The organism is Cecembia lonarensis LW9 (assembly GCF_000298295.1).
GTDB classification, from domain to species: domain Bacteria; phylum Bacteroidota; class Bacteroidia; order Cytophagales; family Cyclobacteriaceae; genus Cecembia; species Cecembia lonarensis.
Genome location: NZ_AMGM01000002.1, coordinates 57,672 through 115,342, shown reverse-complemented (window position 1 = coordinate 115,342; position 57,671 = coordinate 57,672). Strand labels below are relative to the sequence as shown.

General features: G+C 41.1%; 45 protein-coding genes (2 of these 45 cut by a window edge). 24 read left to right on the top strand and 21 right to left on the bottom strand.

Annotation, left to right across the window (positions count from 1 at the left end; translation table 11 throughout):
* From B879_RS01205 to B879_RS01160, 10 genes are all read right to left on the bottom strand, one after another.
* A protein-coding gene (locus B879_RS01205; RefSeq protein WP_009183296.1) for a M1 family aminopeptidase crosses the window boundary here: on the bottom strand, positions 1 to 714 show its 5' end (the start). Its footprint begins 2,871 nt before the window's first position; the window shows 714 of its 3,585 coding nt (coding positions 1-714); the start codon lies at positions 712 to 714; its stop codon lies beyond the left edge, outside the window.
* 11 nt (positions 715 to 725) lie between these two features.
* Positions 726 to 1,598 (bottom strand): ABC transporter ATP-binding protein, encoded by an 873-nt coding sequence (locus B879_RS01200; protein WP_009183295.1) that lies wholly within the window; start codon positions 1,596 to 1,598, stop codon positions 726 to 728.
* Between the two features lie 122 nt (positions 1,599 to 1,720).
* Entirely contained in the window at positions 1,721 to 2,923 is a 1,203-nt protein-coding gene (locus tag B879_RS01195) for a retropepsin-like aspartic protease (RefSeq protein ID WP_009183294.1), read from the bottom strand.
* Positions 2,924 to 3,137: 214 nt separating this feature from the next.
* Positions 3,138 to 3,740 (bottom strand): hypothetical protein, encoded by a 603-nt coding sequence (locus B879_RS01190; protein ID WP_009183293.1) that lies wholly within the window; start codon positions 3,738 to 3,740, stop codon positions 3,138 to 3,140.
* Positions 3,727 to 4,218 carry an RNA polymerase sigma factor gene (locus B879_RS01185; protein WP_009183292.1) on the bottom strand — a complete coding sequence of 164 codons (492 nt, stop codon included), beginning with the start codon at positions 4,216 to 4,218 and terminating at the stop codon, positions 3,727 to 3,729. Before B879_RS01185 ends, B879_RS01190 begins: the two co-directional genes overlap by 14 nt.
* 10 nt (positions 4,219 to 4,228) lie before the next feature.
* Positions 4,229 to 5,080 (bottom strand): TraB/GumN family protein, encoded by an 852-nt coding sequence (locus B879_RS01180; protein ID WP_009183291.1) that lies wholly within the window; start codon positions 5,078 to 5,080, stop codon positions 4,229 to 4,231.
* A 175-nt stretch (positions 5,081 to 5,255) separates the two neighbouring features.
* The gene (locus tag B879_RS01175; RefSeq protein WP_009183290.1) at positions 5,256 to 5,648 is read right to left on the bottom strand and encodes a 5-fold beta-flower protein; all 393 of its coding nucleotides are present in this window, start codon (positions 5,646 to 5,648) and stop codon (positions 5,256 to 5,258) included.
* Positions 5,641 to 6,276 (bottom strand): DUF3267 domain-containing protein, encoded by a 636-nt coding sequence (locus B879_RS01170; protein ID WP_009183289.1) that lies wholly within the window; start codon positions 6,274 to 6,276, stop codon positions 5,641 to 5,643. Before B879_RS01170 ends, B879_RS01175 begins: the two co-directional genes overlap by 8 nt.
* An 86-nt stretch (positions 6,277 to 6,362) precedes the next feature.
* Positions 6,363 to 7,190 carry a helix-turn-helix domain-containing protein gene (locus tag B879_RS01165; RefSeq protein WP_009183288.1) on the bottom strand — a complete coding sequence of 276 codons (828 nt, stop codon included), beginning with the start codon at positions 7,188 to 7,190 and terminating at the stop codon, positions 6,363 to 6,365.
* Between the two features lie 355 nt (positions 7,191 to 7,545).
* Positions 7,546 to 8,970 (bottom strand): Gfo/Idh/MocA family oxidoreductase, encoded by a 1,425-nt coding sequence (locus tag B879_RS01160; RefSeq protein WP_009183287.1) that lies wholly within the window; start codon positions 8,968 to 8,970, stop codon positions 7,546 to 7,548.
* Between the two features lie 274 nt (positions 8,971 to 9,244).
* Here B879_RS01160 and B879_RS01155 point away from each other — a divergent pair, with 274 nt between their 5' ends.
* On the top strand, positions 9,245 to 10,318 hold the full coding sequence (locus tag B879_RS01155; RefSeq protein ID WP_009183286.1) for a metallophosphoesterase: 1,074 nt from the start codon (positions 9,245 to 9,247) through the stop codon (positions 10,316 to 10,318).
* 23 nt (positions 10,319 to 10,341) lie between these two features.
* Here the strand turns inward: B879_RS01155 and B879_RS01150 are convergent, their stop codons facing one another.
* Positions 10,342 to 10,737 carry a 5-fold beta-flower protein gene (locus B879_RS01150; RefSeq protein WP_009183285.1) on the bottom strand — a complete coding sequence of 132 codons (396 nt, stop codon included), beginning with the start codon at positions 10,735 to 10,737 and terminating at the stop codon, positions 10,342 to 10,344.
* 94 nt (positions 10,738 to 10,831) lie between these two features.
* On the opposite strand from B879_RS01150, the gene B879_RS01145 reads away from it, so the two are divergent.
* Entirely contained in the window at positions 10,832 to 11,785 is a 954-nt protein-coding gene (locus B879_RS01145) for a metallophosphoesterase family protein (protein ID WP_009183284.1), read from the top strand.
* Positions 11,786 to 11,791: 6 nt separating this feature from the next.
* Here B879_RS01145 and B879_RS01140 read toward each other — a convergent pair whose 3' ends face one another.
* From B879_RS01140 to B879_RS01125, 4 genes are all read right to left on the bottom strand, one after another.
* A complete protein-coding gene (locus B879_RS01140) occupies positions 11,792 to 12,043 on the bottom strand; it encodes a hypothetical protein (RefSeq protein WP_009183283.1) in 252 nt (83 codons plus the stop codon).
* A 126-nt stretch (positions 12,044 to 12,169) separates the two neighbouring features.
* The gene (locus B879_RS01135; RefSeq protein ID WP_009183282.1) at positions 12,170 to 13,276 is read right to left on the bottom strand and encodes a DUF4249 domain-containing protein; all 1,107 of its coding nucleotides are present in this window, start codon (positions 13,274 to 13,276) and stop codon (positions 12,170 to 12,172) included.
* 154 nt (positions 13,277 to 13,430) lie between these two features.
* Complete coding sequence (gene katG / locus B879_RS01130) at positions 13,431 to 15,704, bottom strand: catalase/peroxidase HPI (protein WP_009183281.1); 2,274 nt, start codon at positions 15,702 to 15,704, stop codon at positions 13,431 to 13,433.
* Positions 15,705 to 16,136: 432 nt separating this feature from the next.
* The gene (locus B879_RS01125; protein ID WP_009183280.1) at positions 16,137 to 18,566 is read right to left on the bottom strand and encodes a TonB-dependent receptor; all 2,430 of its coding nucleotides are present in this window, start codon (positions 18,564 to 18,566) and stop codon (positions 16,137 to 16,139) included.
* A gap of 178 nt (positions 18,567 to 18,744) precedes the next feature.
* Between B879_RS01125 and B879_RS01120 the strand changes: the two genes are divergently transcribed.
* From B879_RS01120 to B879_RS01090, 6 genes are all read left to right on the top strand, one after another.
* Entirely contained in the window at positions 18,745 to 19,587 is an 843-nt protein-coding gene (locus tag B879_RS01120; RefSeq protein WP_009183279.1) for a DUF6671 family protein, read from the top strand.
* Positions 19,588 to 19,704: 117 nt separating this feature from the next.
* On the top strand, positions 19,705 to 21,042 hold the full coding sequence (locus tag B879_RS01115) for an aminotransferase class I/II-fold pyridoxal phosphate-dependent enzyme (protein WP_157231483.1): 1,338 nt from the start codon (positions 19,705 to 19,707) through the stop codon (positions 21,040 to 21,042).
* Positions 21,043 to 21,060: 18 nt separating this feature from the next.
* Positions 21,061 to 21,888, top strand: coding sequence for a sugar phosphate isomerase/epimerase family protein (locus B879_RS01110; RefSeq protein ID WP_009183277.1), 828 nt, complete (start codon positions 21,061 to 21,063; stop codon positions 21,886 to 21,888).
* A gap of 758 nt (positions 21,889 to 22,646) precedes the next feature.
* Complete coding sequence (locus B879_RS01100) at positions 22,647 to 23,675, top strand: sugar phosphate isomerase/epimerase family protein (RefSeq protein ID WP_009183274.1); 1,029 nt, start codon at positions 22,647 to 22,649, stop codon at positions 23,673 to 23,675.
* A 25-nt stretch (positions 23,676 to 23,700) separates the two neighbouring features.
* Positions 23,701 to 26,520, top strand: a complete 2,820-nt coding sequence (locus B879_RS01095; RefSeq protein ID WP_040400051.1) for a PQQ-dependent sugar dehydrogenase — start codon at positions 23,701 to 23,703, stop codon at positions 26,518 to 26,520.
* An 88-nt stretch (positions 26,521 to 26,608) separates the two neighbouring features.
* Positions 26,609 to 27,487, top strand: a complete 879-nt coding sequence (locus B879_RS01090; protein ID WP_009183272.1) for an alpha/beta hydrolase — start codon at positions 26,609 to 26,611, stop codon at positions 27,485 to 27,487.
* Positions 27,488 to 27,610: 123 nt separating this feature from the next.
* Here B879_RS01090 and B879_RS01085 read toward each other — a convergent pair whose 3' ends face one another.
* A complete protein-coding gene (locus B879_RS01085) occupies positions 27,611 to 28,414 on the bottom strand; it encodes a phytanoyl-CoA dioxygenase family protein (RefSeq protein ID WP_040400050.1) in 804 nt (267 codons plus the stop codon).
* Between the two features lie 123 nt (positions 28,415 to 28,537).
* Here B879_RS01085 and B879_RS01080 point away from each other — a divergent pair, with 123 nt between their 5' ends.
* Positions 28,538 to 29,386, top strand: coding sequence for an AraC family transcriptional regulator (locus B879_RS01080; RefSeq protein ID WP_009183269.1), 849 nt, complete (start codon positions 28,538 to 28,540; stop codon positions 29,384 to 29,386).
* 410 nt (positions 29,387 to 29,796) lie between these two features.
* On the opposite strand, the gene B879_RS01070 is transcribed toward B879_RS01080, so the two are convergent.
* The gene (locus B879_RS01070) at positions 29,797 to 31,494 is read right to left on the bottom strand and encodes a sulfatase family protein (protein WP_009183268.1); all 1,698 of its coding nucleotides are present in this window, start codon (positions 31,492 to 31,494) and stop codon (positions 29,797 to 29,799) included.
* Positions 31,495 to 31,610: 116 nt separating this feature from the next.
* A complete protein-coding gene (locus tag B879_RS01065) occupies positions 31,611 to 32,573 on the bottom strand; it encodes a hypothetical protein (protein ID WP_009183267.1) in 963 nt (320 codons plus the stop codon).
* A 345-nt stretch (positions 32,574 to 32,918) separates the two neighbouring features.
* Between B879_RS01065 and B879_RS01060 the strand changes: the two genes are divergently transcribed.
* The 4 genes from B879_RS01060 to B879_RS01040 all read left to right on the top strand — a co-directional run bounded on the left by B879_RS01060 (position 32,919) and on the right by B879_RS01040 (position 38,122).
* A complete protein-coding gene (locus B879_RS01060; RefSeq protein WP_238542058.1) occupies positions 32,919 to 34,370 on the top strand; it encodes a sulfatase family protein in 1,452 nt (483 codons plus the stop codon).
* A gap of 35 nt (positions 34,371 to 34,405) precedes the next feature.
* Positions 34,406 to 35,341 carry a DMT family transporter gene (locus B879_RS01055; protein ID WP_238542057.1) on the top strand — a complete coding sequence of 312 codons (936 nt, stop codon included), beginning with the start codon at positions 34,406 to 34,408 and terminating at the stop codon, positions 35,339 to 35,341.
* A 62-nt stretch (positions 35,342 to 35,403) separates the two neighbouring features.
* A complete protein-coding gene (locus B879_RS01050) occupies positions 35,404 to 36,375 on the top strand; it encodes a phytanoyl-CoA dioxygenase family protein (protein ID WP_009183264.1) in 972 nt (323 codons plus the stop codon).
* Between the two features lie 1,096 nt (positions 36,376 to 37,471).
* The gene (locus tag B879_RS01040) at positions 37,472 to 38,122 is read left to right on the top strand and encodes a peroxiredoxin (protein WP_009183263.1); all 651 of its coding nucleotides are present in this window, start codon (positions 37,472 to 37,474) and stop codon (positions 38,120 to 38,122) included.
* A 156-nt stretch (positions 38,123 to 38,278) separates the two neighbouring features.
* Here the strand turns inward: B879_RS01040 and B879_RS01035 are convergent, their stop codons facing one another.
* On the bottom strand, positions 38,279 to 38,926 hold the full coding sequence (locus B879_RS01035) for a Crp/Fnr family transcriptional regulator (protein ID WP_083847914.1): 648 nt from the start codon (positions 38,924 to 38,926) through the stop codon (positions 38,279 to 38,281).
* Between the two features lie 231 nt (positions 38,927 to 39,157).
* On the opposite strand from B879_RS01035, the gene B879_RS01030 reads away from it, so the two are divergent.
* The 9 genes from B879_RS01030 to B879_RS00990 all read left to right on the top strand — a co-directional run bounded on the left by B879_RS01030 (position 39,158) and on the right by B879_RS00990 (position 50,643).
* Entirely contained in the window at positions 39,158 to 40,315 is a 1,158-nt protein-coding gene (locus tag B879_RS01030; protein ID WP_009183261.1) for an MFS transporter, read from the top strand.
* A 113-nt stretch (positions 40,316 to 40,428) separates the two neighbouring features.
* Positions 40,429 to 40,917: a DoxX family membrane protein gene (locus tag B879_RS01025; protein ID WP_009183260.1), complete on the top strand. Its 489-nt coding sequence runs from the start codon at positions 40,429 to 40,431 to the stop codon at positions 40,915 to 40,917.
* A 12-nt stretch (positions 40,918 to 40,929) separates the two neighbouring features.
* The gene (locus B879_RS01020; RefSeq protein WP_009183259.1) at positions 40,930 to 42,567 is read left to right on the top strand and encodes a Gfo/Idh/MocA family protein; all 1,638 of its coding nucleotides are present in this window, start codon (positions 40,930 to 40,932) and stop codon (positions 42,565 to 42,567) included.
* A gap of 137 nt (positions 42,568 to 42,704) precedes the next feature.
* A complete protein-coding gene (locus tag B879_RS01015) occupies positions 42,705 to 43,961 on the top strand; it encodes a sialidase family protein (RefSeq protein ID WP_202949557.1) in 1,257 nt (418 codons plus the stop codon).
* Positions 43,921 to 45,396, top strand: coding sequence for an acyl-CoA synthetase (locus tag B879_RS01010; protein WP_009183257.1), 1,476 nt, complete (start codon positions 43,921 to 43,923; stop codon positions 45,394 to 45,396). The genes B879_RS01015 and B879_RS01010 overlap by 41 nt, the downstream gene beginning before the upstream one ends.
* A 3-nt stretch (positions 45,397 to 45,399) precedes the next feature.
* Positions 45,400 to 45,777 carry a malonate transporter subunit MadL gene (gene madL / locus B879_RS01005; protein WP_009183256.1) on the top strand — a complete coding sequence of 126 codons (378 nt, stop codon included), beginning with the start codon at positions 45,400 to 45,402 and terminating at the stop codon, positions 45,775 to 45,777.
* On the top strand, positions 45,761 to 46,522 hold the full coding sequence (madM, locus tag B879_RS01000; RefSeq protein WP_009183255.1) for a malonate transporter subunit MadM: 762 nt from the start codon (positions 45,761 to 45,763) through the stop codon (positions 46,520 to 46,522). The genes madL and madM overlap by 17 nt, the downstream gene beginning before the upstream one ends.
* Positions 46,523 to 46,535: 13 nt before the next feature.
* The gene (locus B879_RS00995; protein ID WP_009183254.1) at positions 46,536 to 48,077 is read left to right on the top strand and encodes a sulfatase; all 1,542 of its coding nucleotides are present in this window, start codon (positions 46,536 to 46,538) and stop codon (positions 48,075 to 48,077) included.
* Positions 48,078 to 48,285: 208 nt separating this feature from the next.
* A complete protein-coding gene (locus B879_RS00990; protein ID WP_009183253.1) occupies positions 48,286 to 50,643 on the top strand; it encodes a TonB-dependent receptor in 2,358 nt (785 codons plus the stop codon).
* A gap of 273 nt (positions 50,644 to 50,916) precedes the next feature.
* On the opposite strand, the gene B879_RS00985 is transcribed toward B879_RS00990, so the two are convergent.
* Positions 50,917 to 52,209, bottom strand: coding sequence for a serine hydrolase domain-containing protein (locus tag B879_RS00985; RefSeq protein ID WP_009183252.1), 1,293 nt, complete (start codon positions 52,207 to 52,209; stop codon positions 50,917 to 50,919).
* A 210-nt stretch (positions 52,210 to 52,419) separates the two neighbouring features.
* Between B879_RS00985 and B879_RS00980 the strand changes: the two genes are divergently transcribed.
* Entirely contained in the window at positions 52,420 to 54,201 is a 1,782-nt protein-coding gene (locus B879_RS00980; RefSeq protein WP_009183251.1) for a glycoside hydrolase family 9 protein, read from the top strand.
* Between the two features lie 59 nt (positions 54,202 to 54,260).
* Here the strand turns inward: B879_RS00980 and B879_RS00975 are convergent, their stop codons facing one another.
* Complete coding sequence (locus tag B879_RS00975) at positions 54,261 to 55,760, bottom strand: Do family serine endopeptidase (RefSeq protein ID WP_009183250.1); 1,500 nt, start codon at positions 55,758 to 55,760, stop codon at positions 54,261 to 54,263.
* A 226-nt stretch (positions 55,761 to 55,986) separates the two neighbouring features.
* Here B879_RS00975 and B879_RS00970 point away from each other — a divergent pair, with 226 nt between their 5' ends.
* Positions 55,987 to 57,671 carry the 5' portion of a mechanosensitive ion channel domain-containing protein gene (locus B879_RS00970; protein ID WP_009183249.1) on the top strand. The gene runs 778 nt beyond the window's last position, so 1,685 of the gene's 2,463 nt are visible here — the first part of the coding sequence; its start codon is at positions 55,987 to 55,989; its stop codon lies off the right edge, out of view.

The window sequence follows — 57,671 nt, the reverse complement described above, 5'->3', positions numbered from 1 at the left end:
CAAGTCTCCTTTCAGGAACACAGCCGTGGTATTCAATTCCTCTACAGTAGCATATTTATTGGCCAGCCCAACCGGATAAAAGCCGAACGGGTCCAGTAAATTGGCTAACCATTCCTTTTCTATATCTGCAATGAAATTACCCGCAATGGCATAGAGCACCAGTAAACCCATGGCTCCGATATAAGAGACCATGTTATTCCGAAACGTTACCGCAAGCGCAAAAGTCAGTACACCAATGATAAAGGTATTGGGAATCCCGAAACTGAGAAATCCCTGAATATGCCCTTCCCAATAAACAGGCCCAAACCTATTAGGATCAGCCCAAGGCATTAACGGGCCGACCAAAGCCCCTACAGAAATCCCCAACAAAGGGATCAGGGCAATCAAATACGCTCCTAAAAACTTACCAAAGAAATAGGAAGAACGCTTGATGGGATAAGAAAAAAGGATTCCTGAAAAACCCGATTCAAAATCTCTATTGGCGGTAGCATTCATAAAGGCGGTAGTCATCAACAAAGCAATCAAGGACATGATCCCATAGTATTGTTGTATAACAGACGGGGCATTTTTCTTGACACTTGTACTTGCGCCTCCAATCTGAATATCATCACTGCTGACCGCACCAAATACCAATAGTCCGATTATCAGGAAAAAAATCCACAACATGGGACTCTTGATCCAGGTTTTTAGTTCTTTTTTTAAGAATACAAACATGATATAGGGGTTTAGACCAGTTGATTGATTTTAGCAAAGAATACATCTTCCAAGTTTGCCTCCGCTTTGACAAAGTCATTGGCCGGCTCTTCTTCAGCAAACACATGAATCAATGGTTTTCCTCCCACCAATTTATCTGAGATTACCGCATAGTTTTCTCTGTATTGCGGAAGCATTCCTTTTTCTATACTTTTTTCATACACCTTTCCTTCAATCAACTCCAAGGCTTGATCTACACCACCATGATAGAGGACCTCGCCTTTATTCATGATTGCCATTTGTGTACAGAGTTCGCGTACATCCTGTACAATATGTGTGGAGAGTATCAAGATGGCTTCCTCTCCTATTTCACTTAGCAGGTTGTAAAATCTATTGCGCTCTCCCGGATCCAAACCTGCGGTAGGCTCATCCACAATAATCAATTTGGGATTCCCTATCAAACACTGGGCAATTCCAAAACGCTGGCGCATACCTCCTGAGAATGATTTCACAGCTTTTTTTCGATGTTCGAAAAGATTTACTTTCTGCAAAAGGTAGTTTACCAACGCTTTTCTTTCGCCGGTATTTTTCACCCCTTTCAATAGTGCCAAATGATCCAATAACTCCACTGCTGAGCTTCGTGGATACACTCCGAATTCCTGGGGGAGATAGCCCAATACCTGCCGAACTTTATCTTTCTCATTTAAAACATCAATATCACCTAAGCGAACATTCCCGCTGTCTGCATCTTGCAGGGTAGCAAGTGTACGCATCAGAGAGGATTTCCCGGCACCATTGGGCCCAAGGAGTCCAAACATTCCCTTGCCTATGGTCAGGCTAACATCCTTCAGGGCATGTACCCCATTGCCGTATTGTTTGTTGAGGTTGTTGATTTCTAATTGCATAAGATTTTGGTTATAGTGTTACTATTTAATTAAGGTGAGAATATGCCAGAATATAGTATTGAAGCGACACCCTATTGCAATAATTTAATATCTGTCTACTTTAGATGAGATTTTGAGCACCATTAATTTCGCTCTAACGTTGTTTCTACTTTTTCACCCTGTTTATTGACGGTGGTGATGATCAATCGCTCTTTATCTTGAAATATTGGGTTTGAATTGATAAAATCACAGAGGTCTATAGACGCAAAACTCACCCCATCCACGGCGAGTATTTGGTCTCCAATTGAAATTTTTTCAGAAAGCTCAGTACTCCAGACCGATCCAATATACAAGCCCTTATTTTCAGGAAAATAGGATATGGGAAATTTGTATAAATGCTCTGAACTTAATTTAGCCGACTTAAATGGGTCGAAGTAAAATTTTTTATTCTTGTAATCTATTGTAATCAGGCCCAAGTCTAAAATCTTGCTTCCTATACTTGAGTTGTTACCTTGGGTTGTCTCTACCAATATATTATTGAATTTAAAACCATTCAAATCTAATTCTGGAAGTAATAGCCTGTGATGAAGCTCCTCTTTTGCCATGCCAAATAATCCCATCGTATTGATTGCTTTGGAGCTGGCTTTAGGTTCAAAAATATCATAGCGCTGGAATACTTCATAATTAGGTAAAGCTAAATCATACAGGGAATTAACACCTAAGTCTAGCAGCACTTGATGTTTAATTCCTTTCTTTTTATTTTTAAGAAGTAAGGATATATATGGGCTACTCTGAGCATCCAAAACTAAATCCGAAGCTTTCTTTGGGTTAATATTCAACGCTTTTTCACTACTTGAAATGATAAGTGTGCTTGTTAAACCGTTAAGTTGAATTACGGAATTTCTAAGAAGATTACTCCCAATAAATCCATCTACTCCAAGGCAGGTGAAAATATCGTTTGGTTCAATAACCAATGCGGGAATATCATTGAATTCAATTGGCCCAATAGCGATGTTATTTAGCCTAACCACAGCTAATGAATCGGCCTGTTGATTGATATCGGTGATAGTTATCTTTGAAATAGATGATGGATTAAGCTTTTTGGATAGTCTTTCACTAATAGCCGTAGGGGCTCCAGTGTCAAGGATAAACCTATAAGGTTCATTATCTAAAGTCACAGGTAATATGATCTTTCCGTTGATATTTTCAAAAGTGATTTCAGTAAGATAATCTTCAATAATGGCATTTCCCTTATTGAATGAAAAGCTATCCTGGCCCATGCTTGAATTAACCCCTAGGATAACAAACAAGGTAAAAAGACCCAGTTTAATTTTAATTTTCTTCATGATGTATTTTTTTATACAGGATTAATTATCTATCAATTGATTGTCTTTATGTTCAAGGATATGACCAAACTCTATTTTTATTATTTTCTGTAAATGAAATGCATCATTAACTAGGAAAAACGCTATTTCCCATGAAAATCAATCTTGATTTTGATTACCTGAGGTAATCATACTGTTCGATAATGAACGGCTTGTGTCCACTTTTGGCCTGCAATTAACTGATCTCCATATCCTTGAGTATTTTCTCCGTCTGCTCAATAAAATCCCCAAATGCTTTTTTATGCATCCACTTTAAAAGGAAATAAATCAATGGCATAGTCAGTAAGGCCAAACCCATTCCTTTGAGTAAAAAAGGGACATCCATGATCAGTTCATCAGCACTAACCCCATCTCCACTCCCCCCAATCAGTAGACCTGCCAAATAAGCCAAAGGCAAGAAAATCAATGACCTGATTTCAATCATGCGTAGTGTTTTGCGAGTCAGTATCAGCTGTTCCTGTAAGGTGTTTAAGATGGGTTGATCCCAATTTTTCAACATATTATCAAATGCTTTGATGCGTTGATAAATCAGGACATGGAAATATTGAGATTTAAGAATCAATAAGCCAAGCGTCAATTGAATACTTAATGCTTGAAAGACTATCATCAAATAAACCCCTATGAAGGAAAAGACAAGCCCATATACCAAATTAGCCAGTAAGTTTTTCCGTAAAATCCTTATTGGATTTTTACTTTCATTCACTTTTTTTAAGGTCAAGGTCTCTCGGTGGATACCCTTACCCTCCTTCATGTCTCTCCAAAGGTCATCTATCTCCATGATTGCTCGCTTTTAAATGGGTGGTTATCTTTTCTTTGATCCTGTGCAGCTTTACTCCCAAATTATTTACAGAAACCCCTAAAAAGGCAGCTATCTCTGCATTGGAAAATCCATCCAAATGCATGGTAATGATGGTTTTGTTTACATCATCCAAACCTGCGATACAGGCATAGAGTAGGTCTACCTGTCTTTGTTCGGGCTTTTCAATAGCAGGAAGACTTTCCGCTGCCTCAAGATTGACTTGTTGGATTTTCCCCTGCTTTCTCTTAGAAGTAAGAATGGTATATAGTGATAGTTTATACAGCCAAGTGTTGAAAGAGGATTCTTGCCTGAATTTATCTTTGCTTTTCCAGGCCTGAAGGATGATCTCTTGCTTGAGATCATCCTTATCGGCAGGGTCAGGGACGTAAAGACCCAATAGGTGAAAAATGGTTCCCTGATGCGCATTGATTAAATGAAGAAATTCTTTTTCCCCCATAAGGTTAGCTTTACAAAGCAACCGCCTCTACGGAATATCCCTTTTGTTGTAACAAAGCTATCACGCCTAATTCACCTGGCAGATGACCCGCACCAACTGCCACAAAAGAAGCTCCTTGCTTAAACAATTCCTCTAAGGTTGGTATCCATGCCCTATTTCGGTTGTCTAGAATCTCTGCTTGATATTGATTCATCAAATCACTTGTTTTCATAAATCCATATAAACGCTCAAGATCTCCCGATACATAAATCTCCATCATTTGGTCTAACTCTTTCTTTCCTGCATCATCTTTCAATGATCGGATGATTTCTTGAATTTGAAAATCTACGGGAATATTATCAAAGATTCCCACCTGAAAGGCAGCTGTCTCTAAATCAATCACAGGCATTTCTTTTTCAGTTGCAAAACCTGCCAAATAAGTTTCCAGACTAAAAGGTACCTCACATTCCAAGAAACCCATCGTTACCATTGAGGTCAGGGTAAATGGTTTTAATACGCCCATCTGAGCTAATCCTGCTCCAAACTTGTCGGAGAGATAGGTATCCAATAATATAAAATCCTCTTCCGGTAGCTCTGTGTAGATATTTTCAAATTCAGGGTTTACAGCTAATTGCTGCATTTCCTGCAGAATTGCCGGGTTGGTAGGATTCAACTCCATTACCAAATACTTGCTTTGGGAAAGCGCTTCCTTGAAACTGGTTTTTTCCACAATACTTTGATCACATAATATGTGCATGGTGCCAAATAGGTAAGAAGGTGACTCTAACCCATTCCCACTCACCTTCCATAATAAGGTGCTTTCTTGGGCTTGAACATTGAAAATAAAGAAAATGCTCGCGATGATGAATACATACTTTTTCATAGAGGTTTTTATTGTTTTGAAATATTAGTGTCAATAGATGAGCAAATATTACATGAGCTCGAAAAAAATTTATTTATAAATTCAGCAGTCGATTATATAATGTTCACTTTTTTTGAAAACGAACTTGACTCAGAAAAAAGGCCACTAACCATCTTTAGGGTCCCTATATCCTTTTTTAATCATTTAAAAAGAAGAAAAACATAGAAATTGCCAGACCAACTTTAGCTGATGACTCCTTCCCTTCCACATAAGCAATCGTCTGCCCTGTGCGATTCTTTAAATGATTGTTTTCTACAAGCCCTAGTTGTTGATGGTCCATGGTGAAAACCTGCATACTTGCAATATACCCCAAAGCTTGACCCTGACTATTTCTTAAGGTGTCATTGGAAAATGTTGCAATCACTTGATGCCTTGAACTATAGATTAAGCCATCATTCATATACGCCAATAAAGACCTATCTGTGATTGAAAGTAACTTGGCATCATAGTTTGGCAATGTGTCTTCTTTCATTAAACTACAAGAAAGAAGAAGAAAGATGAGGATAGAAATTGTCATAAGCTTATTCATTAGTATGCGTTTTTTTGATGAAGAAGAACGAAACTTTGTTGGTGGTTTCATCATAGGTTACCATATGTTTGCTTTTATTGATATGAAAAAAATTAACTATGCCAAAATCACCCGAGCACATCGCACTGTGCAATAACAATGTGCTAAGGATTGTGAGTTGCCAATAATGATCTACAAAGAATAACAGTAGAATCAAAAAGCAGCTTATTAGCGTAAATGGCATCAAGGCTACCATGGTAAACTCTTTTCGATTAGCCACAAAATTGTTTGCCAATGCCATAAAATAGAACTTCTTGAGATTATAATCTAAAGATGTTTCTTTAGCTCCCAGCCATTTATACGCCATGACATGAATAAATTCGTGTATAGGAATCAGTATCAAACAAACTGTAAAACCAAAACTATAGTAGAATATCAAATCACCTATTGCTATATCATGCTTAGTTATAGCAATCCATGCATACACTACTACCAAAACAAAAAGACCAAGATTCACACCGTAAAAGAAAATAGAAATCAAGGACCATTTGTGAAGGCTCTTTCTTACAAACGGAATCAATTCGTCGTGCTCCAATTTCTCATAAAGGAAATAACCTGCTTTTGTTAAATCCTCGGGTTTTATTTGCATTGCCTCTGAAAACTTTTGAACCATTTACTAAACTGGAAACAAAATTAAAGGCCTACATATAGGCAAAATTGGACTTTTGCGACAAGCTATTTGACTTCCCAAATTATTTTATTCCCCTCTAATTTACTGATGCGCTTAAAAAATGTTTTTGGGCTTTTTCCTGTTAGTTTCTTATACTCTCTTATAAAATATGATTGATCATAATAATTGCTTTCCAAAGCTATTTCAGTAAGTTTTTTGATTTCTCCTTGGAAACCATCTTGAGAAAGAGAGTGTCGAAATTTAAAAATCCTTTTGTATTCTGAAGGGGTACAGGTGAGTAGTCTTTTAAAGTTCCTTTGTAAAGACTTCATCGTCAGACCACACAAATCTGCAACCTCTTGTACCGTATAATCTTTTTCAAAATCTTCTAAAAGAAGCATGGCTTTCTGTACAATAAAATCATCTATTGTTGAAAAATTTTCCAAAAGAAAAGATTCTAAAAGCTCAATCCTTTTGAATAGATCAGCCTCTAGAAACAATTTTTCTGCAAGAGTGTGCCAATGATGCAGTGGAAGTGTCTGTGAAAAATCAGACGCATATTCAATTAAATCATCTTGCAGAAAATGATTCACTCCAAGTGGTTTGAAGATGATTGCTATTTCATCGAAATCTCCTTGATAATTCACAAAAAATGGCTGCGTATATTTGCCCGTGATTTCAACAGAAACTTCATTTTTTAAATCTTCCTTTGAAGAAATTTGAAGGCAAAGGTCCTTCCTTTGTATCTCTACCCCCCTAAATAATGATATGCATGTATTAACATGGGGAAACGCCACATAACTCAACACATCTCGCTCTTCATTGACAAAGATATAGTAGTACGCTATGTATTTGCGCAAAGACTTTGATAATGGCGCTATTGTTTTGATCATATGAACTTGATTTTTATGATCGGGCACACACTATTTTATCTCAACCCTTTTACAATGAGGACAATTTTAAAGTAATAGTTTGTCCTGGTTTCCTTAGACAATATATGATTTCTTGTGGATTGTTTGATGATAATCTTACATCTGAATAGACTTCTCTTCAAAAAACTCCTAAATCTTCTTAATAAACTCACCAACCATCCCCAATCCATTTTATATTTCAAAAGATCAATATGTTTTCTTACTGGACATCTCGGATTCACAAAATATTGGAGATCTTAGAAGAAAAAATATTGCTGTTGCAGAGATGTCGCCCAAATGTCATATTTTTAAAAAACAGGTATTAATACATCAAATACTAAACCCTATAAAACTCCTCCCAACCTTTCCTAGGCGGCATACCTGCTAAAACCTGATTGGCCAATGGATTATTGACTATCTGTCTGGTTTCGCGGTCAAATTCCAGTTTAACACCCATCTGTTGGGCCATCACTCCCAGGCAAAAAACCTGACTCAGTGGTCCGGCTATTTCAAATGGAGACCTTGTCTTCTCCTCTCCTTTGCAGGCTTTAAGGAAATTGGCATAGTGGTTAGATGGACTCTGCGGCACTTCAGGAAGTTTGGACTCCCACTCCTTGGCTTTGTCCTCAGGAATAATGGACAAAGTACTTCCATGGGAGCCCCCTTTGAAAGTAAGTTCCTTGCTGTAAATGATTTTTCCCGGATTTAGTCGGGCAGGCTGAAGTTGTCCTGTGCTTGGAGGTGGGATGTTGGGATCCAACTCGGATACACCATATCCGTCAGGCACTGCAGGAATATTGTCCAAACCATCATACCAAGTGATGGTCAGAGGAGGCATTTCTCCACGGGCTGGAAACTTAAACTCCAAGGTAGTGGACATGGGGAAAAAGAAAGGATTATGTCCGGTTAATTTCACCGGATTGATTTCGTAGGGCAGTCCCAAGTCCAAAAACTCGTGGGCTGTATCTATGATATGTGCTCCCCAGTCGCCCAAGGCACCCATGCCGTAGTCGTACCAACAGCGCCATTGGCCATTGTGAAAGTCTTTGTGGAATCCTCGGGGCTGGGCCTGACTCAGCCAGAGGTCCCAATCTAAAGTTGAAGGAACCGGTTCAGCCTCTGGAAATCGGGTAATATTGGGATCCCATCCATGCCAGCGGCGGCGGCTATTCATGTGAGCTGTAATGGCCGTGACGTCTTTGATGATTCCCGCTTCTTTCCAGGTTTTGAACTGAAAATAATTGGCCTCTGAATGCCCTTGGTTGCCCATTTGCGTGGCCACCTTTGGATTTTTCTTCGCTGCTGCCACCATTAAATCCACCTCTTGGAAAGTACGGGCCATAGGTTTCTCTACGTACACATGCTTCCCTTCTGCCAAGGCCATCATGGTCGCTGGGAAATGGGAGAAGTCAGGAGTGCCAACACTTACTGCATCAAATTCTCCACCTATTTCATCAAACATCTTGCGAAAATCATGATACCTCTTGGCTTGGGGAAACATATTCATGATTTCCAATGTCTGATCGGCGCCCATATCTACATCACAAAGGGCAACGACATTACATAGGCCTGTATCATTTAAGGCTTTGATGATTTCATTTCCCCTGTTGCCAATACCTACGCAGGCAAGATTGACTTTGTCAGAGGGCGCTATATAGCCCATGGATTTACCAAAGACAGAAGTGGAAATCAAAGTGAAGCCTGACAGGCCTAAGGCAGCGGTAGCTCCGGTTTTCAGAAAGTCTCTACGGTTGGTGGACATGGTATGGTTATTAGGGTTTTTTAATCATATAGTTAAACTATTCAAAAGCCTCTACCTAATCTGCAACATTGATTTAAAGGATGAGCCATTTGAAATTTATTTCTCAATCTAGCAAGTCAATTTTTAAAATCGTAAAGAAGCTTTGAAAATCAACGGAAAGGTTTGCATAAATAAAATTCACTCAATTAATAAAACATAAACAGCCATTTAATAATGAAACAGGGTTTTATGCGCAATAAAAGTTAAATTTGAAAGAAACTAAATAAACCATAAAATGAAAAGAAGGATATTTTTAAGCTTATTGCTGTCTTTTCTGTGGCTGGGATTAACCGTTTCGGCCCAAGACAAAACCTATAACACCCCAAGCCTTGAAAATAAAGATGCATGGACCTTAGTCCTGTTTCCGGATACCCAGACTTATGTGAAGTTTAAGAGAAACCAACCAATTGTGGACCTCATGGTAAATTGGGTTGAAGAACATATTTCAACCTTGAACATCAAGTTGGTTTTGCATGTGGGTGATTTGGTTGAACATAATGCCCTGGTAAACCCTGATGGAATAGTTGGTAATCAGACAGGGACCCAGCAATGGGAAGCAATTTCTCGTTCATTCTCAACCTTGGACACAAAGTTGCCGGTAATCGCCACTACAGGAAATCACGATTTTGGGATTGCCAATATAGAAAACCGACAGACTTTTTATAACAAATACTTTCCCATTGAAAAAAATCACCATAATAAGGAGATGATACGGGAAGTTGCTCTTGATGAAGATGGCATGCCCAATCTAACTAATGCCTTATATGAATTTATTGCACCCGATGAAAAAAAGTTCTTGATTCTTGTCCTTGAATTTGCGCCAAGAGAGGCAAATTTGCAATGGGCCATTGAAGTGGTCAATCAGGAAAAATACCTGGATCATAAGGTGATATTGTTGGTGCATTCCTATTTGGATAGTAATAGCGATCATATCGAAACAGAAAATTATCCCATAACAGATGGAAACTATGGTAAAGCCATTTGGGAAAAATTAGTGAAACCGTCCAAAAATATCCAAATGGTCTTCTCTGGCCATATCGGAGCTGCGGATCAAAAAAGAGGGCATGTCGGATTCAGAACAGATACCAATGCCGGAGGCAAAAAGGTACATCAAATGACATTTAATGCACAAGCCATGGGGGGTGGCTGGCATGGAAACGGTGGAGATGGATGGTTGAGGTTGTTGGAATTTCAGGGCAACCATGTCTCAGTACGCACCTTCTCCCCATTATTTGCCATATCTCCCAGCACAAGGCATCTCGCTTGGGGAAGCGATGCTTATGCAGCCTTTACTTTTGATTTAGATTAATATAGCCAAAGGGCTATGTTCATTCATCGAAAAAAGAAAAAGAAGTATAAAGCTGCTTCATCCCTTCTGATCCCATCAAAAAAACCTACAGTCCTTCTTGAACCATCCAAGACCCTATCTGATTCCACATAACCAATTGTGCGTCTCGAAGCATCCATTACCCTCCCCTGTTCAATGTGCCCAATTGTCCTTCGGGAAGCATCAAGTACACTGCCATTTTCATAGTATCCAACGGTCCGTCGAGCAGCATCCATTACCCTATTTCTCTCCAAAAAACCAATGGTACTCCTAGAGGCATTCATGACCCTTTCGTTCTCAATAAAACCTACTGTCCTTCGGCTATTATCCATCAATCTTTGGGCTTCAGCAGCAGGGATTAAAAGCAGGACAAAAAAGAAGATTACCAAAGTTTTTATCATGATCCAATTAAGAAAAAATTTAAAGAAATTTCTGTTATTTTAAAATCTCATATAAAAATACTGAAACTGCCATTCCCATTTTAGGATCCCCGCTATGAAAACTCAAATCAAAAGAAGAAAACTTTTGCAAGCATTAGGCCTTGGCGCTATAGGAGCCAGTGCATTTCCTTGGGCTTGTACCGGTCCCGGAACTTCAGAAAACAAAGAAAAAGTCCCAATTCTACGATTTGCCTATTTGACCGATATGCATATCGAACCAGGCATTGGGGCTGAAGAGGGTGTGAAAAAATGCATTGATCATATTCTCAGCAAAGAAAAACCGGTGGATTTTTTTGTCAATGGAGGTGACCTGATCATGGATGCTTTGGGCAAAAATGAGGAGGAAACCGAAGCACAATGGGCCGTTTGGCGTAGCATCAGGACAGCCTATCCGGATTTGAAATTTTTCCATTGCATTGGCAACCATGATGTCTGGGGAAAAACACCCCATGAAGAAAAATTTCCCGGCAAGGCTTGGGTGATGAGGGAACATGGATTGGAGCGCCCATATTATACATTTGAATCAAAAGGCTGGCATTTTATTGTATTGGACAGCACCCACCAAAAAGAAGATGGGACATGGTACACCGCCAAGCTCGATACCGCGCAAAGAGCATGGTTGGAAAAGACCCTCCAAAATATTCCGGCAGACAAACCAGTTTTGATCATCTCCCATATTCCAATTTTGGGGGCTACCCCATTTTTGGATGGGGATAATGCCCAAACGGGAGATTGGATAGTACCAGGGGCATGGATGCATATCGACGCCAAATCCCTGATCAACCTTTTTCATCAGCATCCAAATGTAAAAGTCTGCATCAGTGGCCATATACATTTGGTAGAATCCTTGCTTTATCAAAATGTACATTACCATTGCTGCGGGGCAGTATCCGGAAACTGGTGGAATGACGAGCCTTATGAAATGACCCATAAAGGGTATGGTCTATTTGAACTCTTTGAAGATGGCAGTCATACATTTGAATATGTAGAGTATGATAAAAAAGCCTAAGTAAAATTATAACACCCTACCCTCCGAATACAGGTCATAGGCCGCTACCAATAATTGGTTTTCGGGGGATTGCCCATATCGGGCGTATTGTTGGATGTCACTCCGCTTTTCCGTGTAAACAGGCCGGTATTTGGCGTCCAATTCATCCCAAACGATTAACAAATAGGCGTATGGAATCTTACTTTCACGGCCCTTTTCCAGCCATTCATCAAAAAGCGATTCATCAAGAGTTTGGGGATAATCTGGTCCGTTAAACATCTATCAAAGATTGCTAAAAATATTGAGTAGTCTAAATAAGAAACCCTCCATTTTCCCAAAATCTAATCTCCCTGATTCCTGGTTTTTCCTAAATCACCTTTTAAGTTCACTAATTCCTGAATAATTTCAATCTGATGGTGGATTCCAATCATCTGGGGGGTCTAGCGGTAAGGGTGGTGGAATATAGCCAATCCGAGGGTCTTGATTTTTGCCGTCCGGATCTAGATATTCCTGACAATCGAAAGGAATAATGGTAGCTGGTATTCGGACAAACTCCAACTTGGACTTTTGGATATAAGTCCTTAAGAATCTTTCATCTGAAGCAAAAAAATAACCCAAAACTTGCTCATCAGGATCATCAATATTAATCATATTGCCCCTAATATTTGCAGGAGGAGGATCAAAAACGGAACCTGTAAGGTTAGTTTGCTGACTGACCAACTTTAAGAACCTATGGGCTTCATCTGATACAGATAAATGCTGCACATCTAATCGATACGTATCTTTAAAGCGTACCCCATTATCCTGCACATAAGCAATCACCCTTCTTTGGTACAGTCCATTAAAATCAATATCTGAAACAGTATTGACGTTTAATGGAAAGGGCATTTCCCTGTGGTAACAAACTTCGCAACAATCTTTGACATTTCTGTGAAGCTGTGGCTCAGCGACAATTACAAAGTCCGACTCCAAAGGCTTCCAGTAGTAATTGTTTTTCTCATTTTCAGGATCCTGAAAATGAGCTAATAGCTCGACACCCACTTCATCATTCAAAGGGTCAGCTGAAGCTGACCTTACAGCCCGATAAGTAAGAGAATCCACCTCAGGTACAGGACTTACCAGCTCAGGAAAAGATTGAAACCTTTTCCCATCCTGAAGTTCAACATGTAGCGTATAAGTCCTTCCGACAACCGCGGCAAAGTCCTCTGATGTCTCATAGAAACCTCTTACATTATCAAAATTATCACGTGGTGCCTTGACGTTTAATATTTCCGTATTGCCGAGATTATCCTTTAAATAAACTTTTGCTGTAATAATGCCCGGATTTGGTCCTGTAGCTTCCGGACCAAAGGGTTTGGTAAAAGATAGCCTAATGACATGAGCCTTGGGTACTGTCGTAATGAATCCTTCTACGGTTAATATCCGGTTTTCTCCGGCAGTTTCAACCTCATACGGATCAACACAAGTTCCAAACAAAAAAACAATAATGACCCAAAAGACTGATCGATACATAATTAAAAGCTTATTTAAAGGTTAAATATAAAGTTTTTGTTCAAAAACTTCAGTATACCAACAAAACAACTTTGCGGTTTTCCATGAAAAAAGCCAACCCTTTCGGATTGGCTTTTTATAAATGGGTTAAAACCCGAAATATGCATTAGAACTTTTATTGATAGATCAAATCGAACCTATCCAAATGCATCACTTTGGTCCATGCTGCGATAAAATCTTTCACAAACTTCTCTTTGTTGTCTTCTTGCGCATATACTTCAGCCAAAGCCCTCAGTTCTGAATGCGATCCGAAGATCAAGTCCGCTCTTGTAGCGGTATACTTCAAGTCACCGGTTTTACGGTCTCTACCTTCAAACTTCTCATTGCTGTCATCAGCTGGCTTCCATTCTGTACGCATATCCAAAAGATTCACGAAGAAGTCATTGGTCAACATGTCTTTCTTGTCAGAGAAGATTCCATGGGTAGAACCATCATAATTGGTATTCAAAGCACGCATACCTCCTACCAATACAGTCATTTCAGGCGCAGTCAAAGTAAGCAATTGTGCCTTATCCACTAGCAATTCCTCCGTAGATACAGTATACTTTGTTTTAAGATAGTTACGGAATCCATCTGCCATAGGCTCCAGCAATTTGAAGGATTCTACATCTGTCATTTCTTCAGTGGCGTCCATACGGCCTGCAACAAATGGCACTGCTACATTATGGCCTGCATTGGCAGCAGCCTTTTCTACAGCCGCAGATCCTGCTAATACGATCAGGTCTGCCATGGAAATTTTCTTAGCACCGGATCTGGCATTGAAATCCTGTTGGATTTTTTCATACACAGCCAACACTTTATTCAACTGCTCAGGGTTATTCACTTCCCAGTTTCTTTGAGGAGCCAACATGATCCTCGCACCATTGGCACCACCTCTTCTGTCAGAACCCCTATAAGTAGATGCAGAAGCCCAAGCGGTAGAAACCATTTCAGAGATAGAAAGTCCTGAATTCAGAAGCTGTGATTTTAAAGCTGCCACATCCTGCACATTAACCAATTCATGGTTTACTGCTGGAATTGGATCCTGCCAAATTAAGTCTTCTGTTGGTGCTTCAGGTCCCAAATAGGTAGTTTTTGGCCCCATGTCTCTGTGTGTCAGCTTAAACCAAGCTTTGGCAAATGCCTTGTTGAACTCTTCTGGGTTCTCGTAGAATCTTCTGGAGATTTTCTCATAAATAGGATCATATCTCATAGACAAATCTGTAGTCAACATGGTCGGTACATGACCTTTCTCAGCATCAAAAGCATCAGGATATAATACTTCTGCGTTGGTTGCTACCCACTGATGGGCACCTGCAGGGCTTTTTGTCAATTCCCACTCATGCTCAAACAAGCTTTTGAAAAATCCTTGACTCCACTCATTAGGCGTCAAAGTCCAGATGACTTCCAACCCTGAAGTAATGGCATCAGGACCTTTTCCTGATTTGTAAGAGCTTGTCCAGCCAAAGCCTTGCTCCTCAATGGCTGCAGCTTCAGGCTCAGGACCTACATGATCAGCGGGACCGGCGCCATGGGTCTTTCCTAAAGTATGACCACCGGCAATCAAGGCTACAGTTTCCTCATCATTCATACCCATTCTACCAAAGGTTTCACGGATATCATGAGCAGCCAAGATCGGATCCGGATTTCCATTTGGGCCCTCAGGGTTGACATAAATCAAGCCCATCTGTACCGCTGCCAAAGGATTTTCCAATTCTCTTTCGCCTGAATAACGCTTGGCATCACTTAGCCACTCCCCTTCAGAACCCCAGTACACATCAATTTCTGGCTCCCAGACATCTTCTCTACCTCCGGCAAATCCGTAGGTTTCAAAGCCAGCAGCTTCCAAAGCCACATTACCTGCCAAAATCATTAAATCGGCCCAAGAAATTTGATTACCATATTTCTGCTTGATGGGCCATAGTAACCTTCTGGCCTTATCCAGGTTGGCATTGTCAGGCCAGCTGTTGAGAGGGGCAAATCTTTGTTGACCGGCCCTAGAACCTCCACGGCCATCTCCGGTACGGTATGTTCCGGCACTGTGCCATGCCATACGAATCAGAAAACCACCATAATAACCATGATCGGCAGGCCACCAATCCTGGGAATCGCTCATCAAGGCTACCAAATCAGCCTTCAATGCTTCATAATCCAGACTTTTAAATGCTTCAGCATAATCAAAGTCCGGTCCCATAGGGTTAGACAAAGATGAATTTTGGCGTAAAATGCTCAGGTTTAACTGATTCGGCCACCATTCTGCATTACCGGTAGCACGCATGGCGGTACTGCTTCTTTTCGTAGCACCTGACCAACCGTCCACTTGCTCCTCATTGTAGGTTTTCTGTGCGTTTGCTTCCCATACAAAAGCAAAGCACAATAAGCTAAGCAACGCAATTTTTCTCATATACATATTATTTTGTTTTTATTAGTTCATCATATCTAAATACAAACATAATTTTTCAGAATGGTCTTTAGAAATCGATTTTTTCGATAAGGATTTGATAAAATCAATTAGGATAAGAAGTAATCTCATTGATAGGTATTGATACCAATATCATTCAAACGCCTATTCAAAGCATTGAACGAATTGACATCTAATACATTAAGAAATCTAATGCTAAGAATTTGTATTGCTGTGGCTAGGGAGAAATGCCTAACGAAAATAAACCTTTTAAAGCATTAAAAAAATATGATAAATATCACTAACCAGTTCAATACCAAAAAACAAATCACACCTCTACGATTTAACTCTCTTAGAGGTGTGATTCTTCCTATTGACAAAAAGCCCCTGATTGTTGATTAAGGGGTGTAGATAGTTTTTTTTGGCTTTAAACAGCTGGTATTACAACTTCAAACCAAAGGTAAAGTAGAAAGTGCGGCCATCACCGGGCATAATGCCAGGACCAGGATAACCACCGGCTCTACGGGTAAAATACATTTCATTGGTCAGGTTATTGATACCGGCCCTAAAAATGTAACGCCTGTTAATGTCCATGGAGGCTGAAAGGTCTTGTACCTGATAGGCAGGAATCAAACCCACAGTGGCCGCAGCATTAGGTGTCACGGTATTGGAAGCATCGGCAAATGCATCCCCGATATCACTCAATTGCCAGGTGGTAGAGAACCTATTGTAGCGGTAAGTAACACCATAACGGTTGATCCTTCTCGCTGCATTTTCTACCCTGTTCCCTTGGAGATTTCCCTGCACGATTTCTCCATCTCTGACCGTCGTCGTAGCAAAATCACCATACCTGGCATCAATGAAAGCAAGAGAGGCAAAGAAATGCAAGTAGCCAAACCTTGAGGTCTTGGCAAGAGCCGTTACAGGGTCAATTTCCACGTAGCCCTCAAATCCTTGACTTACTGAATTACCTAAATTTGTTCTAAACTGGAAGATTTCCCCAGCTTCATTCATTCTTGCTATGGTACCAATCCTGTCCGCATAATTCAGGTAGAAATAACCCACATCAAACTTCATCCAGTTTTGGACTGCACCACGGTATCCAATATCAAAATTGAAACCTCTTGAATCCTGCAGGTTTTCATCAATTACATCTGTGGTAGCCGGAGGGGTCAGATCAGAAATCAACACCGGCCTGTAAGCCTGAGAGAAGTTACTGTAAAATTCCATGGAAGGCGTCACTTTGTACTCAGCCCCTACAGCGCCCAATAAAAAGTTCCTGGTTCTGGTCTGAGGCAATAAGATTTGCTCCTGATCATTGACAATGTTGAAAAGTCCCTCCATATTGGAGAAAATCCTTTCATACCTAAGTCCGGTAGTTACCAAAAACTTATCAGAAAACCTGAAAATATTTTCAGCAAAAGCGGCATGGTTGATATTCCTAAAATCAAAATCCCTTTGAAAAATCCCTCCTTCAACCAAGTCAAAATTCATCCTTCTTCCATTATCCCCTTCACCCAACTGCTTTCTATCTATAAAACCATTAAAATACCTCAGTCCAGCTGCTAAAGTATTTGATTTACCAAATAAGGCGTATTCGGTAATCATTCTGATTTCAGAACCATAAGTGGTGTAAAAATCTCTATCCACTTGTCTATTCCCCAAATCATCCTCCTGGAAAATTGGGCGCATGAAGCCCACAGAATTTCTTTCTGCAAATGTAGCAAAGGTCTTCCAGCTAATTTTGGTCTTATCACTGACAATATATTCGGCAGTTAGGGCCGGGATTACCCATGGCGTACTGAACCAATTCCTTTCGCGTGTACTAACCCTCGGATCATTTCTAAATTGCTCATCCGTAAGGCCTGCTGGCTGCTGGCTCTCCGTATCCATGTAAGTCATTTCAAAGCCCAACATCAAACGGTTATTTGCCGCATAATTCACCAATACATGGGCATGGTCGGTATCAAAAGAACTGTTTTCTCTCCAACCGTTGCCTACCCGCTTTTGATAATAAGCCATGTAACTCCATTTCCCCTCCGTACCACCCAGGTAATTGAATGTACTAAAAAGTCCATCACTGCCCACGGTATTTAAAGTTTCAAATGTAAATCGGGTGGATTTATCAGGTTTTCTCACCACAAAGTTCATCAAACCGCCAAATTGGGAACCATATTGTATAGAAGAAGCGCCCCTGATAATCTCAATTTGCTCTACCACTTCCATTGGAGGGGTAAAATAGGCTTCCGGATAACCCATAGGATCTGGTGTAATGTCATAGCCATTCATACGCACATTGAACTCCCAAGAACGGTTTGGATTAAGCCCCCTGGAAGCTACCCCTAATTGAATACCAGAGCCGTCATTTTCCCAGATGGAAATTCCTGGAGTACGACCGAAAACCTGACGGCTATTGTTCATGGCTAGGTTGGCGTTGATTTCTCCTACGCGAATTACTTCAGTTTTTTTACCTGCATTGATACGGAAACGATCCACCTCTGGCAGTCGCTCCTGCCCCATTATTCCCCTACTCACAGAAAACTCAAAAGCATCCAGAGATAGTAAGTCTTCCTGCAAAGTTAAATCCAGCTCCAGATTCTCCTGTTCTTTGATGCTGAATGGAACACTTATTTCCTTAAATCCGAGCATGCGAACACTCAAAACATAGGATCCCTGTGGAATATCACGCATGGCGTAATTACCAGAATTGTCAGACTGCACCCCTCTTACCGTTCCTTCCAGCACCAAGGCGGCACCCGGAACAGGTTGCTTGTTTTGATCTACCACTTTCCCCCTCAATATATTTTTTTGAGCGGAGGCAGCATTCAAACTGAGTATTAACATTAAGAAAATTGTAAGCGCTTGTTTCATATATTGCACTATATTTATTTGGATTTATTTTAAATTAGCGCGCAATATTAATCATTCCTTTATTTGATTTTATATTTATTTAGATTAATTCTAGGTAAATTATTATTATGAATTGCATAAAAAAAATTTATGAAGATGAACAGCGCTAGTAAAAACCAAAAGTGTTAATATAGATATCATGGATCTTTTCAAAGGACGTAAATTGGTAATCACGACTAAACATGGCAAAGGGTCTGTTTTAAATCCCATCTTAGAGCGATTATTAGGCGTAAAAGCATTTGAATATAAAGGCTTTGATACAGATTCCCTGGGTACCTTTTCAGGAGAATTAGAGCGTAAATTACCTCCTTTAGAGGCCGTAAAAGCAAAATGTCTTAAGGGAATGGATGATACAGGCATTGATCTGGGCATTGCCAATGAAGGTTCTTTCGGTCCTCATCCCAGTCTTTACTTTATGCCCTGTAATGAAGAGTTCCTTTGTCTCATTGATCGAAAAAATAGCTTGGAAATTCTGGTCAGAGACATTAGCTTGGAAACCAATTATGACAGTGTAGATGTCATTTCAATAGATGAACTATCTGACTTTGCCGAAAGGGTTGGATTTCCCGGCCATGCATTGATCCTTAGAAAAAGTAAGGGAAGCCCTGACGATATTTTTAAAGGCATCCAATCCAGAAAAGAACTGGAAATGGTATTTTCCCAACTTAAAAACAAGTACGCATCTGTCCACGTGGAAACTGATATGCGAGCCATGTACAACCCAAGTAGGCTGACATTTATTGGAAAATTAGGAGAAAAGCTGGCAAAAAAAGCGCTTTCTCAGTGTCCAAAATGTAGCACCCCAGGATTTTCAATTACCGGGATTAACAGAGGTCTTCCATGCGCTTATTGTGGAAAACCTACCCAAGGCATATTAAGTCATTTTTTATCATGTCAGAAATGCGGGTATAAAGAAGAAAAGTTTTATCCTGAAAATAAAAATGAAGAAGACCCTATGTACTGCGACTATTGCAACCCATAAGTTCATTCACTCCTATAAAAGACTGCTATATGGCTAATATTCCTACTGGCACAATCATAATCCAAGTAAAAAAAAGCTACCTTTAATTTTTAGCGAAAAGTAACCAAGCCAATGACCATGCCTTCAAACACTCAAAGTTACCTATCCGATAGAGGTGCTCAGGCCGCTTTCAAGCCCGTCAGGGTAGATTGGGAAATCTACCAAAAGGCCATGGAGAATCATTATGATGCCATAAGCAAGCCTGATGGTTGCTTTCCGATGAATGTGGCAGAAAATCATCTTTGTTGGGATTTATTGAGGGAAAAAGTCCAAAAAGTATGCAAGGAAAAGACCATTCCTGATTGGGTATCCAGTTATGGAGATCCGGCAGGGGTGCCTTCTTTTCGGCAGGCTACTGCGGAATACCTTTCAGAATTTTTGGTCAAACAAAAAGTTGATCCTGAAACCTTAGCCTTTTCCGTTGGTGCTACTTCTACAATTGAAATGACTGCTTTTTTACTGGCCAATCCAGCAGATACTGCCGTCATTCCTGCGCCAAGCTATCCGGTTTACACCATGGATATTGGCGTAATTCCTGAGATCAAGAGGTATGACCTCCAAACCCATCATGAGCTTCATGAACTCCAAGCAGGCATTCCTATTAACACGGAGCAGTTGGAGGCAGCCAAACAAGAGATTGAAGCTCAGGGAAGCCGGTTCAGGCTATTAATCCTGACCAGTCCTGACAACCCAACGGGGGGTATTTACTCCCAGGCACAATTAGAAAGTGTGGCTGACTGGTGCGAGGCCAATGAAGTTCATTTGATTGTCAACGAGATCTACGGTTTGTCAAGAATTGATATTTCACACCCCGAACTTCAAAAAGATTACCCCAATCCCATTCCTTTCCTTTCTTTTGGACAATTGATGGCCAAGAGGAAAAGCCCCTTTCTACACCTTTGGTATTCTTTTTCCAAAGATTTGGGCATTTCGGGCTTTAGAATTGGACTGACCCATTCTTATAACGCCGATTTTATTACCGGATACCGCAATGCCGGTCTTTCCCATGCCATTTCCAACCATACCCAATGGGTTATGCAGGAGGTGTTGGAAGACCGGGAATTTATGGCTGATTTTGTGGCAGCTTCCCAGTCAGCGTTGACCCAATCCTATGTGATCGTTATCCGCAACCTTCGTACTTTGGGTATACCCTATAGTCCTTCTTATGGAAGTCTTTTTGTATGGATGGACCTTTCTGAATTCCTTAAAGAGGACAGTGAGCAAGGGCAACATCAACTTTGGCTGGAAATTTTTGAGGAAAGTGGCGTTTTGCTTACCCCTGGCGCAGGGTTTGGCCATAGCAAAAAAGGCTTATTCCGCATGGTAATTTCAAGCATTGATCATGAGGCCTTGGAAGTAGCTATTACAAGATTAAAAAAATATATACTCAATATGAGAGATCGAAATACAAAATAACCTCCCAAACTAAAACCTATGAAATCAATAAAATCCTTCTTTCTTGCTTTACTTTTGCTTTTTTTACAGTCAACTGATTTGCATGCCCAGTATGTCCCAGAGGCTCAGGAAAACTTCAAAATTGGCATGGCCGGATTTACTTACCATAAATTCGACCTGGACAGGACGCTTGAAGACCTGTATACCAATCAGGTCAAATATTTATGTATCAAGGATTTTCACTTGCCCTTCAATAGTACCGATGAAGAAATTGCAGCCTTTCATCAAAAGTTGGCTGCAAAAGGCGTCACAGGTTACGCTGTTGGCCCCATCTACATGAGGACCGTGGAAGACGTAGATAATGCATTTTCTTATGCCAAGCGAGTGGGGGTGGATTTGATCGTTGGGGTTCCAAACCATGAGCTTTTAACTCATATCAATGCCAAAGTCCAGGAATATGATTTCAAATTCGCTATCCATATGCATGGGCCGGACATTGACCTTTATCCTGATGCCGATGATATTTGGTCACACGTCAAAGACTTGGACCCTCGGATGGGCATGTGTCTTGATATCGGTCATACTGCCAGAAATGGAAAAGACCCTGTGGCCGATTTGGAGAAATATAAAGATCGCATTTATGATATGCATATTAAGGACGTAACTGCAAATACTAAAGAAGGTAAATCCATCGAAATTGGAAGAGGGATTCTAGACATACCTGCTTTCATTAATATGCTGAGAAAAACCGGTTATGACGGCGTCTGCAGTTTGGAACATGAACGAAATATGGACAATCCTTTCTCCGGAATTGCTGAATCCATCGGCTTTTTCAGGGGGGTAATAGTCGGGACAAAAAGCAGATAACACTATTCTCGTTACAAGATATCCGAAGGCTGTGCCTTCAGATCTCTGGTAAAAGAGCCTGTGGCTCAATTATCCTTATGATAAGAATAATTTTTATTATCTTAGTTCTTATTTCATTTTAACGCTCAGGGAATGGATAAGCCTTTCAGAATAGCTGACCAAAATGCTATTCAATTCTTGACTTTAACAGTAATCGATTGGATTGACATTTTTTCGCGCAAGGAGTATAAACTTGAGATTGTTGATAGCTTAAACTACTGTATTGATCAGCTAAATTCTTTGAACAAAAATTGGATTACATTCATCAAAATCCGGTAAGGGCAATGATTGTAGAGGAAGAACACCACTACCTTTTCAGCTCGGCGAGGGATTATGCAAGAATCAAAGGATTGGTTAACATTTCAATGTATTGATTGATTTTTTCAAGACGCCGCTAAAAGCGACTTTACCAAGTGTCCGACGGCATAACCGTCGGACAACACGTTATCCGAAGGCTGTGCCTTCGGATCTCTGATAAAAGAGCCTACGGCTCCGGTCCTCTTTTAAATCCCTACCGGTGATCAGGTTATAGGAAAACAATTCAATATTTTTTCCACCGGAAAAATTTAGTCCAAAATTTTTCTATTCCATCATTCATCCAACCCTGATTTTCACCAGTTAAATGGCTGATCTTTCATTCGTTCGATAAACATTATGTTAATTGTACATATAGGTTTAACATTAACCTGATTTGCTCAAACCAAAAAAACATAATTGAGATGAAAAACAGAAGAGATTTTCTGAAGGCTTCTATCCTGGGCGTTGCAGGATTATCCATGACACCTGCTTGGCTACATGGAGCCCCTGCCATATTAACATCTTATAATAAACCCAATTCCTTAATCAATGGTGTGCAGATTGGTTGCATCACCTATTCCTACCGCTCCATGCAGGACCAAAGTCTTGAAGCCAATATCCAATATATCAAGGAATCAGGGATCAGTGCTGTGGAAATGATGGGGGAACCCGTCGAATACTTTGCCGGAATGCCGGCACCCACCTTTAACCGAATGAGGGTACTTCAATTGGGCGGAAAACAAAGAAGAGGAGAGCAATTGACTGAAAGTGAAGTGGAAGAGTTTGCTGAGATCAGGGCCCAGGCGGAGGCATATGGAAAAACTGTTGCGGACTGGAGGTCTAAGGTAGATTTCAAAAAATTTGAACAAGCTGCCAAAATGTTTAAAAACGCAGGCATACAAGTGTATGCATTCAAGCCCAATGCCTTTGGAGTGAATAATTCTGACGCAGAGGTAGCCTATGGCATGAAAGCAGCAAAAATTCTTGGGGCCAACCATATTACGCTGGAACACCCTTCTGATGACGCCCAGACCCTGAGGTTGGGCAAATTGGGAGATACCCATAAAATGAAGGTGGGCTATCATGGCCACGAACAGCAGACCTTTACTTTTTGGGATACCGCTATCAATCAAAGTAAAAGTAATGGATTGAATTTCGATATAGGCCACTATACAGCTGCCGGGCATACTGACATGATGGAGCTCATCCAAAAGCAGCATGCAAGAACCTGGAGCATGCACATCAAAGACCGTCAAACCCCTGCCAATGGAAAAGGAAATTTACCTTGGGGCACCGGAGATACACCTGTGGCTGAGGTTTTAAGGATGATGCGGGATAAAAAGTACAAATTCCCGGCTACCATAGAACTGGAATATCAAATTCCGGAAGGCTCTGACGCAGTTACTGAAGTCCAAAAATGCCTGGAGTTTTGTAGAAAAGCTTTGACTTAACCATCTCTCAAACCTAAGATTAACAATGATGAAAATTCAAAGTAAAGTACGAAAGCAGGCTTTGGTCTTCAGTCTAGCGCTCATTTCCTTGATTACCTTTTCCTGTAAAGACTCTTCCCATGATTCCGGAGCAAAACCAGAGGATAACCGCTTCACTAAGGTGGTGCTTACTGAGGGCATGGATGAGCCCATGGAAATAACTTTTCTTCCTGAGAGAAAAATCCTCTTTGTTGAAAGGAAAGGAGCGGTCAAAGTTTTTGACGAAAAAACCGGTGAGATGACCCAAGTAGGTTTTGTACCTGTCAACACCAAATACACCAACAAAGCGGGAGTGGTCAGAGAAGCAGAAGAAGGGTTGATGGGTGTGATTGCAGATCCCAATTATGCCCAGAACAACTGGATTTACATGTACTATGCTGACCCCGATGTTCCCAAGCATGTATTGGCTAGATGGGAACTAAAGGGGAATGAATTGATTGATGCCTCCAAGAAAATTCTTCTCGAAGTCCCTACCCAAAGGGAAGAGTGCTGTCATACCGGTGGCGGAATGGTCTTTGATAAAGATGGTAATCTTTACCTGACCACAGGTAACAATACCGTCAACCCAAGGGAAGGCACCTCCAATTTGGATGAAAGACCTGGACATGAGAATTCTGATGACCAAAGGGCCCCTAGCAACACCAATGACTTAAGGGGGAAAATATTAAGAATCAAGCCTGAAGCTGATGGTACCTATAGCATTCCCGCGGGCAACCTTTTCCCTTTAGGAATGGAAAAAACCAGGCCTGAAATCTATACCATGGGACATAGAAACCCTTGGAGACCTACTTTGGACAGTAAAACTGGGTACCTCTATTGGGGAGAAGTGGGTCCGGATGCAGTAACAGATTCCATTTGGGGACCAAAGGGATATGATGAATTCAATCAGGCCAAAGGACCTGGATTTTTTGGTTGGCCCTATTTCATAGGAGACAATCAAGCTTATACACGACACGATTATGAAACTGACACTTATGGGGAACCCTACGATGTCAACAACCCAATCAACGAATCAGTCAATAACACTGGATTAAGGGAACTTCCCGCACCCATTCCGGCCATGATTTGGTATCCTTATGGCATTTCTGAGGAGTTTCCGATGCTCGGAAGTTCCGGACGTTCCGCCACAGGAGGGCCTGTATTCAGAAAAGCGGACTTCAAAAAAGATGCCCCTTTCGTTTTTCCCAGTTACTATGAAGGCAAATGGCTTATTGTGGACTTTATGCGCGGCTGGATTATGGCGGTTACCATGGATGAAAATGGAGACTACCTTTTTATGGAAAGATTCTTACCTGAAGAAAACTTTAGCTCGGCAATCGATATGGATTTTGGACCGGATGGGGCTTTATATGTGCTGGAATATGGCAGCGCTTGGTTCAGGGGCAATCCCAATTCCAGAATTGTGAAAATTGAGTATAATGGTGGTAACCGTAAACCCAGTGTGCAGGCCACATCGGACCGCAAAGCTGGTGCAGTACCATTTACCGCAAATTTCTCCTCAGAGGGCACCATGGATTATGACGCTTACGATCAGGGCAAACTAAAGTATGAATGGGAAATCAGTGCCGATGGTTTTAAAAAAGTAATACTAAAAGAAGTCAATCCTTCCTTCACATTTGAAGAAAAGGGAACTTATGATATCAAACTGACTGTAACAGATACCAAAGGAGAGCGCAACAGTGCAAGTTTCCAGGTGTTTGCGGGCAATGAAGCCCCAAAAGTCAGCATTGATTTTAAAGGAAACCGAACATTTTATTTTGGACAAGATGAGTTAGCGTATGCTGTTTCGGTAGTGGATTTAGAAGACGGGAATACCAATGACGGATCTATCAAAGCAGAAGAAGTTGCAATTACCTTCGATTACGTACCTGCTGGTTTTGACCCCATTGAAATTGCTTCCAAGCAAAGTGGTGCTGAGACCATTGCCGTGTTGAATATCGGGAAAAACCTGATTGAAGGAAGTGATTGCAGGTCCTGTCACCAAATAGATAAATCCTCCATTGGACCCAGCTATGTGGCAGTAGCAGAAAGATATGCCAAGTCAGATGCCAATATCAGCTATCTCGTAGATAAAATCCTCAATGGCGGAAGCGGAGTCTGGGGAGACCACGGCATGAGTGCCCATCCAGAACTCAGTGAATCCGATGCCAAAAGAATGGTAGATTATATCCTAAGCATCAATGAGGTAAAACCTACAGTAAGCCCTTTAGAACTAAAAGGTAACATTAAGCCTGATGTACCTGAAGGGGAAGATGGGCAAGGAAGTTTTCTTTTAAGGGCATTTTATGCGGACAAGGGGGCAGGTCAAATCACTTCCCTGACAGGAGAAGATTATGTGGCCTTGAGAAACCCCTTTTTGGATCCTCAAAGTGCTGAAATCCGCAAAGGCGTGAATCTAATGACCACACCAAGTATTAATTTCTTCATGGAGGGGGACCGATCCCATATTGGTTTCAAATCCCTGGATCTGACCGATGTAAAAGAAATCAACCTTTTTGTCAATGTGAACCCAAGAAATGGGGCCGTTGGCGGAATTATTGAGGCCAGATTGGGCAGTCCTGATGGAGAACTTATCGGCCAATCCCAAAAAATGGAACCGCTAAACCAAGGATTCAGAAGACCTCCTGCTGGGGTCAATTTTATACAATGGAGGCGGGAAAACACACCACAAGCCAAAATCAAGATCAAAGAGACCAGTGGCCTTCATGATATCTTCTTCATATTTATAAATCCAGACGCAGGTCAGGAAAAAATACTGATGAGTATCACAGAGATTCAGTTTGCCAACACACCCTTTTTGAATTGATTATACTTAGAAATAACTCAACCCCTGACCAAGTGTGCATCTTGGCAGGGGATTTTATGTTTCAATTTCATTGTAAAACACAATATGTATGAGAAGTTTTTCCTTATGGATTATGTTACTATTTCTTAGTTCTGGGGCATATACCCAGACAACGATCAAATTATACGAAGGAAAAGCGCCTGGATCAGAGGAGTGGAATTGGTCGGAAAAAGTGATCCTCCCCTCTCCGGATAATCAGATACTATACAATATTGTTGAGCCTGAACTGATTCACTTTCCTGCTCCAAAAGGAAAAGCAAACGGAACTTCCATCATTGTAGCACCTGGTGGTGCCTTCCACATTTTGGCCATTGACAATGAAGGCCTACATATTGCCCAATGGCTAAATGATCTGGGAATCTCGGCTTTTGTCTTAAAATACCGGTTGGTAAAGATTGAATCAGACAATCCATTTGAGACCTTGATGCCCCTTATGCAGGAAAAGGACAAATTGGATTCCATCAACGCCCCTGTGGTGGAAATGGCAAAAAATGATGGGATAGCTGCCATGAATTTTGTAAGGAGCAATTCAAAATCTCTGGGCATTGACCCAAACAAAATTGGCTTCATGGGCTTTTCAGCCGGGGGAACGGTTACGATGTCTGTAGGATTGAGTGCACCGGAAGATTTAAAACCTGATTTTTTGGCTCCCATCTATTTGTATAGAAAAGCAGTTTTAGGTGATATAATACCCCAAAAACCTACTCCGATTTTTATCGCAGTTGCTTCCGATGATGAGTTGGAATTTATGCCACATAGTCTTTCCCTTTACCAAGATTGGCATGAGGCAGGCCATCCTTCAGAATTGCATATCTATGAAAATGGAGGACATGGATTTGGTTTTGCCAAAAAAGGAACAAGTTCAGACCAATGGACTTCAGATTTTGAAAACTGGTTAAAAATCAGAGGATTGATAGATGGGAAATAATTTCATAGCATCATACCCTGACTCTGAAACGTAATAAATTTCCAAAACACTTGGGTTTATTCTTCCTATCCAACAATTCTGCAAATAAAAATCCAGGTCTGCCATGAAGCAGACCTAGCTTTTTTAACCCACCACAGGATTTAAAGGAGAATTGATGACCTCTCCTATTTTAGCGCCCGGACACCAGGTGTTCCAGTCATTGATTTGGTTTTGGTTTTCGGGATTCTTGAGTTTGGCTTCAGCATCCATATAGATCACAGTCATTACTTTCCTTGTTTGTTCAGTTTGATTGGCACCTGCTCGGTGAAAAACCCAACCAGAATGAAAACTCACTTCTCCTAAATCAAAGGGTTCCACCACATGTTCAAAGTTATTGATACGTAACTTTTGCTTGAGCTGCACCTCAGATTCATCCCCGATTTCCAGGTCCCTTCCAAAAAGCAATTGATGGCTTTTCGCGGAAAACTCCAGGGGGCCCATTTCTAATGGAGTTGCCTGTAGAGGAATCCAGGCAGTAACCGTTTTATCTGTATCAATCGGCCAATAATATTGATCTGCATGCCAGGGCGTAATCCCTCCGCCAGCCTCTTTAAATAAAGCTTGATCATGATAAATCCTGACTTTTTCACAGCCCATCAAGCCAGCAGCGATACTTGCCAGTCTTTTGCTTAGAACAAGTTCTTTGATGCCTTCATTCTGTGTCCATAAATTGAAAATCTGAAGAAATGCTTTGCCATAGGTATCTCTTTCTTCCAAAGGCTTACTTTCCTTGTTCAATCGTTCAACTTCTTCAGAAATCAAAGCACCAAAATGCTGGATCTCTTCTGGGTTCAGTACATGCTTTAGCTTGATAAAGCGATTTTCCTCGTAAAAAGCGATTTGCTCCCTGGATAAGGGATAGTTATCATGAATTGTTGAATAGGCCATGGTTCTGTTTTTTCTCAAATTTAAAAAGTTGAGACAAATCCTAATTTTCAATTTTTATTGATTTATTAACGTATTTTATGCTATTTTTATAATAACTAATGTTATTTATCATAAAATAAATCAATGAAACCTTCTCTTGAGCAAATTTCTAAGGTATATGAGTTCAAATCCTTTCATTTTTTAAAATTGGAAATCGAAGCTTTTCCTCACCTTTGGCATTACCATCCTGAAATTGAGTTGACTTACATCAAAAAAGGAAGGGGAATTCGCTACATCGGTGATCAAATTGAATCTTTTGAAGAAGGTGACTTGGTACTATTGGGGGAAAATTTACCCCATACCTGGGCTACTCAGGGAGAACAAGATACAGACCTTCAATGTGGACTGGTATTTCAGTTTCCACTGAATTTGTTTCATTATTTCCCTGAACTCTCTTATTTAGCAAACTTTTTGAAAGAGGCAGAAAAAGGCTTTCATTTCCCAAATCCATCCCAAGCCATCCTTCAGCTAATTGAAGGATTTGAATTATTGAACCCAACCCAACAACTTATAACCCTGATTGAACTGATTGATAAGCTTTCCAAAGAAGAAAAAACAGTTATTTCCACATCCCTGGTTCATGATTACAATCAAATACATAGAGAAACTTCAAGAATTAATCGGATCAAAGGTTATCTGCATGAAAATTTTCACCAAAAGGTTGAATTGGAACAAATCGCCCAAATGGTACCCATGAGTCCGACCTATTTCAGTGCCTGGTTTAAAAAGTCGGTTGGCCATCCTTTGATCACCTATGTCAATAAATTAAGGATAGAACAGGCCTCACGATGGCTTTTGACTACAGATTGGGATATTGCAGAAATTGCCTATAAATCAGGATTCCAGCATGTCACCCATTTTAATAGGGTTTTCAAACAAGAAAAAAATATGCCACCGTCCACTTTTAGAGTAAACCATCCCAAAAAACCCTGAAACAAGGTATTGGAATTTTCATAACGCAAAACATAATTACCAACGACCCAATTGGACAATTCCTTTTACTTCATGCCGGTCCTTCAGACCTCTGAATTTATTGAACATTTCATTTTTCCCGGGGCTTTACCCCGGGCCAATACAGATCGGCCCTTCAGGCCTTTTAATTCCCAAATCAACCCTTCGAAATCCAACTTTTTACTTTTGCCTTTTTACTTGGCTCCTATTCCTACGCAGCAAACTGGCTCTGGCTAATACAGAACGGCCCTTCAGGCCTTATCGGTTATTCAGAAACTAATGCTTAATAGGATAGGATTATTCATTCCGAAATTCGACTTTCGACATCCCCCTTTTTACTTTTGCCTTTTTACTTGGCTCTTATTCCTTCACTGCAATCTAGCCCCTTTCCCCTATCTATCCCTCATCACACTTTCCCTCCTCTGGATAATCTCATTGGCCTTTTCTTTACTGATTCCCCAGACTTTACCTGCTGCTGCATCCTCCATAAATTCATCAATATACCGCTGGGAGATCGCTGTATTGTCTTTATATTTTATCCTTAAATCTTCTAATCTTTGATGCAAATCAGCCCTAATTTCTGCATACTCGGAATCATTATAAAAATTCTTCAATTCCAAGGGGTCTTTTTTTCTGTCCAACAATTCCCATTGATCTTCCACATAATAATAATGTACCAACTTGTAATCCTTAGTCACAATGGCATAGTGTCTGTTGACCATATGCTCTGCGGGATATTCATAATAATGGTAATAGACCGCATCTCTGGTCCATTGATCTTCCTTCCCAGTAAGAATGGGAATTAGGCTCTCTCCTTGCATGTCCAAAGGAGCCTCAATCCCAGCAGCTTCCAAAAAAGTCTGGGCAAAATCCAAGTTTTGAACCAACTCATCAGACCTTGAACCAGGTTTCACTTTTCCGGGCCAAGCGATTAGCAATGGGGTTTTGAAAGATTCATCATAAATAAACCTTTTATCATACCATCCATGTTCTCCTAAATAGAAACCCTGATCAGAGGTATAGACGATGATGGTATTTTCCATCAGGTCATTGGCTTCAAGGTAATCCAATAGGCGTCCCATATTTTCATCTACTGCCTGAATGGTGCCCAGGTAATCCTGCATATAGCGCTGATACTTCCACCGCATCTTATCCTCATCTGTCATGGTTGGGTATGCTTTGGCAAATTCCTCATTGACTTTCCCATAGGCATTCATGAAGCTTTCCTTTTGGGATTCTGTCAGCCTATCATAAAATGAGATATACCTGGCTATGTCATAACCGATTTCAGGAATGCTCAATTCATCCATCAACTCAGGGAATACTTTGTGGTCCCCTGCCCAACTCATATGATGCAGGATATTCATCTCTGCTTCTGCTGCGGGAGAAGCCCTGTCCGAATAGTCATCAAATAAGGTTTCAGGCTCTGGAAATGTACGGGAAGTAAAATCTTCTAAGTGCCTTTCCGCCATCAGCCAAGGTCTATGGGGTGCTTTGTGCCAGTACATTAGCATAAAAGGCTTTTCTTTGTCCCGTTCCTTATCCAACCAATCCAAGGTCATATCTGTAATGATGTCAGTAGCATAGCCTTCCACAACAATATCGCCATCATGTTTGGTGATAAACTCAGGATTATAATAGGCACCCTGCCCAGGTAAGATTTTAAATTGATCAAAACCCTTTGGATTATTCCCAAAATGGAGTTTTCCAAACAAGGAGGTCTGATAACCAGCCTCTTGAAGTATCTGAGGGAAGGTAATATTGGTGGTATCAAACTCAAAATGGTTATCCACTTTCCCATTTAAATGCGAATGCTTGCCTGTCAAAATAGTAGCCCTAGATGGTGCACAGATGGAATTGGTCACACTGGCATTGGTGAACAACATGCCCATTTCTGCCAAACGATCAATATTAGGCGTATGAATCAGCCGGTTGTCATAAGCTGATATCGCCTGATAAGCATGGTCATCGGACATGATAAAAATGATATTGGGACGCTCAGCCGGATGTACTTTCGTGGTTTTTGTAGAACAGGAAATGGCAAAAGCAATAATTACCGAAAACAATAAGAATTCCTTTAATGATTTCATGGTAGATTTTTTTGTATTTTCTAAAATAGAAAACATTTCTAGAAGTAGCTCCTTATTTAATTCATTTATGGTGAAAATCACCTATGCTTCTTATTACTGATAAGCTTCAATTTGTCTTAAATCACGTTTTTTCTTGATTGGATATTTTGAATTTTTGAAAAACCTTTAATACAAACAAGAATTCTCAAACTATAAAGGAAAAAAAACACAGCCAACATTTCTTCATAAATTTCACTGTCCCCATGGAAACTGGCACAAGCCATGACGAAAATTAAAAAAAACATACTCTTATGAGGCACATAAAGCTTATAATAGTAACTCTTCCTTGGCTTATAAAATAGCCACAATAAAATTAAAATTACGAAAGATCCCATGCCTACAATTGGGTAAAGAAACTTAAAAATAGGATTAAAGAAGTTATGAATATTGGTTTCCTCTTGTAAGTTATACTCCTTAAATATACCCGTAGCCTCAATTTCAAAAAACCTTTGTCCCCAACTGATTTCCTCCCCATAAATTCCCAAGAGTGCCACAGCTAAAAATCCTATGGTGAATATATGAGAAAGGTACATCGCACGGGAAAAATCCTTCCTTTTTAAATAAAAAAGCGACCACAATAAGACTATGCCTGAAAGTAAAAAAAACAAAGACATTACTTCTTCAATAATCCCCTCATGTGCTGGTTCACCGAAAACCAAATAAACTATGTGTAGGAATAAACCTGTAAATATAGCTGCAAAAAAAGCATTCTTTGAAAAAGTTTTTGAAGGGTTAATGTCATCAATCATAAAAAAGTCTCTTGCTTTATCAAAATCAATAAAGCGATTGATCAATGCAAATGCTTTAGCATAGAAATTAAAAAAGAATAAAATAGATAATACAAATATACATCCAATAATGATCCCCGTTCCAAATTCAAAATAAACAATATTCTTTGGGAGTATATGTTTATCTGGACTGAAATAATTCTCAGCTACATGGAACAAGAATTTTGAAAATGCTTCAAAGAAAATGAAGAGTAGAAAAGCCACAACTACTCCCGCAGTACCAAAAATGGTACGGGTAAATTTATCGCTCATAACCGTAGTTTTATTATGGGATCAGGCTACTTGTACAGCAAACAAATAACGTGAAAACAAATTTTACTTAACAAAGTATTTAAAAAAAACAAAAAACAAAATTAATTGAATCTATTGGTATTATTATATGACCGTTTTCAAAAGAAGATGCTGCTGTTTTGTCTAGGATAGTTAGCTTAAACTTGAACTAAAATATTGTTTTTTTAACAAAAAAATTTGATAAAAGTAATTCATAATATTTTTATTTTTAAAAAAATAAAGTTAACTTCTGTAAAATTATTAATAAATCAATTTATACAAAAAATAAAAAACCACCGGAAAATGGTTTCAGAAAATTTACCAAGCATGAGACTGCTCATGTCATACATCATTTTTATGTTGATGGCTGCTTGTTCAAATAAGACCGAAAATAGAAAACCAAATATCCTTTTCATCTTCACCGATGACCAAAATGCGGAAAACCTAGGTATCGCAGGAAACCCCTATATACAAACACCTACCATAGATCAGCTGGCTATGGAAGGAACGCGATTTACCAACACTTACGTCATGGGTGGATTTCATGGGGCCATCTGCATGACGAGCCGAGCCATGCTTTTCAGTGGAAAAAACTTCTTTAAAGTTAGAGATCAGTTAAACAATGTGCCGACCATGACGATGGATTTTGCGAAGGCAGGATATACCACTTTCGGTACTGGCAAATGGCACAACGAGAAGGAAGCTTTCGAGGCGAGCTTTCAGCAAGCCAAAAATGTATATTTAGGGGGCATGGCGGATCATTATGCCATAGAACTGCGGGATTATGATAGTGAGGGCAAATTGAACAACCCTGTGAAGAAAGGGTATTCTACAGAAATCTTTGCCGATTCCGCCATTGATTTTATCCGATCTCAGAAAGAAGCGGAAAATCCATTTTTCTGCTATGTGGCATTTACAGCTCCGCATGATCCTTATTCCCCGGAGGCTACTTACATTGATTATTATCCTGATGGTACCATCCCATTGCCAGGCAACTATAAGCCATTTCACCCTTTTCAATTTGATGATTTGACCGTAAGGGATGAAAACCTTGCCGGCTGGCCAAGAAAGCCAGAAGTAATCCAAATGATTTTATCTGATTATTATGCTTTGGTCACGCATGTAGATCATCATGTGGGAAGGATATTGAAAGTATTGGAGGAGACAGGTCAGCTTGAAAACACCATCATCGTTTATACAGCAGACAATGGACTTGCTGTTGGAAGTCATGGGTTATTGGGAAAACAAAGTCTTTACGAGCACAGCATTAAAGTGCCTCTCATCATCAAAGGGCCAGGAATACCTTCTAGCAAGGAGCTTGATGCTTTCGCTTATATCCATGACCTCTACCCTACCTTGGCGGAATTGGTTGGTCTGCCCCTAAAAGAAGCACTAGATGGCAGAAGTCTAGTACCTGTAATCTTAGGAGAAAAGACATCGGTGAGGGATGCCCTTTTTACAGCCTACCGCAATACAGTAAGGGCGATACGAAAGGATGATTGGAAGCTTATCCGCTATCCGGAACGAGATTATACACAGTTATTTGATTTGGAAAAAGATCCATTGGAAATCAATAACCTGGCTGAAAATCCAACCTTTATAGATCAAAAAGAACAACTTCTTGCCCTTTTGGCTAAAGAGCAAATAGATGCCCAAGATACTGTAAAGCTAAAAGCTGCTGTCATCAAACCCATGGCCTACAATCCCGACACATTAAAACGCAGCCCAGATCGTTGGCAGCCTGAATACACAATCAAGCGCTATTTTGAAGAAAATTAACTTTATTTGCTCCATACTATTCTTAACCTATTCTCGTGAAAGAACGACCGCTAATTTATGGGTTTATGATGGCCATGTCAGCGGCCATTCTTTGGGGCATATCAGGTACTTGTGCCCAGTTTCTATTTGAAGTAAAAGATGTGGATCCTGGATGGCTGGTATGTTGGCGTATGGTAGTGGCTGGATCTGCTCTACTGCTCTTTGCTTTGACAAGAAAAAACACAGACGCTTTTCAAATCTGGAAAAGACGCAGGGATATTTTGGAAATTTTGCTCTTCAGTATTTTAGGGATGGTAGCCGTACAGTATACCTATTTTTACAGCATCAGTTTGTCCAATGCAGCTACGGCAACTGTGCTTCAGTACATCGGCCCTGTGTTTGTGGTCACATTTTATGCCATCAAAAATAAAAGATGGCCTCGCCTATCAGAATATATTGCGCTAGGCCTGGCATTATTAGGAACTTTTTTATTGGTCACCCATGGCAGCTTTGACAGTTTGGTCATTTCAGAAATGGCTGTGATTTGGGGAATTCTATCAGCCATCGCCCTCGCCTTTTATACCATTCAGCCCGTACAGCTGCTGAGAAGGTTCTCCTCACCTACCGTAACTGGCTGGGGAATGTTTATAGGTGGAATTTCTTACCTTTTATACAGCGCTCCTTATTATTGGTCCGGGCAATGGGATATTGAATCCTGGTTGGCCTTTGCCTTTATCATCATTTTGGGTACAGTAGTACCATTTTCCATCTTTTTGGCCTCTCTAAATATTATCGGTGCCCAAACCGCAAGTTTATTATGTTCTGTTGAACCTTTATCTGCTGCTTTGGTAGCGGTGGCGTGGCTGGGTATTAGCTTTACTGGGATGGATTGGTTGGGAACCTTTTTCATCATCATTACGGTCGCTATCCTAACCTACTCTAAAAGACCGGTCAAACTTCCCGCTTTGCGGAAAATGGTCAAACTGCGCTGATCACTTTTCAAGCATCTGATTATTAACTATATTAGGTCAAAATCCCAAAACCTAAAATGACCATGCAAGCAGCTTATGAAAACAGGGAAAGCCCCAATAAAAACCATAAAGACATTCCCGGTAACCCAAGTACTGCCACAAGCAGTAAGTTTAAGTTAAACAACCGTTCCAATGGAAAGCCACTGAGGGTACTCAGTGAAGAAGATTGGAATTTTTGGATCCATAATGGCTATGTGGTCATCAAAAATGCTGTACCCAAAGATCAAGTGAAATTAACTGCTGATTTCCTGTGGGAGTTTGAAGACAAAAATCCAAACGATCCCACAACCTGGTATAAAAATCCATACAATGATATGGAAATGAAAGAATTGGTAGGGACAGGTATGGTTGAAGTGTACAATAACCAACATTTATGGAACAATAGACAAATGCCCAAAGTATACGATGCCTTTGTAGACATTTGGGGAAAAGAGAAGTTGTGGGTGACCATAGACCGGGCTAATTTGAATTTCCCCATCCGGCCAGGAAATGAATACAAAGCTTTTATCCATTGGGATTATGATCCAGAAACAAAACCTCAAAATGTGCAAGGCGTTCTGGCACTTGCAGATCAAACAGATGAAAACATGGGGGGCTTTCAATGTATCCCGGAACTTTACAGGACATACGATACCTGGAAACTGACCCAACCCGCTGACAGGAATCGTTTTATTCCTGATATCTCGGCTTTTGAAGATCAAATTGTCAAAGTGAAATTAGAAGCCGGAGACCTTTTGATATTTAACAGCCTCCTACCTCATGGCATCAGGGCCAATCGTTCCGAAAAAGTCAGGATTGCCCAATACATTTCCATGATGCCAGCAGAAGAAGATAATGAAGCCTTCAGACAGTGGCGAATCAATTCCTGGAAACACCGAATTGCCCCAACAGGTTATGCCTTCCCCGGTGATCCCAGAAATTGGGAACAAAACAAATATGATACAGCGGTTTTATCGGAATTAGGCAAAAAATTGGTTGGCCTGGAGAAGTGGTAGTAACTTTAAAGTATTGATTATTCCAGACATCAGAAGTAAATCCTCTTTTCCTACAAATGACAGATAGGAGTAACCGTCACCCTGATCCCGATGGCTTGGAAGAAGGGTCTCCTAAAGCAAAAGAGATCCTTCTCCTAATTGGGGCGTGCTGAAAAAACGCCAATTGGAGAATAATTTCTTTAAATTTTGATGAATACCACATTTATTAAGCCTTGTCTTTTTAAGCAGGAGCAAACTTATTAAATGATCCAGTTTGATTTACGTGCACTTGAAAATTTCAAAATTCGAAATTTTCAGGCTAGGCTCAGGCATACCATCTTCTTCATTGGGCTCATTCGAAGTATAAGCATACATCTTCATTCGCCCGCTTTGAAGCTGGCATACCTGAGACTTTTTCAGCAAGCCCTAATTGGGAAAGTGACCTATAAAACAACTTGTCCCATGCATTGGGGTTAAATTGGCGACACCAAGCCTTTTTATAACCAGACAGTTGGCTCTTGGAAAACTATGTATACTATGTTTGGGGTTGAAAAAATCCGGCACATAATACGGTCATCAGAGCCAGGCCGTTCCAATACCAAAAACCACGGCAACGACAGCCTAACTATGTTGGCTATGTTACTATGTTGTCCAAAAAACAACCTGAACCTCCACAAAAATCCTTTTTTATTTGCCACAACTTGTCCCGCATGCGGGATAGAAACATAGAAAACATAGCAGGGCAGCAGCAAACCTTTATTTTTAAAATCAACCGGTTGATACAGGGAAGCTATGTGTGCTATTTTCTCCTATGTGGTTAAAAAAATCCGCCACAAATGTCCCCCTGTGGTAGAGAGGGATGAAGCTTCAATAAGTATCATTTCTTTTTCCTTCCTGAAATCCACCTTCCGAAATCTCAATTGATTCTTGCCTCTTGTGTCTTGTCTCTTGATTCTTAATTCTTTGTCTTATGTCTTGTATCTTATTTCTCACCTATGCATCATAGATTTTTTCTATCATTTTTATCCTTCTATAGTGACTTAGGTCTCAGTCAAAGTTTAAGGTTTTGACGACCTTTGAAATATCAAATGATTCAAAAACCAAAAAACAATTCATAATGAGCGAGCAACAAGAAATAATCACTATGCCAAGAATCGGTGATCAAGCACCTGATTTCAAAGCCATGACCACCACAGGTCCTATGCAGTTTTCAGAACACATCAAGGGAAGCTGGACCATCTTCTTCTCCCACCCTGCTGACTTTACCCCGGTATGTACCACAGAAATGAGTGGTTTTGCGCTGGATCAAAAGTTCTTCGACGAACACAATACCAAGTTGGTCGGATTGAGCATCGATTCTATCCACTCCCACATTGCTTGGGTCAATAATGTGAAGAAAAATACCGGCGTTTTATTTGAATTCCCTATCGTCGCAGATATCGACATGAAGGTTTCTAAGTTATACGGCATGTTACAGCCGGGAGAAAGTGAGACAGCAGCAGTAAGAGCCGTATTCTTCATTGATCCTAACGGCAAGATCAGGTTGATCATGTACTATCCACTGAACGTGGGAAGAAACATGGACGAAATCAAAAGGTCCTTAATTGCACTACAGACTGCGGATAAACATAAAGTGGCCATGCCGCTGAACTGGACTCCAGGAGAAAAAGTCATCGTTCCTCCACCAAAAACGGTGGCAGAAATGCAGGAGAGGGAAGCCAGTGAGTATGAAATGGTAGACTTTTACCTTGCTAAAAAGGATATTTAAATAAAGGTTGAATGTTAAAATTAAATAAGCCTGACCAAATTGGACAGGCTTATTTTTTTGATTAGACTCCATTTCTTTTGAAAACCTCAAGAAAAGCAAGCATGATGGATATTTGATTTTACTGAAGTAAGCATAAAAAATTTACTTATGAAAAAATCATTTTAGCAACTCTATTTGGTTTCTACTCACCTTGACCCTGCCTTGCTGCTCCATTTTTTTCAGTAATCTTCCTATTACTTCACGGCTGGAATTTAATTCAAGCGCAATTTGACTTTGGGTTTCTTTAATGAGCCTTGACTGGCTGGCAACAGCTGTTTTTTCCAAGTATTCAATCAAACGCTCATCCATTTGACGAAAAGCAATGGCGTCCACTACTTTGAGCAATTCTTCAAACCTATCTTGGTAACTATCCATGACAAAAAAGTACCAGGACTGATATTTGGGCATCCACTCATCGAGTTTACTGATGGGCAGCACAACAGCCGTGGTATCTTCCATAGGGATGGCCTTGATTTTGGAAAAGCCTTCTCTTGCCGAACAGATCAAGGTAATTGCACAGGCTTCTCCGGGGTTCAGGTAATAGAGGAAAATTTCATTGTCTTCTTCGTCCTCTCTAAAAACCTTTACTATCCCTTTGACGATAAGTGGAATTTGTTCCACTTTTTGACCAATATCCATGATTAAATCATCAGCAGGAAAGAGCACCAACTCACCCTCTTTACTAATTTCATTAACCAATTCATTTTCAAAATCGGGGAAATTTTCCTTGATTAATTTTTTCAAATCTCCATGAGCTCCCATCATAGTTTTACTTCAATGCTTATCCAAATGACATCAATTTTTTCAAAAGATACTTTTAAACCCCTAAATCTCCATTGAGATTCCCTAAAAAGAAAAAATTAAACCCTTATCCAATGAAAAAATATTTATAAGCAGTTGCTGAGCCTTGACAATCGCCAAAGAAATTCATCCTTATTAAAAAATATTGCTTCACGCTATTTATTTTTGGACTAACCCCTATACCAAAGTCCGGCCATGAGCAATAAAAAAATTCTCATCTTCATCTCTTTTTTAGCATTCATCAGTCTTGGACTTCCTGACGGTCTTTTGGGGGTAGCTTGGCCGTTCATCAGTGAGCGTTTGCAGGTTCCCCTGGACCAACTGGGGGTGCTTTTGGTCAGTTTTGTAGCCGGTTACCTGAGCAGTAGTTTGAGTAATAGCAAGATCATGGAAAAAGTTTCCTTAGGAATGCTTTTGACGCTCAGTTGCTTTTTGACAGGAAGCAGTTTGTTTGCTTTTGCTTTGATCGAACATTGGTTTTTATTGATCATTGCAGCCTATTTCCTGGGTGCAGGTGGTGGAGCCATTGACACATCTATCAATGTCTTTGCCTCAGCTAACTTTAGTGCCAGTGTAGTGAATTGGTTACACGCTTTTTATGGAATTGGGGCTACATCAGGGCCATTGATATTGACTGCATTTATCATTCAGGGAGAAACCTGGAAAGCAGGGTATTGGACAGTGGGCTCTGTTCAGGTACTATTAGGTATTTTATTTTTTAGTACCTCCAAGCTTTGGCAGCATCAGGACAAATCAGAAAATAGCGGGCCAAATGCCTCCTACAAAGAGGTCTTAAAACAAACATCAGTCTGGATAAGTATCATGGTTTTTTTTATATACACAGGTACAGAAATTGGTATAGGACAATGGCTTTATAGCATATTGATCAAATCCAGGGATATCAGTGAGGCCAATGGGGGGTTTTGGGTCAGCGCCTATTGGGGAAGTCTAACAATAGGAAGAATTTTGTTTGGCTTTATCCTAAAAAAAACCAGCACCCACAAGGTTATCTATATGGCAGCCTCAGGTTTGATTTTGGGAACCTTCATCTTTTATCTGGACTTTCATTACCTCTCAAGTTTTGCTTCGGTTTTGCTTATTGGGTTGAGCTGTGCCCCAATATTTCCTTCAATGATTGCTTCAGTGCCTAACATGTTTTATTCAAAGGAAGCTGGGGCAATCATTGGCTTTCAGGTATCTGCAGCTATGATTGGTGGTGCAGTTTTGCCTGCCATTTCAGGTTTTTTATCCAGATATTACAGTTTAGAACTCATAAGCTTGGCATTTTTCATTCAAGCTATTCTCCTTTTGGTAGGTTATCATTGGCTATCCAAAAAGACAAAAAATAAATAATACTGTGATCAATTCGCTTCAACAAAATTGATAATCAGCTTTTTGACTGACATTCGTCATGGTTTTTAAAGGTAAAAGCCTGTAATATCGTCTCCTTATAAAATCATAAACGGATGAACCAGAACGAAAAACTATCTAAGGTACAGACCTTTGCACTTGTGATTTTACGCCTGTTTGTAGGTTGGCATTTTTTATACGAAGGTGTAATTAAGCTGTACAGCCCTTCTTGGTCTGCCAAGGGGTATTTGCTAAGTGCCACATATATGGAATCATTTTTCAGTTGGCTAGCCAGCGAATCTATGATATCCATTGTTGACACCCTGAATATCGCCGCCCTTTTACTCATTGGAGCAGGGCTTATCCTGGGATTTAAAACGAGACTTGCCAGTATACTGGGAATAGGCCTTTTGATGATGTACTACCTGGCCCATCCCCCATTTCCCGGTTATCCCCAAGGACTGACTGAAGGAAGCTATTGGATTGTGAATAAAAACCTGATAGAAGCGGCTGCCTTATTGGTCATCTTCCTCTTTCCCACTTCCACCTCTTTTGGGCTGGAGCGGCTATTTGCGAAAAAAGAAATCAAACCATCCACTACCTAAACCCTAAAGACCATGGCGGAAGATAAAAAACTATTTAAAGGATTTTCGAGAAGGGATTTGCTCAAGAGTCTTGGAGGCATCCCCATATTGGGGGCGGTGTGGTTTGCCGGAATTGACCAAAACAAAAAAGCCAAATTGGAAAGGGATTTTCTTTTGGAAAAACTCAACATCAAAGCTACCCCACCGCCTGAAAGTGGCCCCATGAGTGGTGATCCGCTAAGGATAGGGTTGATCGGGTTTGGTATCAGGGGAGAGCAATTGATGCGTTCTTTGGGTTTTGCAACCAATGAATGGCTGGAAGAAATGGCAAGTTCTGCAGCCAATAATCCTAATGATAAAAGGCTGGCGGATTTCAAATCCCAAGAAAGTTTGAATGTAAAGCTAAGCGCCATCTGTGATATTTTTGATATCAGGGCAGAAAAAGCGCTCCGGTCCTTTAATGTCAATGGAAATACCTGCAAGCGGTTTGACAATTACCTGGAACTGATCCACAGCGGAGAGGTGGATGCAGTTATCATTGCCACTCCTGACCATTGGCATGCCCCCATGGCCAAAGCAGCCATAGAGGCCGGCATTCATGTCTATTTGGAAAAACCAATGACCCATACTGTTCAGGAAACATATGAGCTAAGGGAAGCCTGTAGAAAGAATCCTAAAGCAGTATTTGCTGTAGGCCATCAGCACCGGCAAACCCAAAGCTTCCTGACTGCCATGGATGCCTTGGCCAAAAATACCCTCGGTCATGTGTCCTTAATCATGACCACCACCAACAGGAATGACGATAATGGAGCCTGGCAATATGAAATTCATTCGGAAGCATCTCCTGAGACCATAGATTGGAATGCCTTTTTGGGGACGGCCCCTCAGGTCCCTTTCAATACAGAGCATTTCTTCAGGTGGAGAAAATGGTGGGCATATGGATCAGGTTTGTCCGGAGACTTATTGACCCATGATTATGACCGGATCAATTGCATCTTAAAAATGGGTATCCCCAAATATGTCACTGCATCGGGTGGCATCTATACCCATAGAGATGGACGAAACGTTCCTGATGTCATGCATGTCAACATGGAATTCCCGGAATTTACCACAGGGGGAACACAAAGGGAAGGAAAAGAAAAAGGAATGACTCTGGTGTACAGTGCCACTTTGGGAAATCAGTTTGAAAGAGGCACCGTCTTGATGGGCCATGATGCCAGTATGGAATTGGGCAATACACTGACCATTTATGCAGACCCAAGGTCCACTAAATACAAAGACCTGATTCAAGAGGGAAGAATTGATCCTACTGTACCTATTTTCCAATACGACCCCAGTGCCAGTGGCGTAGATGCTGTCACCTCAGCTACGGCCAAATACTTTGCGGATAAAGGCTTGCTTTGGACCTATAGAGATGGCAAAAGAGTAGATTCCACTTTCCTTCATATCAGGGAATGGTTAAGCTGTATCCGCAACGGAGGAGAACCAAGTTGTGGCGTTCAAGAAGGTTTTGAAGAGGCCATAGCCGCGCATATGGCCGGGCTTTCTTACAAAATTGGAAGAAAAGTAGAATGGGATGAGGAAAAAGAAATCATCATCGCTTTACCTGGTGAGGATTTGGACGCTATCCTCTTGGACAATGACTATGGACTTCCGATACAGAAAGCATAAATACACTTAAGGTTTCATACAGGCTTTTTGAAGGCCTTGATATAACAATCAAATTTCGCATTTCGATTAAAATATCATGGTTCATGTTGTATGGCAACATTATGCATCTTAACTTCCATACCGCCAAATCATCCTATATGAAACCTATTATCCCTATCCTCCTTTGGGGCTTCTGTATTTTTCAAGCTTTCGGGCAAGAAAACACCGTGTTTGAGGCAGAAAAAGAAGGACATGCCATTTATAGAATTCCGGCCATCATTTCCTTACCAAACTCAGAATTGCTGGCGATTGCCGAGGGGAGAGTGCATGGAAGCAATGATTATGGCGATATCAACCTTGTGATGAAAAAGAGTGGGGATAAGGGAAAAACCTGGAGCCCCTTGAAAATTTTGGTAGATCATGGGGTCTATCAGGCTGGAAATCCGGCACCAGTGGTGGATAGGTTTGACCCAAAATACCCAGAAGGAGTAATTTATGTTTTTTTTAATACCGGAAATCACCACGAATACAATATCCGGCTCAATGAAGGGGTAAGAGAAGTATGGTACACACGTTCAACCGATATGGGAGAAAGCTGGGAAGTGCCTGTCAACATTACCAATCAGGTCCATAAAGTCAATAACCCTGAATTTAACTCCATTTACAACAATCCAGAAGATTGGAGGCATTATGCTAATACGCCAGGACATGCTTTTCAATTTCAAGAGGGGCCCTTTAAAGGCAGAATATATGTAGCCGCCAACCATTCCCAAGGGCCTCCACAAGATGAGTTCACAGACTATCAAGCACATGGATTTTTTACAGATGATCACGGCAAAACATTTCAGTTGTCCCCTTCTATTCCCATCCCAGGCTCCAACGAAGCCATCGCCGCTGAATTGTCCAATGGCAGGATGATCATGAGTATCCGAAACCAAAGGGGTGACATCCGACAGAGGATTTTAGCATTTTCAAATGATGGAGGAGAAAGCTGGGAGGAGTTTTACTTTGAGCCCCAACTTCCAGATCCTGTTTGCCAGGGATCAATTTTGGATATAGGGGAATCAGAAGGTAAAAAAATCCTTGCCCATTCCAACGCCTCTGATCCACAAAAAAGAGACAACCTGACCATAAAAATCAGTTGGGATGAAGGGAAAACCTGGACGAAATCCATCTTGGTCGATAAATCTGATGACCCTTCCAAACCCTCCTGGACTGCGTATAGTGACCTGGTAAAATTGGATGACGATCACTTGGGTATTCTTTATGAAAGGAATGACTACAAAGAAATCGTTTTTAAAAAAATCAGATGGAGGGAGAAGTGGATAGAATTTACCGATGTCCTACTATCCCAGCTGAAAATGAATGAAACGTATGTTAGAATTAATCCAAAAAGCCGAGAAACATTCCAATAACAAAGCCGTCATAGACCGTGGAAGTGCATTTTCCTATGGGGAGCTTTTGGATCAAAGCTATCGCATAGGTTCTTACTTATTGGGAAAAAAGAAAGACTTAAACCAAACCCGGGTGGCGTTCATGGTTAAACCCTCTTTGGATTATTTAGCCATACAATGGGGTATTTGGAGAGCAGGAGGAATTGCCGTGCCTCTTTGTGTGACTTATCCTTTTCCATCTCTTCAATATGTTATTGAAGACACCCAAGCAGGAATTCTGGTAGTTGCGCCGGAATTTGAAGAAATGCTTTCCCCTTACCAAGAGAGCCCAAATATTAAATTTATCGCTATTCAGGATTTATACACCGATGCAATCAGGGATTTGCCGGATGTCAGCAAGGACCGTGGCGCCATGATTTTGTATACCAGTGGCACCACCAGTTTGCCCAAAGGTGTACTGACCACCCATGCGAATATTGAAGCCCAGATCAGTACTTTGGTGGATGCCTGGGAGTGGAACTCTTCCGATTATACCCTTTCCCTACTCCCACTCCACCATGTTCATGGGATTATCAACGTCAATTCCTGTGCCCTTTGGTCCGGGGCCACTGTACAATTCCTACCTCAATTTGATGCTAAAGCTGTTTTTGAAATATTCCTGGAAGGAAGGGTAAACGTATTCATGGCTGTCCCTACGATTTACTTTAAACTGATCGCTTATTATGATACCCTATCCGAGGAGGAACAAATTGCCATCACTGAGCGGTTAAAAACCTTTCGTTTGATGGTATCAGGTTCCGCAGCTTTGCCCATTTCCGTCATGGAAAGATGGCATCAGATTTCAGGGCATTATTTATTGGAAAGGTATGGCATGACCGAAATCGGTATGGCCATCAGCAATCCCTACCATGGAAAAAGAAGGGCCGGACAAATAGGTCAGCCACTGAAGGGAGTTGAGGTCAGGTTATGTGATGAGCAGGACACTGAAATTCCTTTGGACCAACCTGGGGAAATTCAGGTCAAAGGACCAGGTGTTTTCAAGGCATATTGGGGCAAAGCCGAAGCCACCACCAAGGCTTTTACCAAGGATGGCTGGTTCAAGACAGGAGACATTGCGGTGATGGAAGATGGGTACTTTAAAATTTTAGGCCGAGACTCTATTGACATCATCAAGTCAGGCGGTTACAAAATTTCAGCCCTGGAAATAGAGGAGGTACTCCGAACACATTCCTCTATCAAAGATTGCGGAGTAGTAGGCATCCCAGATGAAGAATGGGGAGAAAAAGTAGTAGCAGCTTTGGTCACTGAAGAAGCCATAGATATCGAAGCGCTTAATCATTGGATTAGAGGAAAAATGCCGGCCTACAAAACTCCCAGAAAATATCTGTTTGTGGACGATTTACCCAGAAATACCATGGGCAAAGTGACCAAAAACGAACTGAAAAAATTATTCTAGCCCATGAATATTTATGGATTAGCTGTTTTGGCCCTCTCCTTCCTTGTAGGACAATGGATGGGTGAGTTTTTGGGAAGTCTAATAGGCATCTACGCCAATGTAGGAGGTGTAGGTTTTGCCATGATCATCCTGATGTTTATGAAGGAATGGCTGGTTAAAAACAGCCTGATGTCTTTTGAAATGGAAGCAGGGATTGACTTTTGGAACAAATTGTACATTCCTGTGGTCATCGCTATGGCTGCCAGTCTCAATGTCAAATCTGCCATTAATTCGGGGACCTTGGCCATAGCAGCCGGCACCTTACCTGTTTTGGTCTCGTTTTGGGTTTTCCCACTCCTTTTGAAAAAATTCAATCCTCAAGTTGATGGAGATAGCCTTTGATATCATTGAAAAAAATGGGCTGATTTTTGCCTTTTTGGTGATTGGATTATTGGTCCTTATATCTGAAATCATTTCCAAAAAAATCCTAAAATCCAGAATTCCAGGTTCTGCCATAGCCATATTCTTTGGACTCATTTTGGGTTATTGGGGCGGTTTCATCACTGGAGGGGAAAAAGGGTTGGCTGATTTGCCCTTATTTTCAGGCATTGGATTCTTTGGAGGGTCTATGTTCAGGGATTTCGCGATTGTAGCCACTGCCATTGGTGCCAGTCTTTACTTGATTGTCCGATCTGGCATGTTAGGATTTATTTCTTTGTTAATAGGTATCGTCCTTTTTTTCTTCATTGGCGTTTTGGTCGCGCTTGCCTGGGGCTTTAGAGATGCTGCAAGCCTCTGCACCATCGGTGCCGGAGCATGCACCTATATTGTAGGACCTGTGACCGGAGCAGCTTTGGGCGCTTCCTCAGAGGTGATCGCACTCAGCATAGGAACTGGACTGGTCAAAACCATTGCTGTCACCATTTTCACACCAATAGCCGCCAAGCGAATAGGCCTCAACAGTCCTGAATCTGCTATGGCTTATGGGGGCATCATGGGAACTTCCAGTGGTGTGGCTGCTGGACTGGCTGCCACTGACCCCAAACTGGTACCATATGGCGCAGTGACAGCAACTTTCTACACCGGTTTGGGCTGTTTGCTTTGTCCCTCAGTTTTTTATATTTTCCTTCACTTGATATTTCCCTAAACCCAAAAACCCGATGAAAACTCCAATCTCTCTTATGTTGATCTTTTTATCAGTCCCAACATTATGGTCTTGTCAAAGGACCGAAGAGAAACAAACAGAAAAGCCAAATATTGTGGTGTTTTTTGTAGATGACATGGGTTGGCAGGACACCTCAGTACCCTTTTGGACAGAAATCACAGAATGGAACAAACGGTACCATACTCCAAACATGGAAAAACTGGCTTCCCAAGGAATGAAGTTTACCCAAGCCTATGCCCATTCCGTCTGTTCACCTTCTCGGACGAGCCTTTTGACGGGTATGAATCCCGCCAGACATGGTGTCACCAATTGGACTTTGAGGAAAGATATTTCCACCGATCATGAAGATGAGGTTCTGGAATTTCCGGCTTGGAATTTAAATGGCCTACAGCCAGTGGACACCATCAATAATTCCATTTTTGCAACTACCCTGCCTTCCATTCTTAGAGCGCATGGTTATCATACCATCCACGTTGGGAAAGCCCACTGGGGTGCCATGGATACTCCTGGAGCAAACCCATTAAACCTTGGTTTTGATATCAATATAGCAGGACATGCAGCCGGTGGATTGGGCAGTTACTTGGGGGAAAACAACTTTGGTAATGCAACACCAGGAGCGCATACACTTCCCTGGGGTGTGCCCGGCATGGAAAAATACCATGGTCACAGCATCCACCTGACAGAAGCGCTGACTTTGGAAGCCATCGCTGCATTGAATGAAGCCAAGAAAAAAGACCAACCCTTTTTCCTTTATTTTTCCCATTATACGGTCCATATTCCACTGGAGGCAGACGAGAGGTTTTATGACAAATACCAAAACCTGGAAGAACCAGAAGCAAAGTATGCCTCAATGGTGGAGGGTATGGATAAAAGCCTTGGGGACATCATGAATTACCTGCAGCAAAATAATTTGGATGAAAACACCATTATCATTTTTATATCCGATAATGGGGGCTTAAGCGCTACCGCCAGAGGTGGCATTCCCCATCAGCACAGCAGTCCTTTGAACAGTGGCAAAGGCTCAGCCTATGAAGGGGGCATCAGGATCCCCATGCTGATCAAATGGCCCAATGTCACTGTACCGGGAAGCAGTTTTGAGGACTACCTGATTATTGAAGACCTTTTTCCTAGCCTGCTGCATATGGCCAATGTCACAACACCAACAATCGTTCAAACGGTTGATGGGGAAAATCTGACTCCTCACCTCCAAGGGAAAGCTCAGGGAAAGTTTAGGGAAAAACCTTTGATCTGGCATTACCCAAACAACTGGGGACCTACTGGACCGGGTATTGGAGCTACGAGTACGATACGAGAGGGAGATTGGAAATTGGTGTATTGGTACAAATATGAAAAACGGGAGCTTTTCAATATCCGCGAGGATATCGGGGAATTAATTGACCGCTCTACAGAAAATCCGGAAAAAGTCATGGAGTTGGCAAAAAAATTAGCAGACTACCTAAAAGAAGTCAATGCGTTCAGGCCAAAAGACAAAAGAAGTGGAGAATTTATTGCCTGGCCCGATGAGGGGCTATTGTAATTTTCAATGGCAAGTGTAAAGCCACATATCCATATTTTACCTTCTCTATAAAATACGGCCTTTTGAAATACATTTTTCACTAAATTACTGCTGTTGAAATACTTGAATTTCACCAAGTATTCTCAAAAACTCAGCCTATAACCTACTTCTTCAAATTTTGAATGCTCAAATTTCAGGATATCATTTCCGCTTAACCGCTCAGATTTTATTGAGCTTTGCATTGCTCTTTGGATTTCATGGCACCATTGCCCAACAACAAGATAAAGGCCTGTTCCAAGGCGTCATTTTAGATAAAGAATCCAAGATACCACTTCCATTTGCAACTGTTGCGGTTTATGACAGTGAAGATAAAATCATAGAAGGAGGTATAACCGATGACAAGGGAGCATTCAAAATCCCCATTTCTTTTGGAACCTATACGATTCTTGTTGAATTTATGGGTTATGAAGCCTACAAATCTGATTTTTTAACCTTGACCCGAAACAATTCTCCCTTTGATTTAGGCACAATTGAATTGAGTAGTAGCCTGAGTCAATTGGATGAAGTCACTGTTCAGGGGGAGAAGCCCTTGATGGAGTTGTCTTTGGATAAAAGGGTCTTTAATGTAGGAGAAGACCTGGCCAATGCAGGCCGAACCACTTCTGATATCTTAATGAATCTCCCGTCCGTCACGGTGGATAGCCAAGGCAATGTACGACTTAGGGGTTCTGACAATGTAAGGATTCTGGTGGATGGGAAACCCTCCGGCCTGGTAAGTTTCAAGGGTAGTCAGGGTTTGCAGCAATTGCCTGCCAGTATGGTGGAAAGAATAGAAATCATCACCAACCCATCAGCCAGGTATGAGGCAGAAGGCATGGCCGGTGTAATCAATATCATTTTAAAAAAAGAAAACAATCAAGGCTTTAATGGTTCTATTGAGGGCATTGTAGGAAACCCTACCAACTTGGGGCTTTCAGCCAATCTGAATTACAGGCACAAAAAAATCAACTGGTTTATCAATTATGGCATTGCAGAAAGAAAAATCATCAGAGAAGGCAGCTTGTACCAAGAGGCCTTTGGTGGGGATTCCCTATTGATCACCAAACAAACTGTCAATGGCAGGTTATATACTTTGGACAATAATGTAAGGGCAGGACTGGATTATTATTTCAATGAAAAAAGTGTATTGACAGGTTCATACTTGCTCCGAAGAAGTGATGCCACCAGGATAACTGACATCCGGTATAATGACTTTCTTTTCACCCCGGAAAACCAACAAAGTTATTCCCTAAGGAGGCAAGAGGAACTTGAAAAAGAACCCAACGCTGAGTTTTTGATCACCTATAAAAGGAGCTTTGAAGAAAAAGGCCATGAACTGACAACGGTCCTGACATTTTTGGATTATTGGGAAAATTCCGATCAGGTCTTTACTGAAAACACTTTCAGTCCGGAGGGTATTCCCATTCCATCCCGTTCCCTTTTGCAGACTTCTCTCAACGATGAGTTTGAAAAACAATACCTAATTCAGATAGACTATACCAAGCCCATAGGCTCAGAAGGAAAACTTGAAACAGGTTTAAGAAGCAGTTTCCGTAATATGGAAAATGACTTTATCGTGGAAGAACAGGATGAGCAAGGAAATTTCAATCCTCTCCCCGGATTGGACAACATTTTCCTTTACCAGGAAAACATCCATGCGCTCTACAGCATTTTGGGGAACAAAAGTAATAAACTGAGCTATCAAGGTGGCTTACGGGCAGAATACACCGATGTCAAAACCACTTTGGTCAGGACCAATGAGGTCAATCCCAGGGATTACCTCAACCTATTCCCCAGCGCTCATATGACCTATAATTTCAATGAGGAAAATGGCCTACAACTCAGTTATAGCCGAAGGGTAAGAAGACCATTTTACAATGACCTCAGTCCTTTTATGACATTCTCTGATGCCAGAAACTTTTTCAGTGGAAACCCGGACCTGGACCCGGAATTCACAGATGCCATTGAATTGGGCCACATCAAATACTTCGAAAAAGGAACCGTGTTTTCTACCTTATTTTACCGCAATACCACTGATAAAATCGAAAGGATCCGCACGGTGGACAATGAAGGCAATGCCACTATTCGACCCGAGAATTTGCTTGGGGAACAATCCTTTGGTTTGGAGTTTGCCACAGATTACCAGATTTTTCCATGGTGGAAGATCGACTTCAATATGAATTTCTTTTATGCTTCCGTCGATGGAAGCAATATACAGGGCAATTTCACAGCTACCACCTATTCATGGAATGCCCGTCAAAATTCAAGGTTTAACTTTGGCAATGGTATAACCGGTCAGGTTAGGAACAATTACGAAGGAAGACAGCGCATTGCACAGGGAATCAGAAAAGGGATTTTCTTCATGGACTTGTCAGGAAGTAAAGAAGTCCTCAAAGGAAAGGGCACTTTGGTATTGAACATTGCCGATATTTTCAACTCCAGAAGAGACCGTTACATTTTGGAAGGAGAAGGCTTTTTTACAGAAGGAAACTTTTTGAATGTAAGAAGACAGATCAACCTGAGTTTGAATTACAGGATAGGGCAGTGATCGCTTAAGAGTCGAGACTTGCCTACCTTTAGAAACAAGACGCAAGATACAAGAAACAAGACTGCGGGTTTGTCCTTTAGATTAAATCAAGTATCGGTCTGGATTAGCGTAGATCAGCCCTCTAGCCTTTTGGAGATCCGTTATTGTTTCCTAACACACTTTGTTCAGGCCTGAAAGGGCGGGATGTATCAGCCCGGGATGCAGTCCTGGGTTGAAAGGCAGCAACCGTATGGCAGGAGGTCTGAAGGACCGAGATATTTTAACCCCATATCTTCAATCATCCAATAAGGTAAATACCATTTGCCTGAATTTCCAACCGGTTTGGTCACCGGATGTTTGGCTGGTCTGCTTCATGAGGATGCCAATGACTTTTTCCTGCGGATCGGCAAAATACTGCGTGTTGAAATAACCGCCCCAGTCAAAGGTGCCTTCACTGCCAATGCCTCCCTCAGCCACGCCCTGTGCAGTCACTACCCCGAAGGCCAATCCATAATGCTTGGCCCCATTCCAAAGGTCCCCAACCTGATTTTTCATCATCGTTTCTATGGTTTTACGGCTAAGGATTCGGACCCCATTGAGTTCGCCCCCGTTAAGGTACATCTGTAAGAAAGTCGCATAGTCCTTTGCCGTACTGGAAAGGCCTGCTCCTCCGGAAAAGAACTTCTTGGCTCCAGTGATGGGATACTGAGGATCATAGAAAGTGACCGGAAAATTCTCCCACTGACCATCTACTTTGCGTTGGACTTTCACCAACCTGCCGGCTTTGGCATCGGGAAGGTAAAACCAGGTATCATTCATACCCAATGGGTCAAAAAGCCTGGTTCTCAAAAACTGATCAAATGGCATCCCAGAAACGATTTCTATGAAATAACCCAAGACATCCAAACCTTCCGAATAGGTGTATTTCTCTCCCGGGTTGTGGTGCAGGGGCAGGGTAGCCAGTTTTTTGATATTCTCGCCAATGCTGATATTCTCTGTGGTATATAAGTCCACGATTCCTGCCTTCTGGTAAATCATCTTCATCCGCTCATCTCCGTCTATCACCCCATAGCCCAATCCAGAGGTATGGGTGAGCAGGTGGCGGATAGTGATTTCTTTATTGGCGGGCTGGGTAATATAAGTAGTGTCTGCATACCTGAAATTTTGAATTACCTGTGGATTTTTGAATTCTGGAATCCAGTTTGATATTGGGTCGTCCAACCTGAATTTCCCATCTTCCCAGAGCATCATCACCGCAGTGGATGTAATGGCTTTGGTCTGGGAGGCAATCCTGAAGATGGCATCTTTGGACATGGCCTTTCCGTCGGCTGCATCTGCTTTGCCCTTGGCGGTATGATAGACAATTTTCCCGTTTCGGGCCACTAGGGCCACCAAGCCGGGGATTTCATCGTTATGTATTGCTTCCTCCAACATGGCATCCAGTTTCTTCAGCCGCTCAGGAGCGATGCCTACACTTTGTGGGGTAGCTTCTGAAAGAGGAGGTGATTTTTTTGTAGAGGTGGTTTGCGTCCATCCTGGATGGATAATTAGGAGCAATCCTAAGGTATAAAGGAGGATGTTTTTCATGTTGTCGTTATTGGGTTAAAAGAGACAATTCAAATTGGGCTGTGGAAATTTTTATGGGATTCATTCGATATGGAGAATTTATCCAAGATATTCAAAATATTAGATGTTACCTATGAAAAATAAACCAGTCTATCAAAATTGAATATCATAAGTCTTTCATTCTGATTAAATTGGAAATTATCATTACAAAACCATAAATCCGCTCAGCACATGTTTAAATTATTACTCCTGTTTGCTGTCTTTTGGACAGATCCGAACAATCCCGAAAATACAGCAGTCCATATCCGCATCAATCAATTGGGCTATCTCACAGAAGACTCCAAGATAGCTGTAGTCTTTAGTGACAAGCCCATCAGAGAATCTTTTCAATTGCTTGATCACAACACCGGAGAGGTGATTGGGGAATTCAAATCTCAAAGGTTAAAAAAAGACAATTGGGGTGGTTTTGAATACAGTGAAGTTGATTTTAGCCAAGTCCAAAAGAGTGGTTCCTACTATTTAAAAGGGAAAAGGTCGGAGGCAACCTCCACCATTTTCAGGATTGGTGATGATGCCTATGGAAATCATCAGGAGACCTTGTTGGAATTTATGCGCCAACAACGCTGTGGCTACAATCCTACTTTGGACATGGTGTGTCATGAAAAAGATGGCAGAAGCTTCTTTGGCCCTATGCCTGACAGCACTTTTGTAGACCTCAGCGGTGGCTGGCATGATGCGGGAGATCAACTCAAATACCTTATCACTTCCAGCTATGCCACGGCCCATATGCTGATGACCTATGAGATGTACCCGGACAGGTTTGAAGACAAGGTCAATGCCTTGGGACAGCCATGGCCAAATGGCATCCCCGACATTTTGGATGAAGCAAAGTGGGGCCTGGATTGGATCCACAAAATGCATCCGGCGCCGGACCAACTGTTCCACCAAGTGGCGGATGACCGGGACCATAGAGGCTTCAAAATTCCCAATCAGGACAATTCGGATTATGGTTGGGGAGAAAATCAATATCGTGCGGCTTACTTTGCGACTGGTAAACCCCAAGGTTTAAGGCAATATCAAAGCGAGGCAACTGGGGTTGCCAACTTGGCCGGAAGAAGCGCTGCTGCCATGGCATTGGCTGCAAGGATTTGGGAAAAAGATCTCAATGACCCGCTTTTTGCGGCAAAATGCAAAAAAGCAGCCATTTCACTCTATAATTTGGGAAGAGAAAAAGAAGGCTTCCAGCAGGGAAACTCTTATGGCGCCCCTTACCGCTATAATGAAGAGACATGGGCGGATGACATGGAGTGGGCGGCTGCAGAACTTTACAAGCTTACAGGAGAAAACGACTACTTAGATCAGGCAAAAAAATACGCCTTGATGAGCAATACGGAAGATAGCTGGACAGTCAGAGATTCTGCAGCCCATTACCAACTTTATCCCTTTATCAATATGGGCCATTATTCCCTGCATGAAATAGTTGATGAGGATTTTAAAAAAGTATTGGAAGGGTATTACCTCGACGGCATCAAATACACGCTTCAAAGAGCTGAAAAAAATCCATTCCATATAGGTGTGCCTTTTATTTGGTGCAGCAACAACCTCTTGACGAGCTTGGTCACCCAAGTGATCCTTTATGAAAAAATGAGCGGGGACAAAAGCTTCAGTCCCTTTCTCTCTGCCCAAAGGGATTGGCTTTTTGGACGGAATCCATGGGGCACTTCCATGTTTACCGGAATTCCTGAAAATGGAGAGTATCCTATAGAAGTTCATACCAGCCTTTTTGTCTTATTGGGTTTAGAGGTTCCTGGAGGTTTGGTAGATGGCCCTGTATATACTTCTATTTATAATAACCTGATCGGATTGACCTTACTGAAAGAGGATAAGTTTGCGGCCTTCCAAAATGAGCATGTGGTCTATCATGACGATGTAGGGGATTACAGCACAAATGAACCCACCATGGATGGTACAGCTGGTGCCATTCTCATGATGACCCATTTCAGCAAAAAATAAAAGAACCGGTCCTAATGGACCGGCCTTTTTTCTATCAAACACAAAACAACTGATTTACGCTACTCAACTTTCACTTCAAAGTAATATTCCTGACCATTTGGATACACCCCAAGAATCACTACTTCTTCTCCTTTATTGTCTGACAGGACATTGGTCATGTCATCTGCATTGGAGATTCTGTATCTACCATCTGAACCGATCACGGAGGTAATGATAAAGCCAACTTTTGCGCCTGACTTTTTCCAACTTTCATTATCTACAGTAACTATGGTAGCACCACCTTGCAATTTCAGTCGATTTTTTATGTCGGCCTTTACATCTTCAAATACCACGCCATCAAAAGTCACTCGCCTAGGCACCTCTTTTCTTACAATTTTCGTATCACCGGCAATATTCCTAAGCGTAGCAGTAGCCTTTTGCTCTTGTCCCTTTCTGAGGTACCTGACTTCCACTTTGTCACCCGGACGTTTCCTGGCCACCATTTCCTGAAGTTTGGCCACATTAAATGTTTCTACACCATCGATACCGATGATCACATCACCTTTCTTCAGGCCTGCCTCTTCACCTCCACTACCTTCATTGACTTCCATGATATAAACACCTCGGTTAACTCCGATGGTTTCACCCAAATATTCTTCCAACTCAGGACTCACATCACGTATTTGAACCCCTAATAGTCCTCTTTGAACAGTACCAAACTCCAATAAATCATCCATCACTTTTTTCACAATAGAAGTAGGAATTGCAAAAGCATAGCCATTAAAGGTACCTGTTCTCGAAGCAATGGCCGTATTGATCCCGATGAGTTCACCTGACAAATTAACCAAAGCTCCACCCGAATTGCCTGGGTTGACCACAGCATCCGTCTGAAGAAATGATTCAATTTGTAGGTTGTTTTCCATATCGCGCAAAATGCCAATATTTCTGGCCTTGGCACTGATGATCCCTGCAGTTACTGTGGAGGTCAGGTCAAATGGATTACCCACTGCCAATACCCACTGTCCCACTAAAACCTGATCTGAATTTCCAAATTTCACATAAGGGAGTTCCTCAGCTTCAATCTTTAACAAAGCCAAATCGGTTGTTGGATCAGTACCGACCACTCTCGCAGAGTACCTTGTATTATCTTCCAAAGAAATATCTATTCTTGTTGCGTTTTCAATCACATGATTATTGGTGACGATATACCCGTCAGCAGAAATAATCACACCAGAGCCAGAGCTTCTACCTTCTCTAGGCGCCTGTCCTCTGTCAGGCATCCTAAATCCAAAAAACTCTTCAAATGGATCAGCTCCTCTTCTTTGATTCTGACTTACCGAAATGGTGCTTTTTACGTGAACCACAGCCGGCGTAACCAGTTCCGCTGCTGCCACGAAATTAAGACCATCAGGAACAGTGAATTTTTCGTTGTTCAGATAATTGACCAGACTGGACTCCTGTTTCTCGGTAAAATTAGTTGCTGAATTTTGTTTGGAAAGGTAGCTCGCTCCTGCGAGCGCAACTACACCCCCTATCAGAGAGGCCAGAATAATTCCCAAGAAAAATTGCTTTCTATTCATTCTTTCTGTGTTTTAAGTTCTGATTTAGTACACGTAATATATTCGATTAGGATAACAAAAATCAAGCTTGATTTTTTAAATGGCAGAAGTTTTTAACATTGTTTAACGACAATTTCTCCAAGCTTGATCATCCCTGAGAATATAACAAAAAAATAGTCAAGGGGTTTCCCTTGCATCATATATTTTAAATAAGTAAAAAACTACTTACATTTAAAATAAAAATCCCGTGCATATCTTTTTTAAAATTGTTCTTGTATTTTGTTCGATTTTACTATCAACATCCTCCCTTTATGCACAGGGAACACCTACAACTTCCTCTCCTATCGATAGCCTTATTCTTGTTGAAGAAGAAGAAGGCATTCAGGAAAAGGAAAAAATAGATAGGGTAACCTTAGAGGAAAACATTAAAAAAGCCCAGACATACACCATAGCACTAAATCGAATCAATCAGCGTGTCAATGATTTTATGGATACAGCCAGTATTGATAAAGCCATACCTAGCGCTGAAAGGTACCTTGAAGTAGTTGGAAGGCGTTTGGAAAATCAAGATGTCAAAATCAACATCAGGTATCTCAATGCACTGGAAAACTGGCTGAACTATATCGTTTCCGACTTGAATGAAGCAGATGGAAAGATCACCAGAAGGGTGGATGAGCTTTTTTCTGCCAGATTAAAGGTAGACTCCATCAAGCAAGATGAAATCATGAGAATTTCCTTTAGGGATACCACATTACTTCCTGAATATCAACTCACGCTTAGTAATCTTAACACCAACCTTTTGCGGGTTGACAGTACCCTAAATGCCAGAAGATTATTGGTGGCCGGTTATCGCTCAAAAGTTTCCAGCCTATTGATTAATTTGAATTTATTGGAAGAAAAGATACTTTCTCAGAAGAGGGTTCTGGAAAGGGCTCTCTTCGAAAAAGAAACCAATTATATCTGGGAACCACGGGAGTTCCCTTCCACAGAAAGGTTAATTTTTATTTTTAGGGACTCATTCCGCTTCAACCTGAACATTACAAGAAACTATATCAACAAGCATCCTTTCATTTCAATTACATTACTGCTCTCTATTTTTTTATTGACGTATTGGGTAAAAAAATATTTGATCAGTATCCAAGCAGAAAAGGATTTCTCAGCGCTGATTTTAAAGCGATTCAAATATGTAAACAGGTATCCTTTTCTCTCTTCTGTATTGGTCATTTTAGCCATTGCACCTTTTTTCTTCCCAAATCCGCCCATTTCCTTTTTTGCTTTCATTCTAATTCTGAAAGTCAGCATTTCGGGTGTACTCCTAAGAAAAAGGGTGGGATCAGACTCCATGAAGATATGGTGGATTCTTTTTGCCCTCTTTTTGATCAGTGTAGCCAGCAACCTATATTGGGAAGTGGCCTATCAAGAAAGGTGGCATCTTTTGGCTTTTAACCTTTTAGGAATTTATCTGGGCTGGAAACTGATCTATCTGGAAAAAGAAAAAGAAGAGGCCCTGCCTCAATATATCCCGCTTGTTGCAAAAATCTACATTGCATTCTGTTTTATTGCTATTTTGGCCAATGTGCTTGGCAGGTTTTCCTTAGGGAAAATGATCGGAATCACAGCCACGCTAAGCTTGATGCACGCGGTTCCCTTGATCATTTTCATTGCTATCATCAAAGAGCTGATCTACCTAAGGGTAGAGGTAGGCAGATCCAATGAAAGTGGTTTTACCTCTGTGATTGACTTTTATAATATTCAAAAAAGAGTAAATCGAATAGCTTCTTACCTCGCTGTTTTCATTTGGGGCTACTTTTTTTTGGAGAGTTTGGGTATACTGGAAACCATCCTTTTTGGGGTAGAACAGTTTTTAATTAAACCCAGAAGTATAATGAACGCGTCCTTTACTTTTGGGCAAATTGGTATTTTTATTCTGAT

Coding starts and splice junctions, on each gene's coding strand:
- B879_RS01200 (WP_009183295.1), bottom strand. CDS start 1,598: ATGCAATTAGAAATCAACAACCTCAACAAACAATACGGCAATGGGGTA.
- B879_RS01195 (WP_009183294.1), bottom strand. CDS start 2,923: ATGAAGAAAATTAAAATTAAACTGGGTCTTTTTACCTTGTTTGTTATC.
- B879_RS01190 (WP_009183293.1), bottom strand. CDS start 3,740: ATGGAGATAGATGACCTTTGGAGAGACATGAAGGAGGGTAAGGGTATC.
- B879_RS01185 (WP_009183292.1), bottom strand. CDS start 4,218: ATGGGGGAAAAAGAATTTCTTCATTTAATCAATGCGCATCAGGGAACC.
- B879_RS01180 (WP_009183291.1), bottom strand. CDS start 5,080: ATGAAAAAGTATGTATTCATCATCGCGAGCATTTTCTTTATTTTCAAT.
- B879_RS01175 (WP_009183290.1), bottom strand. CDS start 5,648: ATGAATAAGCTTATGACAATTTCTATCCTCATCTTTCTTCTTCTTTCT.
- B879_RS01170 (WP_009183289.1), bottom strand. CDS start 6,276: ATGCAAATAAAACCCGAGGATTTAACAAAAGCAGGTTATTTCCTTTAT.
- B879_RS01165 (WP_009183288.1), bottom strand. CDS start 7,190: ATGATCAAAACAATAGCGCCATTATCAAAGTCTTTGCGCAAATACATA.
- B879_RS01160 (WP_009183287.1), bottom strand. CDS start 8,970: ATGTCCACCAACCGTAGAGACTTTCTGAAAACCGGAGCTACCGCTGCC.
- B879_RS01155 (WP_009183286.1), top strand. CDS start 9,245: ATGAAAAGAAGGATATTTTTAAGCTTATTGCTGTCTTTTCTGTGGCTG.
- B879_RS01150 (WP_009183285.1), bottom strand. CDS start 10,737: ATGATAAAAACTTTGGTAATCTTCTTTTTTGTCCTGCTTTTAATCCCT.
- B879_RS01145 (WP_009183284.1), top strand. CDS start 10,832: ATGAAAACTCAAATCAAAAGAAGAAAACTTTTGCAAGCATTAGGCCTT.
- B879_RS01140 (WP_009183283.1), bottom strand. CDS start 12,043: ATGTTTAACGGACCAGATTATCCCCAAACTCTTGATGAATCGCTTTTT.
- B879_RS01135 (WP_009183282.1), bottom strand. CDS start 13,276: ATGTATCGATCAGTCTTTTGGGTCATTATTGTTTTTTTGTTTGGAACT.
- katG (WP_009183281.1), bottom strand. CDS start 15,704: ATGTATATGAGAAAAATTGCGTTGCTTAGCTTATTGTGCTTTGCTTTT.
- B879_RS01125 (WP_009183280.1), bottom strand. CDS start 18,566: ATGAAACAAGCGCTTACAATTTTCTTAATGTTAATACTCAGTTTGAAT.
- B879_RS01120 (WP_009183279.1), top strand. CDS start 18,745: ATGGATCTTTTCAAAGGACGTAAATTGGTAATCACGACTAAACATGGC.
- B879_RS01115 (WP_157231483.1), top strand. CDS start 19,705: ATGCCTTCAAACACTCAAAGTTACCTATCCGATAGAGGTGCTCAGGCC.
- B879_RS01110 (WP_009183277.1), top strand. CDS start 21,061: ATGAAATCAATAAAATCCTTCTTTCTTGCTTTACTTTTGCTTTTTTTA.
- B879_RS01100 (WP_009183274.1), top strand. CDS start 22,647: ATGAAAAACAGAAGAGATTTTCTGAAGGCTTCTATCCTGGGCGTTGCA.
- B879_RS01095 (WP_040400051.1), top strand. CDS start 23,701: ATGATGAAAATTCAAAGTAAAGTACGAAAGCAGGCTTTGGTCTTCAGT.
- B879_RS01090 (WP_009183272.1), top strand. CDS start 26,609: ATGAGAAGTTTTTCCTTATGGATTATGTTACTATTTCTTAGTTCTGGG.
- B879_RS01085 (WP_040400050.1), bottom strand. CDS start 28,414: ATGGCCTATTCAACAATTCATGATAACTATCCCTTATCCAGGGAGCAA.
- B879_RS01080 (WP_009183269.1), top strand. CDS start 28,538: ATGAAACCTTCTCTTGAGCAAATTTCTAAGGTATATGAGTTCAAATCC.
- B879_RS01070 (WP_009183268.1), bottom strand. CDS start 31,494: ATGAAATCATTAAAGGAATTCTTATTGTTTTCGGTAATTATTGCTTTT.
- B879_RS01065 (WP_009183267.1), bottom strand. CDS start 32,573: ATGAGCGATAAATTTACCCGTACCATTTTTGGTACTGCGGGAGTAGTT.
- B879_RS01060 (WP_238542058.1), top strand. CDS start 32,919: ATGAGACTGCTCATGTCATACATCATTTTTATGTTGATGGCTGCTTGT.
- B879_RS01050 (WP_009183264.1), top strand. CDS start 35,404: ATGCAAGCAGCTTATGAAAACAGGGAAAGCCCCAATAAAAACCATAAA.
- B879_RS01040 (WP_009183263.1), top strand. CDS start 37,472: ATGAGCGAGCAACAAGAAATAATCACTATGCCAAGAATCGGTGATCAA.
- B879_RS01035 (WP_083847914.1), bottom strand. CDS start 38,926: ATGATGGGAGCTCATGGAGATTTGAAAAAATTAATCAAGGAAAATTTC.
- B879_RS01030 (WP_009183261.1), top strand. CDS start 39,158: ATGAGCAATAAAAAAATTCTCATCTTCATCTCTTTTTTAGCATTCATC.
- B879_RS01025 (WP_009183260.1), top strand. CDS start 40,429: ATGAACCAGAACGAAAAACTATCTAAGGTACAGACCTTTGCACTTGTG.
- B879_RS01020 (WP_009183259.1), top strand. CDS start 40,930: ATGGCGGAAGATAAAAAACTATTTAAAGGATTTTCGAGAAGGGATTTG.
- B879_RS01015 (WP_202949557.1), top strand. CDS start 42,705: ATGAAACCTATTATCCCTATCCTCCTTTGGGGCTTCTGTATTTTTCAA.
- B879_RS01010 (WP_009183257.1), top strand. CDS start 43,921: ATGTTAGAATTAATCCAAAAAGCCGAGAAACATTCCAATAACAAAGCC.
- madL (WP_009183256.1), top strand. CDS start 45,400: ATGAATATTTATGGATTAGCTGTTTTGGCCCTCTCCTTCCTTGTAGGA.
- madM (WP_009183255.1), top strand. CDS start 45,761: ATGGAGATAGCCTTTGATATCATTGAAAAAAATGGGCTGATTTTTGCC.
- B879_RS00995 (WP_009183254.1), top strand. CDS start 46,536: ATGAAAACTCCAATCTCTCTTATGTTGATCTTTTTATCAGTCCCAACA.
- B879_RS00985 (WP_009183252.1), bottom strand. CDS start 52,209: ATGAAAAACATCCTCCTTTATACCTTAGGATTGCTCCTAATTATCCAT.
- B879_RS00980 (WP_009183251.1), top strand. CDS start 52,420: ATGTTTAAATTATTACTCCTGTTTGCTGTCTTTTGGACAGATCCGAAC.
- B879_RS00975 (WP_009183250.1), bottom strand. CDS start 55,760: ATGAATAGAAAGCAATTTTTCTTGGGAATTATTCTGGCCTCTCTGATA.